The organism is Paenibacillus sp. 2RAB27, from assembly GCF_052115445.1.
Classification (GTDB): domain Bacteria; phylum Bacillota; class Bacilli; order Paenibacillales; family NBRC-103111; genus Paenibacillus_E.
Genome location: NZ_JBFRGR010000042.1, coordinates 1 through 43,421, shown reverse-complemented (window position 1 = coordinate 43,421; position 43,421 = coordinate 1). Strand labels below are relative to the sequence as shown.

43 protein-coding genes and 1 pseudogene are annotated in these 43,421 nt (G+C 45.5%); 8 read left to right on the top strand and 36 right to left on the bottom strand.

All coding sequences use genetic code 11. The annotated features are described in order from the left end of the window. Positions 1–393: 393 nt before the first annotated feature. From AB4114_RS31495 to AB4114_RS31435, 13 genes and pseudogenes are all read right to left on the bottom strand, one after another. Positions 394–1,413, bottom strand: a complete 1,020-nt coding sequence (locus AB4114_RS31495) for a LacI family DNA-binding transcriptional regulator (protein ID WP_441991956.1) — start codon at positions 1,411–1,413, stop codon at positions 394–396. A gap of 117 nt (positions 1,414–1,530) precedes the next feature. Further along, complete coding sequence (locus AB4114_RS31490; RefSeq protein WP_441991955.1) at positions 1,531–1,848, bottom strand: MocE family 2Fe-2S type ferredoxin; 318 nt, start codon at positions 1,846–1,848, stop codon at positions 1,531–1,533. Further along, complete coding sequence (locus tag AB4114_RS31485) at positions 1,845–2,948, bottom strand: fatty acid desaturase family protein (RefSeq protein ID WP_441991954.1); 1,104 nt, start codon at positions 2,946–2,948, stop codon at positions 1,845–1,847. Before AB4114_RS31485 ends, AB4114_RS31490 begins: the two co-directional genes overlap by 4 nt. A 271-nt stretch (positions 2,949–3,219) precedes the next feature. Continuing rightward, positions 3,220–3,945 (bottom strand): class I SAM-dependent methyltransferase, encoded by a 726-nt coding sequence (locus AB4114_RS31480; RefSeq protein WP_441991957.1) that lies wholly within the window; start codon positions 3,943–3,945, stop codon positions 3,220–3,222. Positions 3,946–4,002: 57 nt separating this feature from the next. Then, positions 4,003–4,467: pseudogene (locus AB4114_RS31475) on the bottom strand (GNAT family N-acetyltransferase); the annotation flags it as partial. Positions 4,468–4,559: 92 nt separating this feature from the next. After that, on the bottom strand, positions 4,560–5,141 hold the full coding sequence (locus AB4114_RS31470; RefSeq protein WP_441991953.1) for a histidine phosphatase family protein: 582 nt from the start codon (positions 5,139–5,141) through the stop codon (positions 4,560–4,562). A gap of 6 nt (positions 5,142–5,147) precedes the next feature. Beyond that, a complete protein-coding gene (locus AB4114_RS31465; protein WP_441991952.1) occupies positions 5,148–5,543 on the bottom strand; it encodes a zinc ribbon domain-containing protein in 396 nt (131 codons plus the stop codon). A 387-nt stretch (positions 5,544–5,930) separates the two neighbouring features. Next, on the bottom strand, positions 5,931–6,914 hold the full coding sequence (locus AB4114_RS31460; protein WP_441991951.1) for a Gfo/Idh/MocA family protein: 984 nt from the start codon (positions 6,912–6,914) through the stop codon (positions 5,931–5,933). 38 nt (positions 6,915–6,952) lie between these two features. Next, the gene (locus AB4114_RS31455) at positions 6,953–7,861 is read right to left on the bottom strand and encodes a Gfo/Idh/MocA family protein (protein ID WP_441991950.1); all 909 of its coding nucleotides are present in this window, start codon (positions 7,859–7,861) and stop codon (positions 6,953–6,955) included. 224 nt (positions 7,862–8,085) lie between these two features. After that, entirely contained in the window at positions 8,086–8,868 is a 783-nt protein-coding gene (locus tag AB4114_RS31450) for an alpha/beta fold hydrolase (protein WP_441991949.1), read from the bottom strand. 90 nt (positions 8,869–8,958) lie between these two features. Further along, positions 8,959–9,135 carry a hypothetical protein gene (locus AB4114_RS31445; protein ID WP_164483576.1) on the bottom strand — a complete coding sequence of 59 codons (177 nt, stop codon included), beginning with the start codon at positions 9,133–9,135 and terminating at the stop codon, positions 8,959–8,961. 133 nt (positions 9,136–9,268) lie between these two features. Next, on the bottom strand, positions 9,269–10,174 hold the full coding sequence (locus tag AB4114_RS31440; protein WP_441991948.1) for an S-layer homology domain-containing protein: 906 nt from the start codon (positions 10,172–10,174) through the stop codon (positions 9,269–9,271). A 102-nt stretch (positions 10,175–10,276) separates the two neighbouring features. Next, the gene (locus AB4114_RS31435) at positions 10,277–11,830 is read right to left on the bottom strand and encodes an SAM-dependent methyltransferase (RefSeq protein WP_441991947.1); all 1,554 of its coding nucleotides are present in this window, start codon (positions 11,828–11,830) and stop codon (positions 10,277–10,279) included. A gap of 93 nt (positions 11,831–11,923) precedes the next feature. Between AB4114_RS31435 and AB4114_RS31430 the strand changes: the two genes are divergently transcribed. Beyond that, positions 11,924–12,802: an alpha/beta fold hydrolase gene (locus AB4114_RS31430; protein WP_441991946.1), complete on the top strand. Its 879-nt coding sequence runs from the start codon at positions 11,924–11,926 to the stop codon at positions 12,800–12,802. 10 nt (positions 12,803–12,812) lie between these two features. On the opposite strand, the gene AB4114_RS31425 is transcribed toward AB4114_RS31430, so the two are convergent. The 6 genes from AB4114_RS31425 to AB4114_RS31400 form a co-directional block, all read right to left on the bottom strand. Continuing rightward, the gene (locus tag AB4114_RS31425; protein WP_441991945.1) at positions 12,813–14,186 is read right to left on the bottom strand and encodes a PDZ domain-containing protein; all 1,374 of its coding nucleotides are present in this window, start codon (positions 14,184–14,186) and stop codon (positions 12,813–12,815) included. Between the two features lie 30 nt (positions 14,187–14,216). Continuing rightward, positions 14,217–14,978: a phosphoribosylformimino-5-aminoimidazole carboxamide ribotide isomerase gene (gene hisA, locus AB4114_RS31420; RefSeq protein WP_441991944.1), complete on the bottom strand. Its 762-nt coding sequence runs from the start codon at positions 14,976–14,978 to the stop codon at positions 14,217–14,219. A gap of 651 nt (positions 14,979–15,629) precedes the next feature. Continuing rightward, positions 15,630–16,109, bottom strand: a complete 480-nt coding sequence (locus AB4114_RS31415; RefSeq protein ID WP_441991943.1) for a hypothetical protein — start codon at positions 16,107–16,109, stop codon at positions 15,630–15,632. A gap of 15 nt (positions 16,110–16,124) precedes the next feature. After that, the gene (locus tag AB4114_RS31410) at positions 16,125–16,433 is read right to left on the bottom strand and encodes a hypothetical protein (RefSeq protein WP_056621264.1); all 309 of its coding nucleotides are present in this window, start codon (positions 16,431–16,433) and stop codon (positions 16,125–16,127) included. 228 nt (positions 16,434–16,661) lie between these two features. After that, on the bottom strand, positions 16,662–16,853 hold the full coding sequence (locus AB4114_RS31405; RefSeq protein ID WP_441991942.1) for a hypothetical protein: 192 nt from the start codon (positions 16,851–16,853) through the stop codon (positions 16,662–16,664). Between the two features lie 56 nt (positions 16,854–16,909). Then, entirely contained in the window at positions 16,910–17,959 is a 1,050-nt protein-coding gene (locus tag AB4114_RS31400) for a YheC/YheD family endospore coat-associated protein (protein WP_441991941.1), read from the bottom strand. Positions 17,960–18,137: 178 nt separating this feature from the next. On the opposite strand from AB4114_RS31400, the gene AB4114_RS31395 reads away from it, so the two are divergent. Beyond that, positions 18,138–18,500, top strand: coding sequence for a hypothetical protein (locus tag AB4114_RS31395; protein WP_441991940.1), 363 nt, complete (start codon positions 18,138–18,140; stop codon positions 18,498–18,500). Between the two features lie 39 nt (positions 18,501–18,539). Beyond that, positions 18,540–19,439 (top strand): YitT family protein, encoded by a 900-nt coding sequence (locus tag AB4114_RS31390; protein WP_441991939.1) that lies wholly within the window; start codon positions 18,540–18,542, stop codon positions 19,437–19,439. Positions 19,440–19,905: 466 nt separating this feature from the next. Here AB4114_RS31390 and AB4114_RS31385 read toward each other — a convergent pair whose 3' ends face one another. Both AB4114_RS31385 and AB4114_RS31380 read right to left on the bottom strand, forming a co-directional pair. Continuing rightward, positions 19,906–20,940 carry a Gfo/Idh/MocA family protein gene (locus AB4114_RS31385; protein WP_441991938.1) on the bottom strand — a complete coding sequence of 345 codons (1,035 nt, stop codon included), beginning with the start codon at positions 20,938–20,940 and terminating at the stop codon, positions 19,906–19,908. Between the two features lie 147 nt (positions 20,941–21,087). Beyond that, complete coding sequence (locus tag AB4114_RS31380) at positions 21,088–21,351, bottom strand: HPr family phosphocarrier protein (RefSeq protein ID WP_441991937.1); 264 nt, start codon at positions 21,349–21,351, stop codon at positions 21,088–21,090. 211 nt (positions 21,352–21,562) lie between these two features. On the opposite strand from AB4114_RS31380, the gene AB4114_RS31375 reads away from it, so the two are divergent. Next, positions 21,563–22,453 (top strand): cation diffusion facilitator family transporter, encoded by an 891-nt coding sequence (locus AB4114_RS31375; RefSeq protein ID WP_441991936.1) that lies wholly within the window; start codon positions 21,563–21,565, stop codon positions 22,451–22,453. 5 nt (positions 22,454–22,458) lie between these two features. Here AB4114_RS31375 and thrS read toward each other — a convergent pair whose 3' ends face one another. From thrS to AB4114_RS31340, 7 genes are all read right to left on the bottom strand, one after another. Further along, a complete protein-coding gene (gene thrS, locus AB4114_RS31370; RefSeq protein WP_441991935.1) occupies positions 22,459–24,372 on the bottom strand; it encodes a threonine--tRNA ligase in 1,914 nt (637 codons plus the stop codon). A gap of 385 nt (positions 24,373–24,757) precedes the next feature. Beyond that, positions 24,758–25,645, bottom strand: a complete 888-nt coding sequence (locus AB4114_RS31365; RefSeq protein WP_441991934.1) for a multicopper oxidase family protein — start codon at positions 25,643–25,645, stop codon at positions 24,758–24,760. Positions 25,646–25,715: 70 nt separating this feature from the next. Continuing rightward, positions 25,716–26,699, bottom strand: a complete 984-nt coding sequence (gene msrB / locus AB4114_RS31360) for a peptide-methionine (R)-S-oxide reductase MsrB (RefSeq protein ID WP_441991933.1) — start codon at positions 26,697–26,699, stop codon at positions 25,716–25,718. A gap of 116 nt (positions 26,700–26,815) precedes the next feature. Continuing rightward, a complete protein-coding gene (locus tag AB4114_RS31355) occupies positions 26,816–27,748 on the bottom strand; it encodes a manganese-dependent inorganic pyrophosphatase (RefSeq protein WP_441991932.1) in 933 nt (310 codons plus the stop codon). Between the two features lie 166 nt (positions 27,749–27,914). Beyond that, positions 27,915–28,676, bottom strand: a complete 762-nt coding sequence (locus tag AB4114_RS31350) for a polysaccharide deacetylase family protein (RefSeq protein ID WP_441991931.1) — start codon at positions 28,674–28,676, stop codon at positions 27,915–27,917. An 856-nt stretch (positions 28,677–29,532) separates the two neighbouring features. Continuing rightward, a complete protein-coding gene (locus tag AB4114_RS31345) occupies positions 29,533–30,084 on the bottom strand; it encodes a DUF1697 domain-containing protein (RefSeq protein ID WP_441991930.1) in 552 nt (183 codons plus the stop codon). Positions 30,085–30,131: 47 nt separating this feature from the next. Beyond that, complete coding sequence (locus AB4114_RS31340; protein WP_441991929.1) at positions 30,132–30,992, bottom strand: HAD-IIB family hydrolase; 861 nt, start codon at positions 30,990–30,992, stop codon at positions 30,132–30,134. 177 nt (positions 30,993–31,169) lie between these two features. On the opposite strand from AB4114_RS31340, the gene AB4114_RS31335 reads away from it, so the two are divergent. The 3 genes from AB4114_RS31335 to AB4114_RS31325 all read left to right on the top strand — a co-directional run bounded on the left by AB4114_RS31335 (position 31,170) and on the right by AB4114_RS31325 (position 33,224). After that, positions 31,170–31,946: a threonine/serine exporter family protein gene (locus AB4114_RS31335; protein WP_441991928.1), complete on the top strand. Its 777-nt coding sequence runs from the start codon at positions 31,170–31,172 to the stop codon at positions 31,944–31,946. A 1-nt stretch (position 31,947) separates the two neighbouring features. Then, on the top strand, positions 31,948–32,379 hold the full coding sequence (locus AB4114_RS31330; protein WP_441991927.1) for a threonine/serine exporter family protein: 432 nt from the start codon (positions 31,948–31,950) through the stop codon (positions 32,377–32,379). Positions 32,380–32,528: 149 nt separating this feature from the next. Further along, positions 32,529–33,224, top strand: coding sequence for a class I SAM-dependent methyltransferase (locus tag AB4114_RS31325; RefSeq protein ID WP_441991926.1), 696 nt, complete (start codon positions 32,529–32,531; stop codon positions 33,222–33,224). Between the two features lie 49 nt (positions 33,225–33,273). Here AB4114_RS31325 and AB4114_RS31320 read toward each other — a convergent pair whose 3' ends face one another. The 8 genes from AB4114_RS31320 to AB4114_RS31285 all read right to left on the bottom strand — a co-directional run bounded on the left by AB4114_RS31320 (position 33,274) and on the right by AB4114_RS31285 (position 41,049). After that, positions 33,274–33,720, bottom strand: a complete 447-nt coding sequence (locus AB4114_RS31320; RefSeq protein WP_436244968.1) for a hypothetical protein — start codon at positions 33,718–33,720, stop codon at positions 33,274–33,276. A 56-nt stretch (positions 33,721–33,776) separates the two neighbouring features. Then, the gene (locus AB4114_RS31315; RefSeq protein ID WP_441991925.1) at positions 33,777–34,124 is read right to left on the bottom strand and encodes an ASCH domain-containing protein; all 348 of its coding nucleotides are present in this window, start codon (positions 34,122–34,124) and stop codon (positions 33,777–33,779) included. An 88-nt stretch (positions 34,125–34,212) separates the two neighbouring features. After that, positions 34,213–34,386 carry a hypothetical protein gene (locus tag AB4114_RS31310; RefSeq protein ID WP_441991924.1) on the bottom strand — a complete coding sequence of 58 codons (174 nt, stop codon included), beginning with the start codon at positions 34,384–34,386 and terminating at the stop codon, positions 34,213–34,215. A gap of 108 nt (positions 34,387–34,494) precedes the next feature. Then, on the bottom strand, positions 34,495–35,496 hold the full coding sequence (locus AB4114_RS31305) for an aldose 1-epimerase (RefSeq protein WP_436244343.1): 1,002 nt from the start codon (positions 35,494–35,496) through the stop codon (positions 34,495–34,497). A 194-nt stretch (positions 35,497–35,690) separates the two neighbouring features. Continuing rightward, positions 35,691–37,178 (bottom strand): L-arabinose isomerase, encoded by a 1,488-nt coding sequence (gene araA / locus AB4114_RS31300; protein ID WP_441991923.1) that lies wholly within the window; start codon positions 37,176–37,178, stop codon positions 35,691–35,693. A gap of 64 nt (positions 37,179–37,242) precedes the next feature. Next, positions 37,243–38,922 carry a ribulokinase gene (locus AB4114_RS31295; RefSeq protein WP_441991922.1) on the bottom strand — a complete coding sequence of 560 codons (1,680 nt, stop codon included), beginning with the start codon at positions 38,920–38,922 and terminating at the stop codon, positions 37,243–37,245. Positions 38,923–39,006: 84 nt separating this feature from the next. Continuing rightward, positions 39,007–40,110 carry a GntR family transcriptional regulator gene (locus tag AB4114_RS31290; protein ID WP_441991921.1) on the bottom strand — a complete coding sequence of 368 codons (1,104 nt, stop codon included), beginning with the start codon at positions 40,108–40,110 and terminating at the stop codon, positions 39,007–39,009. A gap of 96 nt (positions 40,111–40,206) precedes the next feature. Continuing rightward, positions 40,207–41,049 (bottom strand): helix-turn-helix transcriptional regulator, encoded by an 843-nt coding sequence (locus tag AB4114_RS31285; RefSeq protein ID WP_441991920.1) that lies wholly within the window; start codon positions 41,047–41,049, stop codon positions 40,207–40,209. Between the two features lie 111 nt (positions 41,050–41,160). On the opposite strand from AB4114_RS31285, the gene fabF reads away from it, so the two are divergent. After that, positions 41,161–42,396 (top strand): beta-ketoacyl-ACP synthase II, encoded by a 1,236-nt coding sequence (fabF, locus tag AB4114_RS31280; RefSeq protein WP_441991919.1) that lies wholly within the window; start codon positions 41,161–41,163, stop codon positions 42,394–42,396. Positions 42,397–43,421 lie beyond the last annotated feature (1,025 nt).

The following is a 43,421-nucleotide window of genomic DNA, read 5'->3' as shown; positions in this document are numbered from 1 at the left end:
TTGTTTAAATTCATCATTGTACCTTTGCCGTTGTTCACCCATTGTGAACACCTCCTCGTTATGTCTATTATCTTAAATCTGTTAACGAGGTGTCCACTTTTTATTCTAGCTGCAGTTTTCATCACTATAGGCCTTTAAATCAAGCTTAAGCTGGTTTTCTTGCTTCTTTAGTGATGTTTTTCATCACTAAAGGCGCTGATATCAGACTGGGGTTGATTTTCTTGCTTCTTTTGTGATGTTTTTCATCACTAAAGGCCCTGAAATCAGACTGGGGTTGGTTTTCTTGCTGCTGTAGTGATGTTTTTCATCACTACAGCAACTCCACCCATGCTGCCGTGGATAATTTCACCCTGCAAATGATGATGAGGCTGCTCAGCACACTTTCAGATCTAGTTAGAGACTCTCCGCGATCATAATACTCGTATCGGTATACTGAAATTCGTGGTCAGGCTTCTTGCCACTGAATATGAGATCGTACAATATTCGCAGGGAGCGATAGCCTTGCTGAATCGGATTTTGCATAATGGTAAAATCAATAACACCCTCTCTCAGTCCTTGCTCAACTTCAGGCATCAAATCATTGCATACGATGCGGAGCTTACCACCCTTCCCTGCCAATTTCACCGCATCGATACATGCCCCTGCATCACCTGTTGCCATATAAATGCCATCCAAATCAGGATACATCTTCAGTGACTCATTCAGCTTGCGAAATGTATCTTCGTAGCGATCATATCCTTCAATGACATCAACAATCTCGATCTCACTCTGGATTAATTTCTCTTTAAAATACTGAACTCGCATGCGATGCGCATGGAATTTCATATTGGCTACAATGACTAAAACCTTGGCTTTGCCTGTGAACATTCGGGTCATCAATCCTGCCGCGATTTCACCGCTTTTCCCCAGATCCTGACCCACAAAACAGCTCCGCTTCGAGTTCTCGACGTCAGAATTAAACGTAACCACTGGAATGCCTTGTTCAATCGCCTTATCTATGCTTGCTCGGTTAACTTCATCATCAATAGCTGAGAATAGAATGCCGCTTGCACCATTCGCAATCAGTGACTGAATGGCTCTCGCACCCTCATCTGGCAGCTGATTATTGATATGCACATACTCTAAACAAATACCTAGACCCTTCAGCTCCTCTTCTGCAGCATGAATCCCTTTGCGAATGTCATCAAAGAACGAAATTTCTTTCGGAGGCATCACGATACCTATTTGAATCGGTTTTCTATTGTAAGCAAGTGCCTTCGCAGCCACATTGGGCACATACTGAAGCTCATCTGCAATCGCAAGTATACGTTCTCTAATTTCAGGCTTTACGCCTGATCTTCCATTCAGTACACGATCAACGGTACCTCTGGAAACACCAGCTTGCTGGGCAATCTCTCTAATTGTAACGCTCATAGGGTTCTCCATTCACAAGGGATTGTGCACGGGCACGTAACAAGTATGATAGAAATGAAGCTCGATATCAAGTCCGTGGCAATCGAACCTTATGTTTTCTCGTTCCCGCTGTTCCCGCTATACCAATTGCATAAACACCTTACCTGCTTCAACCTTTGTCGCATAGGTTTTGAGCTTGATACACACGGGAACTCGCTTCGCCTCTCCTGTGGTGATATCGAATCGGCCGTTATGCTTCGGACATTCTATGAGGTTCCCCATCACAAGTCCCTTGGATAGATGAATTTTCTCATGTGTGCAATACCCGTCTGAAGCGAAAAATTGCCCCTGTGCGTTCCGATAAACAGCGAACGTTGCTTCGCCGTGGTCAAATCGAATGACATCCTCATCTTCTAATTCACTAGCTGCACAGACCTCTATCCATTCGTCCATCATACTTGTTGTCTCCTTTGATTAACTTGTTCCTCTTCACGGCTACCGCCAAAATAATAAGGTTGAGCAGTTACGGGTAACGGCTTTACGACCACATAAGAAGGTTCATTTTTTTGCAACCTTAGTGCTGTAATGACCTCTTTCAATGCTACCCATAAGCTTGTGCATGGGGCTGGGCAGTCAGCCAACATCTCTTGATGTAATCTAGGTAATGCATGGTACGGCACCATGGGAAACATATGATGTTCGGTATGATAGTTCATGTTCCAGTACAGAAATCGAAAGATCGGATTCATATGAATCGTACGTGTATTCAATCGGTGATCCAGTACATCTTCATAAAGTCCAAGGTGCTGTGTCATGCCAAAAAGGAGTACAAACAGATTGCCATAGAAGGATGGCAAGAAGATAAACATCGCGGGAAGCAGGCTCCCCGTGTATATACATGCCACCACAACAGCAAGGATGATCAGCATGTAGATGCGCGCCTCGCGAAATACTTTCGGAAACTCAGAAGCTGGAATATAATCTTTCTCCTGTGTTTCCAATCGTCCAATCGTGTGTAGGACAAATCGCTTGATCTCGATCGGACCGCCATATAAATGAAATATTTGCATCAGGATGATTTTCCAAATCGGTGGTCTCTCCGTCAAAATTTCAGGGTCCTTGCCGACAATAATGGTGTCGGTATGATGCCGTGCGTGGCTCCAACGCCAAGGTGTAGCCGAACGCAATACGAAGAATGAGGCGATCTGATATACCACATCGTTCATCCATGGCGTTTTAAAAGCAGTACCATGCCCGCACTCATGCCATCTCGAGTCACCTGGAGATGCATAGAGCACACCATAGATGAAAAAAGCCGGAACAGCCCACCAAGTCCCCCATGATAAATACGCTAGATAGCCGAATATCAGCAATGCGCCAAACCAGATGATGGTGTCCCGAATCGCAGGTCCATCCTTGCGTTTCATTAATTCTTTCATCTTTGCGCGAGGAATGGGGCTAGCATACCATTCAGCACTAGCTAAACCTCGTTCTTGCGCTCTAATGCTTTCCTGACCGGTAATACTGTAATCTCTTTTCTGAACAACAATGGCCACATGAACGCCTCCTTATATGGCTAGAACTAATTCGAATCTCACCTTTCGTGCTCGAGCACGATAATGTCCAAAAAATAAAGCCACCTTGGCTTGATACGATTTGCCTTTGCTAAACTTACAATTCCGTGCTCGGGCACAACTCAATTCTAAAACATCCTTCTCTACTTTTCAAGTAGCAAAAAAGCCATGAATAGGGTATACCCCTCTCATGACTCTGCTTCGATCTTTATTACATCGAACACTTCATGTGGCACTACAGTTCAGAATAAATTTAAGATTCGCTATGCGTATTTTTTCTTACTACATAAGTAAGACAATCTGTCTTCAGTAGGATCTGTTTGCCATTGCGCTCTATGTTAAATGTCAACTTCTTTAATGTCGTTAATAATATGTCCCAACCTACATATTGTTTGTTCAAAATCTCTTGTAAGTGTTCTGTCGTGAGATTTAGTTCGATAAGAGGTGTTAATTCTTCCCCAGTTAATGTATCAATCTCTTGTAGATTCGAATTAATAATCAAACAATTAACCCCATTAACTTTCGTCCCCATAGCTATTTGATCCAGAACTCGTTCGAAGGCTTGCTCAGAGTCAACATGCTCCAGCGAAGATACGGCGACGATATAATCAAAAGTATCCGGTGCAATTTCATATTCTCCAATGTCGGAGAGATGCGTTTCGATTTGAGCTCGAACACCAAATTGTTCACTGTATGCCAACAATTTCATAAGCGCGGATGGCAGGAGGTCCACACAGACCACTTTACCTCCTTTGTGTTTCAACGCTTCTGCTATAGGTATACTATTTCGGCCAACTCCACTACCTAAATCCAAAACAGTTACATCTTCATAAGCGTCAAAATAGGATAAAGCATCCATAACCGTTTTCACGGGTTTTGACAACCATGAGCCTTCTTCAAATAACTTATAGTTCTCATAACACGCATCATGATATTTTCTTTCTTCTTCCCGTATCTTTGAAATTCGTGAGTACTCCATCAACCAGCAATCTCGCAGCTCTCCCTCGTGCATCTCCCGTGCAGGCAATTCCTTCACTTTAGTAAATCCACATCGTTCATAGCATCTTATAGCTCGAAGATTCCACTGCTGCGGGTCCATGACAACGCGATCTGCTTTAAGGACATTCATCAAATAATCCACCATCGACATTACTAGCAGTTTCCCAATCCCTTGATCCCAATAGGCCGTTTCACCTATGAATTGATCCGTGCCATAGATTTTATCCGTGGATTCCGAATAGCCATACGCGAGACGTTCTTCTTCCTCTATCTCATAAAACTGAATATAGCCGATCGGCCGATCCTCATATTCGATAAGGCATCTGACAGCTGAATCTTCCTCCGTATAAAAGTGGGCATCCACCAAATCCCCATCGTGGGGGCGATCGCGACCTCCATAATAGGTTAATACCAAGGGGTTATTGAGCCAGGAAACTAACAGGTTCTTATCTCTGAGTTCAAGTTCTCGAATCGTTAACAAATCTGTTTGGTAAACTATCATAGGAATCTCCTTTCAATTGCTGCGCCCCTGTTGAAGTACTGTCCCATTCCCGAAAGCTTGTCCATCCTCAAGGATTAGTCAGGTGGAAAAACTTACTCAAACCCATCTAAATGCGCAATACAATTGTATTGTAAGCATTCCCAACGGCTCTCCGTGTGACGAATTTTCGTCACGGACGTGTTATGTAAATGTTCCTCAATGTCTTCATGTGGGATCAAATCCATAAGAGTCAGACTAAGTAAGGCTCCATGACTAACAATTAACACCTTCTGATTCGGATGTCTCTCGATCACTTCTTGGATGAAACTCACACCGCGAGCCGCAATTTGTTGATGCGTTTCGACCCCTAAATCCAATTGGGACCAGTCTTTTCCCCATTTTGCCACACGTTCCTCAAGCGTTGTTCCTTCAATCTGACCGCAATACATTTCTCTTAATCGCTCATCTGTGTTCACTTCCATTTGCTTCACATTTCCAATACATGCCGCTGTTTCTTTAGCTCGACCCAAATCACTCGCATAGATGTAATCCCAATGCTCATCCTTCATTCGCTGAGATAATAATTCGGCTTGTTTGCGACCAAGTTCATTGAGCGGAACATCTGTTTGTCCCTGTATGCGCCGTTCCGTATTCCAATCTGTTAACCCGTGTCGTATGAGTCCAATCACCGTCATTCACTTTCAACCTCCAAATAATACATCTAGTATCGTGCCTAATGAGCCCGCTTTCTTACTATGTAACACATTCGGATCATACATTTCTACGTATCCACAGTGCAAACATGAGACAGCTAAGAAATGATGATGCTGAATATCGAACATTTTACTTAAGCCTGTTCCCGTCATCGCTATTTCTTTTATGTGACATTCCCTATGATTACATTTGAAGCACTTGTATTGGTGAGAGATTCGTTCTTCCAGACTCAGTTCGTCGATCTCTTCATATTCGGTTAGCTCTTCTACATCATTTTCTTCTCCATTTGGATTCAAATGGTTCGTGAGCACCTCCTGCTTGCAAGCAGGACAAACATCCTCAACCAACTGTACGTGTTCATGACACCAAGGACATTCCACCATAGTAAGTCTCCTTTCAGGAACATCTTTTACTATTCCATACATGGCAACAAATCCCTGCTTAATTTCCGAAATGGCATTATTCCTTCTAGCAACATCAGCGTCCTCGTACAATTAACATTAACATGAAAATGTACAGTTAATTCTGCCGTTTTCCAACCTTTTTCCCAATTAACTGTAAAATATGACGCTAATTCAGCTGTTTTGATTCATAGTGAGTCTGATGGGAGAAATTAACTGGAGGAAATACAGCTATTGCTCACAAACTGCCGATTTACGCGAAATTAGCTACAGATATTCCATCTATTTCAAAAGCGTGCCTTGTTTCCCATTCTATGCCGAAAAGACAAAAAATAGCTGGAAGTTTTCCCGCTATTTCTCAATGTGTGCCTATAGAAATTGTTCCACGCCCGACTCGGCAGCTCGGTAAACAGCTTCCAGCGCATCTATGACTCCTCGCGCATATTCGGGTGGACAACTCGTTTCACTTTTCGCCTCAATCGCGTTCAATAGATCCTTATACTGCAGCTCAAATGGCGTATCCATCGGTGGCACATCGACCTGTTCATAGGCACCGCCACGACTGATCCATAAACTTACGCCAGTAACCAGCTTCAGCATTCCTAACGTACCAATGATCTCTGTTTCATTCCGAGTAGCCCCTGGATAACCAGACTGAGCAATTGATGCGGGCAGCCCTGAAGCTAGCTCCATATAGATGATGCCGCTTCCCTCTACATTTCCTCGTTTGCCATGATGGCTCACTGCGGCGCTCACTTTACGGACTGAACTGTCCATCAACCATTGAATCTTATCGATAGAGTGCGTGCCTAGATTGGCAAGTATGCCACCGCCTGATTTATCTTTTTCCAGAAACCACTGCGGCCTTGTGTCTTGGAAGTAATTCAAATGCCTGACATCATTGATCATGACAATCTCACCTAGCTCGCCACTTTCAATGATCCGCTTCGCATGAATATTCTCCGCCATATAATGCTGTGTATGCCCAACTAAGATGCGTATATCCGCTTTATTAGCGGCTTCCATAATATCATCACATTCAGCAACGTTCAAGGCCATTGGCTTCTCCAGCATCAAATGACACCCATGCTCTGCAGCGAATATAGCTGTTTCTCTATGTAGAAAATGTGGCAACGCAATGACCACAACATCCGGTCGTTCTTGCCGAATCAGCTCTTGATAATCACGATAGGCCGTAATACCATAGGTTTCAGCAATAGCTTGGGCTCTCTCCAGTTGAATATCCGCAACAGCACAAGCTACAAACCCGTCTGTACGACGAATTGCATCAAAATGTTGACGAGCAATAGCCCCCGCACCCAGGACAGCTACCTTTAATTCTGCTTTTTCCATCGTTGTAATCCTCTCCTTGGGTTTCTAAGCGATCACATCTATAAGTTCACGGTAAGTCCTGTTTCCCGACTCTCATTAGCCGCTTCCATAAAGCGAATGATTTGTAATGTTTCTTCCTCATCAATATCCGGAGTAGCACTCGCAAACATCGTCATAATTTTCTCCAAGAGACTCGCATAATAAGGCTTGGGATGTTTGTTTACATCGACAAATTGTGTATGTGATTCCCGATGTAGAAGTGCACCAAATTGCCCGTTGCCCTTTCGATTGCCGCGAATAGTACCAATAACGCCATTGTCCCATACCCCAGTTATCAGATCATGATCTTCTGTAGTAGCCGCAGTCACATGCAGGCAGCCCTTGCCAAGTGCTCTAAAAAGCATTTCAACCGTATGCACACCATACCAAAACAGCCCAGGCTGTGTCGCTTGTAATGCCAGAGGACCGTAGCAGTCCATCCCGATAATGTTACTACTAGTATCTGATGCTGCTAGAGCTATCGTCAATTCCTCAGCGTATCTTAACGAGGAGCAACTCGTAATAGGAATGTTATTTTCTTGCGCGATCTTGAAGATTTCACTAGCTTCGGCAGAAGATACGGTCATTGGTTTATCGATAAAAATAGGCCGGCGATAGGACGCTACACGGCGGAACTGCTCCAAATGAATTCGACCATCCACCGATGTCATCAGAATTCCATCGCAATTCGCTGCTACTTCTTCCGGTGAGTCCACAATTTCCACTCCTCGTTCGCGAAGCTGAGCAGTAAAACCTTCAATCCGGGAATAGCTCATCTCAAAATCCGGAGAACCTCCAGGATAAGCTATGGTGACCTTGCCGCCAGCAACATGAAAAGGATGATCCTTATCGTTTAACATTTGGGTAAACGTAGGTGCATGCGAGGAATCAATGCCAATGATACCAATTCGTAATGTAGACTGATTCATAAATGGAACAACCTCCATGACAGTTTAAATTGAATTTGTACTTTAATCTGTGGTCCGCTGGACCCAGAATGTCTTCACTCTCATCATAATGAACTTCCATATAAGAGACAAGTCTTTTAATCAACCATAAACCTGAATCACGTTAGGCATTCGCATTGAAATGAAATAAAATAAGCCCCCATTAAGGAAGCTATATCTCATATTCCATTGATGATCAGACAGCATCAACCTATAAATTGTGTAAGTGCATAATTAAAACGATCTCTTTCCTCCCAGAATGCGCCATGCCCACTGTAATGAAACGGGACAAGCTGCGAATTTGGAATTCGTTTATTTACCTCGACCGCTTGTTGGTAGGGAATCACTTTGTCATGTATTCCGTGAATAATTAAGGTAGGTACTTCAATTCGACCTAGATCTGCTGCCACATTTTCATCTCTCAGCAATCGAATGACAGCCGCGGTGGACCAACTGGCCGCTTGTAAGCCCATTTGAAAGAACCAATCCGAGAATCGTTCCGTGATATATTGAAAGAAGAACGAATCCGTTACATGTTGCAGCATGTTGGGACGATCGTTGGCATTCTCTTGCAAAAACTTTGCTGCCGTTTCATTCGTAAAACCCGTTGGTGCAGCCGCATCAATCAGTACAAGCTTCGCTACGCCTTGGCCGTGATATCTGGCCATATAACGGATCGCGATAGCGCCGCCTGTTGAATGTCCTGCAAGTGTAATACCTTCCAGCTGTAACGACTGAATCACGGCATGCAGGTCATCGGCAAGACGATCGTACGTATAACCGTCCATCGGTTTATCTGATTGTCCGAACCCACGCCAATCCATACCGATACAACGATACCCCAGTCCTGGCAGCACATTAAACTGATACTCGAATTGTGTATGTGACAAAGGCCACCCATGAATAAACAGGATGGTCTTCGTCCCTTTTGGATTGACATCTTCGATAAATAATTTCACACCATTTTCCACTTGAACATAGTATCCCACGTCTGACGCCTCCGTTATGGAAATCACTTCTGTCCAATACGATATTCAACTAGGCAAATATCGGTGTCAATGGGTTTAAACTAGCGAGCACTATTCCACTTTTTGATGGTTCGTATAAACACCAATGACAGATAACAAGGCAGCGACACCGTTGGCAATGGCATTCGCAGTCTCGTCCGTAATGATATTCATACCAAATGCATCCAAAATTAATTTGGCTGCACCTAACAAGCCTAATGCTAACGTGTAATAGTTGATTGTTTTCATATCTCTCACCACCCGTCTATTAGAAGATGCTATATCCTATGTGAGAGAGTACGAGCTTGCACAGTTCGAATACAGGGGGGTAAAAGCACAAAAAAATGCCACTACCCTCATCGGATAGCAGCATTGTAACCTATTATTTCAGTCCGCTAGCTTCGGCTTTTACTTCATACTTCGAAGATATATAAGTCTCCGCCTTTGCTTCCGTCATGACTTGTGCATACATCATATCAGGTTGTGGCTCCGTCAACGAATACTTCACGATCGCTTTACCATCAGACTCAAACTGGATGCTATCGATGCTAATGCCATAGCCAGGATTCGGCTTCATACCTCTGGAAAGGGTTACTTTGTTCACATCATCGTTCATTTTTTCAACCGATACCGTAACTTCTTCTACTTGTGGTGGTTTCTGCACATGCGCCTCTAGCACACGAATGGCATTATATAGCCAAGTCGCGGCTTCTCCTCTTGTTAGCTCACTTTTGGGATTGAATTTTCCATTTCCATCTAGAGCTGTAATTTTATAGAGCAGTAATCGTTGAATGGTGCCTTGATAATCCACGTTAAGTTGATCTTCATCTTTAATTGGTATAAACATTTTCACCAGTGGAAATTGACCCTTGGTTTCAAGCGCTTTAACCAATAGATTCCCGAATTGTTCGCGAGTAATCGTGGCATTCGGATTCACATCCTTCGGGATGTCCAAGTTGTGGTAATGCGCAATAATGAACGCATCTGCATACCAAGCATCATTCGGGATATTCGAAAAGCTATCGGATGCTAAAGGTTGCTTTATGAATCGCAAATGATCCAAGTTAAGGTCTAGACCTTTGACAATCATTTGGACGCTTTGTGCATAGCTGATTTTACCTTTTGGCACAAAATGCTCGTTATCAAAGCCACTAACAATACCTCGATCTTTCAGGGCTAGAACCGCAGTTGCTTGTCCCTCTTCTAAGTCTGAGAACGCGTAAGCGGAACCAAATGTCAAACTACTGCCCAGCAGAAGGGTTAAACTTAATGCTGCTATTTTTTTCATGCTAGTGCTCCTTTCATTTTCGGTTGGTATTTAACACCTTATCGGTTATGGATACTTTCCTAACGTCAGGAGCACGTAGATTGTTGCAGCTTATGCCATTTGTTAACTCAATGAAAGTAATAACTCCCGTAAGGCAATCGCTTCCTCATGCTCAGGGGATTGGGAAAGCGTACGATCTACATACCGCTTAGCCGCATCATCTTGGCCCAATTCGTAGTAGCACACCGCCATCTCATAAAGGACGGTCGCATCATTGGCGAGCTTTGGCTGTGTACGTTCGAAGTAAGGGATTGCGTCCTGATACATGTCCATTTGATACAAGAGAATCCCACAAGCGAGGGCAACATCCGTGTTACCATCCATTGGATAATAATGTGCCCACATGTGGTCAATTCCTTGCTGAAGCGCGATCCATTCATGGTCCTTACCATCTGGAATCAGGTCAATCAGCCGTTTCGTACAGGGCAGTAGAAACTGAGTATCGTAGCCGCTCAAGCGCCACAAGGCTAACAGCTGAGGCATTGTCTTCTGCTCCAACTGAGCGTCGAAGGCTTCCTTTAGATTGAAAAAATCATCAGGACCAAATCGCTCCACAAACCTATCATACGCTAATCTCGTAAGACCATACTCGTGAGGTTCAGAAAGATTGAGCATACAACCGATGTTTAAGTAGGTATAGGGATGCTTCGTGAATAGTGCTTTGGCCCCCTGAGCTTCGCACACATAGCTAATCGCATGATAATTTGCCGTTAATGAGATGCTTCCGTGATGGATAAGTTTCGGTGGCTCGTTAAATTCCCAGCTTTCTAAGCGATGATCTCCTTTATCAGCAGTGAGTAGCAAGAAACCTTCCTGAGATAAGGCTTTCAATCGGTGTAAACATGCCAAACTTACTTCAGGCAAAAGAATATGTGAATCTGAAATATGCTGACGATATACATCTAATAGTTCACGATAAGGGTAGGACTTGTCATCATACATGTGTTCCCGTTGATAATGATAGCTCCCAATGACCTCTTTCAACTGCTGGGAAACGCTCAGCTCATGTGCACTTTCTGGAAATTGCAATGATATCCGGCAATCATACACCTGTTTGTCTTCAATATAAATTAATTCCTGCGGCAAGCTGTCAAAAAAGTAATTCGCCAAAATGACTAACGGCTGCGCCAGATCACCAGATCTAATGCCTTCACCCGCATGCTGTAAATAAATCTCTTTATCCTGTACTGCGTCGAATTTGGCAAAGTCCAATACGCCTTGCTCCACAAATGGTGTTAAGCAAGTATGCTGCCGCCAGAACGCTATATTTTTCTCAGCCAAATCGCTCATCACATATCGAAACGGGGGCAGTGGTAGTCTAGCAGTTTGAGTAAGCTTCGTTAACTCTTGCAGCACATAAAAAGCAAATTGACCTGATCCCGCTCCAAGCTCAAGGATCATCACAGAGGCTGTCAGCTGTCCCATTCTAGCTCGATCCTGCAAGAATCCAAATATCATTTCCGCGTAAGAAATGGCCATTACCCGATTGCTTGTTATGTATTGCGGCACTTCTCCGCTCTGCCAAGCCTCAATTCCTTGTTCCTCATAATAAGCACGCTGCAGCTCCCAAATAGGTGCTTCACTAAATCTGTACATATTCTGCTCCATATGAGCCATTCACGGACCAACTTCCCTTCGATTTCAAATTCTTAGCGCACATTCCGCATCTGGGCATATAGTAAATCATCACTAGGCGAGAGGAAGACCACTATGACTTATTTGAACGAAAACTATCAGAATCCAGGCCCCTCATGGCCATACCCTTATCCATCCAATCCCATGCTTACGAACTGGCCCTATATGCCAACCCCTTGGATCCAAGAGGATGATTCCTCTTATCGTGCCAAAGAACAGCCACTTACCTTCGTGCTTGTTCATGGTTCCTGGGCGGATGCCAGCTTCTGGGCAGGCGTTGCGGCTGAGCTAAGTAAAAAAGGCCATACCGTCTTCGTCCCTGAATTTCCAGGACACGGTGCTGACCCAAATAAAAATGTGACCCATGGGATGATAAGCAAATCAGTCGCGGATTTCATCATCTCACATAAGTTGCATAACGTCGTCCTTGTTGGCCATAGTTTTGGAGGATCAGTGATCCAAAAAGTAGCGGAGCTAGTCCCCGATCGCTTGAAGCGACTCGTTTTTCTCAATGCTTTTGTCCTCAAAGATGGCGAAATGCTTGCTGATGAGTTGCCTCCCCAAGTCGTTGAAAAATTTAAGCAGCTAAACGCAAGCTCCAAAAACAATACGATTACGCTGCCTTTTGACTTTTTTAGAGAAGCCTTCACCAATCTGGCCAGTCTTAGCCAAGCCCAACAGATCTACAAAAAAGCTTTCCCCGAACCGGCAGGTCCTTTATTCGAGAAATTAGATCTGAAGAAATTTTATAGCCTTCCTATTCCCAAGAGCTACGTACACCTTATGGAAGATAATGTAATCCCGTTAGGCGACCCTAACTATGGTTGGCATCCCCACATGTCCAGCAGGCTCGGCCTTTTCCGATTCATACAACTCCATGGAGATCACATGACGACTGCGCATTATGAACCCAAGCTGGTAGCCAGCAAGCTATACGAAGCGGCTCGTGATTAACTCGAACGTATTAGGATGAACAAGCGGGTGCACCCGCTTTGGGATTAGCTTTTAACCAATTCAAAATATCGTCTAGCGTTCGCACGGGTACGATACGTAGATCACCAGCACCTTTTCTCGCATCTGCTTCATTAGATACAGGAACGAAGAATACATCCGCATTCGTACGGCTCACGGTATAAGCTTTCTGAACGAGCCCACCGACAGGGCCGACTGATCCGTCCGGTTCAATCGTCCCTGTCCCTGCAACATGATGACCATACGTCACACCACAAGGTGTTAGCTGGTCAATTAACGTTAAAGCCAGCATCGCCCCATGGGACGGTCCACCTTCATGCAACAAATAACTATGATAGGTGACAAGATCAGGTATATCGTATCGAAGTTCATTCGCAATCATAATTCCGATGGATGCACGAGCTGGATCATCTGTACTTGCACGCGTAGCAACTGTCAATTCGACTTTCGCTTTATTCCGTAACACAGTCAATCGAATCGATTCGCCTGGTTTAATCACCTTCATTTGCTCACTAAGCTCCTGAGTCATGGTGATTGGCTGACCATTCAGCGCTGTGATGACGTCGCTTGGCTGCAGCAACTCAGCGGCTTTCGTATTTTGCAAAACGGCCGTAATTCGAACGCCTTCCGAGAGAATGCCTTTGCCAATCCCCACTTTATGGAAAGCAATCGCACTACCCGCGGCATTCGCATCTTCTTTCATCGTACGAACTTCCTGATTATATTCGCCGAGCGACATCCCTAACGTTTCAATCTTCTCAAAGGTGTAATCTTTAAAAAGCTTCGCATACAACCAGTCCATTGGAAATGCTGGACGTTCGAAAATAAGAACACCCGAAATATCACCATGCTTGGAGCCGCCTTGGGCTTGCGCATACCGGTTCATGTTGAGTGTAATTCCTGGATATGTCACCAGATATTGGGTTGGCCATAGCATCACAAGCAAGAGAACGAGTGTCACACCTAAAACAATCATACTTTGGTGTAGCACCTTGCGTTTCTTCCTTTCGTGTAAGACGATATCCGTTGCGATTAGAAGGAGACTAAGGATCAACGCGGATGCTGAGAACTCCAGCTTTTTGGGAATGGCAACCACAATAACAACACTAAGTAAACATACGAAGGCAATGAAGCCGCGAAATACTTTCATCCTCCGTGTTTGCGACTGTGCAAGATGCAGGAGTGCAGCAACCATCCAGATCAACGGAACAATAGCAATCGCGTAAATCAACAAATCAATAAGATCTATCCAATAAAAGCGAGTCCCCCATCTTAATGGGTCTGGCAGCCAGACCAGCTCGCCAATCATAATTAACAGGAGGATTATACCAATTCCCCATACATACAGCTTGTGCCAAAGTGCCATCGCACACATCCTTTTTGTGAAAAACTAACGCTACACTGGGTTGCTTAACTGCTCCACAACTTCATCATACGAGAGTTTCCCACCGAAAATATCAAGGGCACTGCCTACCGTAATATCTAATTTCCCTTGGGAAAGCTGTCTGAATAATGCCAAATCTTCAAATGATCTAGCACCACCTGCATACGTAGTTGGAATCGTAACCCACGCCGCCAAAGAACTTACCAGACTTTGTTGGATGCCGCTCTGCTTCCCTTCTACATCAACCGCATGGATGAGAAACTCATCGCAATATTGCTCAAAGAATCGTATTGTCTCTTGATTCAGTTCCACATCACTTAACTGTTTCCATTGATTGGTTGCAACATACCATTTGCCATCTTTTTCTTTACAGCTAAGATCAATAACTAATTTCTCTTTCCCAATCGCTTCAACGATTCGCGTAAGATTATCCATATTCAGCTGTCCGTCGCGGAAAATATAAGACGTTACAATGACATGTGATGCCCCTTGCTCCAGATAAAAGCTTGCGTTCTCCGCATGTATGCCGCCGCCGATTTGCAGTCCCCCTGGATAGGCAGCAAGAGCTTTTATCGCCTCTTCCTTATTCCCATCTCCAAGCATAATCACATGCCCGCCGGTTAAACAATCTCTTTTGAACATATTCGCATAATAGGTGGAGTCATACGAAGACACAAAATTCTCAACAACAGCCTGTCCTTCGCCACCCAAAGTTTCACCGACAATTTGTTTCACTTTTCCATTATGTAGATCGATACATGGTCTAAATTTCATGACGTTATGTTTCCCCTTTGACATTCGTAGTCCTTGAACGATTTTCCATCCATTATACCATAAAATAGCTGCTTAAACTGGGTTCGAGTATTGATGAAAGCTGCCGTGTGGCAGCTTGTGGATTCAAGGCCTTGCGCACAATTTTTGTGCGCTAGCGTGCGGCGGCCCGCGGCTTCGATTGCCTTGTGCACAATTTTTGTGCGCTAGCGTGCGGTGGTCCACGGCTCCGCTGACCTTGCGCACAATTTTTTTGCACTAGCGTGCGGTGGTTCGCGGCTCCGCTGACCTAGCGCACAATTTTTGTGCGCTAGCGTGCGGTGGCCGCGGCATCACTTGCCTTGCGCACAATTTTTGTGCGCTAGCGTGCGGTGGCACGCGGCTTCGATTGCCTTGCGCACAATTTTTGTGCGCTAGTGTGCGGTGGTCCGCGGCTCCGCTGACCTAGCGCACAATTTTTGTGCGCTAGCGTGCGGTGACCCGCGGCTCCGCTTGACCTTGCGCACAATTTTTGTGCGCTAGCGTGCGGTGGCCCGCGGCTCCGCTTCCCCTGCGCACAATTTTTGTGCGCTAGTTTGCGTGCGGCAGCCCGCGGCACCATGGCCCACTCTAAATTACAAAAAAAAGCCCTCCAAGGAGGGCACTCATGCACGGTTACTTCTTATCGAAGCCTTCTTCTTCCAAATACTCTTGTACTTCTTCGTACGTCTCAAAGGCACAATCGAGGTTTTCTCCTGCGTAGATATACCATAAATCTTCCACGAAAGTTACACTCAATGTGTTGCCATCTTCATCCACCCAAATCTCTTCTTGAGGGACTTGAACTTCTTCGACCTTCGAAACCTTAGGACTACCGCCGCGAGTTAAAGACTGAATCGACTTCGCAATGATCTCACGAAGCTCGTCTTCACTATAATCCCGAATGTTAATTAAACCTTTGGAATCCACCGTACAACCTGGGATGTATTCGGCATACACGAATCCATTTCCATTTGGGTGAAGATGATAAAGAACTGTAGTCTTCTCATAGTCACTTTCTAGATAATGAAAATTAATTCGTCCCAGTGAAACATCCTTACGCGCAAGTTCCGGGAAGGATGTTGCTATTGCTAACTTTTCGTCTAAACTAAGCATACAAGCCCCCGTAACTTAATCAATCACTTGAATTTTAAACACGTTCTCAAGCTTGCCGTCCGCTCTCTTCTTCAGAGGCACTTTAATATCTCTCCCGAGCTCTTTGAAAAAAGTCTCAACATCACATTGTACATTCGAAAGAACAACTTTAAATGAACCATCTTGGACGATATTCTGATTTGCTTCAGCAGGCACCGTAATATCAACTGCGTACTTCTTCGTTAACGTGTTAATATAACGACTAAAAATTTCAATGAGCTCCTCATTATTGAAATTTTCAATTACCACTTTGCCCTTGTTTGTAAAATTTAAATGAACGTTCACCTTTAAATGTCCCCTTTTCCTGTACACCCTGTATTTGCTTGTGGGTAAAAGCCTACATCGAACGAATAATGCTTCACTTCTATTTTACTTGTTTATAGGGGTATGAAGCAACACCAAAGCCAAATTCATTTTCTGTACACAAAAAGAAGCAGGTATTTCCCTGCCTCTACGGGTATTGCTTCTATACTAATTATGCCACATTTACCTAATTTCTACGCACAAATGGCTCTAGGCTTTTTTCGGAATTCGCCTAATTCGCGTCTGAAGACGATTAATCGAGATGATTCGAAATTCCCCAAACGTTAAGATACGTTGACGAACAGCTTCGGGAAAGGTTGGATGATACACTTCCAAATGGTCGTCAAGCTCGTTATACCATGGTAATAAATTCATTTTAATGACAAGAACACGCTCACTCACATCCCCACTCCACCTTTTCCACGCAGGTTTACTAAATGATTTGCGTCTTATTGGACTCATTTGCTCAATAAAAATTTGGCATAAAGCATCGGTGTTTCATAAGTACGATAAAAAGTCTTGTTCAAATTCAAATGCTTATATTGATATCGCTGGTCTCGGCCATTCACTTCGATTAACCATATCGCACCTTGATGATCAATTCCGATATCCATTCCCACATCCGAGATCGATGGAATTTGTGTACTCAAGCTTTCTGCGATTAGAAGCGCTGCTTCTTCAACTTGTTTTCTTTTTACCACAGGGTCATAGCCGTTGCTTAGGAACAATTTTTCACAACGAACAGCCTCTCCGCCCTTTGCCAAATTCGTGACATGGCGGCCAACAGCGGCGACCTTCCCAGCAATCCCCGTAACACCCCATAGTCCTTTATCACCACGTTGTACCGATACCCTTAAGTCATAAGGGCGTCCTTCATACATAGAAAGTGGAATCGCTTTTTGAATCAAATAGCGTTGGCTATTAACTTTCCCATCTATAAATTCAATTGTTTGCTGTTGGGCAAGTTGCCTTGGTGATTGATTACTCCACCAGACTTGCCATACGCCATCTGGCATCGCAGCAACCTTTATTATCCCTTTCCCAACAGAACTATTGGTAGGCTTTACAAAAAAAGAGTCCTCTCGGTTCATCGCTTTTACCAGATTTTCATGTGAATACTTCACGGTATGAGGAAGAAATGCAGAGCTATTCGCACTCGCACGCAACAATCGATGTATATGAAGCTTATCATGTCTATTTAGACCATTAAAAACTTGGCTTATCTTGGCTATGACTTTTAATTTCTTAAGCGAAGTTGGGGAAAGCGTCATCGCTCGATTGTGAATTACCTTTGGGATCGGCAACCGTTTCAATGTGTAATTGTTATTCTCAAAACACAAGCCCAGCGCTGACTTTGTATTTATATGCTTTAAGCACATGTAGAAAGGCGTCATTCCAAGCTCAACGGCCGCTTGATTATAGTAGTCGATATGCTCATATCCAGTTTGATTCCGAAGGATGCCGAGATAGGTTTTACGATCTAGGAGTATGCCGATCACATTACTCACAATTACACCTCTCCTGCTTGGGTTCATCCTACTATTGTATGCAGAATTGGCATAAATGGTCCAAATTCAACGAAGCAAATCGTGACAACAGGTTTATCACACTCGGAGTTTGACTCAATGGAAATGAAGTGCTACAATTCAAGCAAATTTGGATTCATATTGTCTGGAGGGGATGTATGTGAACCCTTTAACACGCAGATGCTGTTGGACAATCATGGTCTGGCTGATTCTCGGACTTTTCGTCTTCCCATTAACACCCCCAATTTCCAATCATGCTGCAGCCGATACCGATGTTCTCATTTCAGCCAGTACCACTCAGGTCTTGACTAGTCAACAGCAACCGCCTTCTAAGGAAATCATTCATGTCTACGAAAATAAAATTCATTTGCATGACCAGTTTCACAAGCACTATGAAATGACCGTTTTTGTTGTATTCATCGTTTTTTTAACAAATTTAATATGGAAAAAACTGAAAGTTATCCTACTTGCTTTCCTCAAATTCACCTCACGTTATGCGGGCCTCATTCCTTCTTACTCATAAGTAACGAAATTGAATGATTGAGGAAAAGAGGAAACTTTCATGGCTAATTCACAAGCTCAAGCTCAAGCACATGCACACGCACAACATCAAAAATTGACACGATTGAAATTTGCACGCAGAATCCTTTTTATGATTATTGGTGCCGCGCTCGTATCCATTGGATTAGAAACTTTCTTAGTTCCAAATCATATTATTGATGGTGGTATTGTAGGGATTTCCATTATTGCATCTCATTTATCTGGCTTCCCACTCGGTATATTTCTAGTTCTGCTCAACCTGCCTTTCGTCTTACTCGGGTATAAGCAAATTGGCAAAACTTTTGCTATATCAACAACCTTCTCGGTTATTGTCATGTCGATTGGCACATCTTTACTTCACCCTGTTAAAGCCATCACCATGGATCCTTTGTTAGCTGCTGTATTCGGCGGGATTATCCTTGGGATTGGCGTCGGGCTCGTTATTCGATCAGGAGGATCGCTAGACGGCACGGAAATTGTAGCTATTTTATTTAGTAAAAAGAGTGCCTTCTCGGTAGGCGAAATTGTCATGTTCTTCAATTTGTTCATTCTTGCCAGCGCAGGCTTTGTCTTCGGTTGGGATCATGCGATGTATTCTCTGATTGCCTATTTTATTGCTTATAAAATGATTGATATCACGATTGAAGGTCTTGACCAATCCAAATCTGTTTGGATTATCAGCGATGAATATGTGAAAATTGGGGATTCCATTACAAATCGACTAGGTCGGGGAGTCACGTACCTCAATGGCGAAGGCGCTTTTACAGGTGATGATAAAAAGGTCATCTTCAGCGTCATTACACGTCTCGAAGAAGCGAAACTCAAATCCATTGTCGACGACTTGGATCCCAAAGCCTTCCTAGCCATCGGGAATATCCATGATGTTAAGGGTGGACGCTTTAAGAAGAAAGATATTCATTAATCGGGGATTCGCTGCTAATCGTGCTTAGCGTTGGCGAATAACATCTAAACAGAGTGTAAAATTTAGAGCGTAAAATCAGAGCGTAAACCTTTGAGCGCCACTTCCAGATGCCCGTCATAGCGAATAACTGGATTTCATACAGCTAATTTCACGCATATCTTGCAAAACAACAAATAACTGGATTTCATGTAGCTAATTAGCCTCGATTTCTTCAAAAACGTCGAAATTAGCATAATTAGCTGTAGGAAATCCATCTAAAGTGTTTTTTCGGCTGGATGGAGTGAAATTAGCTGTATTTTTTCCATTTGTTAGGTTGAAGGGTGAAATGGAAATTGAAGTAGCCCCACTCGAATGGCATCAACAGGAAAATGATCTACTTTGACTAACCTGCTACACACAGAAAAGCCAACAATCCCACACTTGGTGTGAATTGTTGGCTTTTTATCATGCTTCGCAGTTACGCTGCTCAGCTCCAATACGAGCGCAGGTCGACCTTCTGGCCCAGCTTCGCGCTGTCCAGCGCGCCCAATACCATCGCCATGCTCTTGATATTGTCGCGGCAATCGGTCTCCGCGCGGCGGCCTTCGGCCAGCGCCGCGAACATCTCGTCCAAGCAGCCGGCATGGCCGCTGCGGCCAGACCAGTTCACGTCCGCGTCCACGCGCGTGAACTCACGAAGAAACTTGCCGTCTTGCGTGCCGGCAGCCACAACCTCCGCGTACGGCGCACCCGCTCCGTCCCACAGAGCGGTGCCCTGCTCGCCCGTCACGCGCCATTCCGCCTCCCAGGAGGTCGGCGCACCTTCCGCGCACCAGGAGCCGCGGTAGCAGAACACAGAGCCGTCTGACATCTCGTAGATGCAGATCGCGGAGGCATTCCCGGCATACCAGGAGCCGGGCGGGTTCCATTCTTGGCAGTACACCGAAACGGGGTCTGCCCCTGTAAGAAAACGAGCCTGATCGAACGTATGGATCGCCATATCTAGAATGAGCGGACTTTCCATCGCATCGCGAAAGCCCCCAAAATGCGGCCCCAGAAAGAAGTCCGCACCAACATAACCTACACGACCAATCGTACCGGATTGGATCATCTCGCGAAAGGCGCGAATATTCGCGTCATACCGCCGATTTTGCATAACAGCCAACGACTTTCCTGCTTCATCTGTTATCTGGATAAGCTCCCTAGCCTCGTCCATCGTAGCTGCCATCGGTTTCTCCCCGAGCACATCACACCCATTGCGAAGCGCGGTGCTTGCAACTTGGAAGTGACTCGCTGGGATCGTAATATCCAATACCAGATTGGCCTCATTGTCACGAATAGCTGCTTCAACATCCATATACACACCACAAGTTAGCTCATGACGCTCCGCCATCGCTTGCGCGAACTCCGTTTTAATATCAACAAGCGCCACAATTTCGCACTCATGTCTTTGTTTCATATTTTCAACCCATACATTGGCCATACCGCCACACCCAACAATAACCACGCGATAGCTACTCATCGATAAATGACCTCCAACAGCTTTTTCTAGCGTGTCTCCACACCGCTTATATCTGCTATTCTACCTCTTTTATCGTGTCAACGCGCTATCCAATCTTGTCACAAAACAATGCAATTCTGCACTCTGAAAGCGCATACGAACAAGCAGTTAACAAAAGATCTGAAATAAATCAAAAATAAAATGCATGGCCTCTTCCTCATCTTTTCCTCTCGTGAGCAAACGCAGTGTCGTGCCTGCCTTGATGGGGACTAAAAGCATACCTAATACACTTTTCACATCAACTTTATGGTGCTTATCATCAAACTGAAAGTCGAGCGTGACATCTGAAATAAAATGAGATGATTTCACAGAAATACCAGATAAATCGCTTCGTTCTAAATCTTTTGTAATCTTAAATTCATGTACGCGCATGCCACTCGACTTCCTTTCCAAGACATTTGGAGGTTTGTGATTTCTCATTATGTGTGGTATTATACAAAGATATTTGTGAAAAGTGAAGTGTTGAATATGCCATTTATTGATAGTTTACTAGATTTATTTAAAAATATCAGCCCAATCCCCCGACCTTAGGTCGAGGGATTTTTTTTCCTTCGGGAAACACTTCTGCAGGAGGTCATCATTCATGCACGTCGACAACAAGTCATCGGTTTGGGCCATTTGGCTCTCCCTCATCAGTAACATTTTATTAACGATTATCAAAATTATTATCGGTCTTATCTTTAACAGTGAAGTACTTATGGCAGACGGCGTCCATAACGCAGGAGACATTATTGCAACCATTGCCGCACTAAGTGCGATGCGGATTTCCAAGCTCCCAGCGGATGAAGATCATCCCTATGGACACGGTAAAGCTGAAGTACTGGGATCAGGCTTTGTTGCTTTCATCCTTGTAACAGCTGCACTTTATATCGGATACCACGCAGTTGCGGCTTTATTCCATGAACCGAGTGCCCCAAGTCTAATCGCCTTAATCGCTTCAGCAGTTTCTGTGATATGGAAATATCTTCTTTATGTATACACCATGCGGATCGGACGTAGTACGAACAGCAAAAGCTTAATTGCGACAGCCCATGATCATATTGCCGATGTCTATGCCTCACTAGCAGCTGTTGTAGGTATTGGCTTAGCTTTCATTGGTAAAGCCTATGACATTCACTGGTTAGCCTATGGTGATGCTGCGGCAGGCGTTATTGTATCTCTCCTAGTTTTGAAACTAGGCATCGAAATGGCCAAAGAATCCTTTGATATTCTCATGGAAAAAACCGTCGATCAACACATGCTTTCGCAATATACGGCGTTGATCGAAGCGGTTCCTGGTGTGAAACGTATTGATCGTGTTCGTGCGAGAGAGCACGGACATTATATTCTAGTAGACGCTCGAATTTCAGTACCTGGCGAACTGACCATCCAACAAGGGCATGACATTTCACGTGCCATCAAGAAATCCATTATGGATCAGCATAGTGACGTAGATGAAGTTCTGATCCATTTGAATCCTTGGTACGAAAACTAATCGCGTTACTGCTTCGCCGTAATTTCTGACTTGATTTGCTCCTTAATCTCCGGCAGCGATCTTATTCCAAGATCACCCTCTCCCCGTTTTCTGATGGAGACACTGCCGGAGATTTGTTCTTTTTCACCTAGGATGAACATGTACATGACTTTGTCTAGCTGGGCTTCACGAATTTTATATCCTAATTTCTCAGCCCGCGCATCCACTTCCACCCGTACGCCTGCCTCTTCAAGCGATTTCTTCACTTGGAAGGCATAATCCACGTAGTGATCTGAAACTGGCAGCAATTTCACTTGAACAGGTGCCAGCCACAACGGGAAAGCTCCAGCATAATGCTCCGTTAAGATCCCGATAAAGCGGTCAATTGAACCATATACGGCTCGATGAATGACGACTGGCCGATGTTTGAGACTATCATCCCCGATATACGTTAAATCGAATTTTTCCGGCATTTGGAAATCCAATTGGATCGTTCCGCATTGCCAGCTCCGCTTCAAAGCATCGAGGATGTGAAAATCGATTTTGGGCCCATAGAAAGCGCCATCCCCCTCATTAATGCGGTACGCGATCCCTCTTTTATCCAAAACATGCTGCAACGATTTCTCCGCTTGATCCCAGAGCTCACTTGAACCCATATAATCATCTGGTCTAGTCGAAAGCTCAATCCGATATTCGAAACCAAACACGTGATAGACATGTGAGATCAGCTCAATGACTCGGCCGATTTCATCCTCTATTTGTTCTGGCAGAACGAATAGATGGGCATCGTCCTGACAAAAAGTACGTACACGCATCATTCCATTCAGCGCTCCCGAATACTCATGACGATGAACTTGACCAAATTCTGCAAGGCGAATCGGTAATTCCCTGTAGGAGTGTAGACTATTTTTATAAATCAACATGTGACCTGGGCAATTCATCGGTTTCAGCGCAAACTTTGTCTCGTCAACATTCGTAAAGTACATATTGTCTTTATAATGATCCCAATGCCCCGATTCCTCCCACATGCGATTATTCATCATCAGAGGTGTACGCACTTCATCATATTCTCTAAGACGCTGCAGCTCTCGAGCGAAATTCTCAAGTTCGTTGCGCAGAATCATCCCCTTCGGCAAATAAAAAGGCATGCCCGGCGCTTCTTCCGAGAACATAAAGAGTTCAAGCTCTTTTCCGAGCTTACGATGGTCACGTTTCTTCGCTTCTTCGAGCCTATGAAGATGGTCATCGAGCTGCGCTTTCTTCAGAAATGCTGTGCCATAAATCCGTTGCAACATAGGGTTCTTCGCATCACCACGCCAATACGCCCCTGCTACATGGAGCAGTTTAAAAGCCTTAATCCGTCCAGTTGAAGGGAGATGAGGACCTCGACATAGGTCGAAGAATTCCCCTTGGTCATAGATCGAAATCAACACGTCTGCTGGCAGATCTCGGATAAGCTCAAGTTTATAGGACTCTTTTAACTTTGCAAAAATGTCCAATGCTTCCTCTCGGCCGACGACTCGTCTAGTAACCGGAATGTTCTCCTGAATGATTTGACTCATCACGTCTTCAATCGCTCTTAGATCATCACTTGATAATGGTTTCTCAATATCGATATCATAGTAGAAACCATCCTGAATGACAGGTCCAATACCCAGCTTAATGGCCTGATCGCCATAGATGCGTTTAAGTGCTTGTGCGAGTACATGTGCTGTGGTATGACGATAAACCTCTAACCCCTGCTCACTTTCCAAAGTGACGATTTCGATGTGGCTATCCGCTTCAATTTGTTGCTGTAAATCGACCAATTGGCCGTTCATTTTGCCCGCGATGGCTTGCTTTCTCAGCCCCACACTAATCGAATCAGCAACTTGTTCAACCGTCGTGCCTTGTACGTACCTCCTACTAGTTCCATCTGGCAAAATTACTTCAATATCCATGCCTTCCTTCCTCCTTTTCCTTATTTTTGTGAACGCAAAAAAACGCATCTCTCCCAGAAAGGGACGAGTGCGTTCAGCTCGTGGTTCCACCCTAATTCGACTCCCATCGTGCAAGTCCTTATTAGTATCCGGTATCGAGGATAAATCGGTTTCACTTATTTCCCTGCGTTACTTCGCAGTAGGTTCAGCGTCACAGCTACAAAGGGGTAATTTTCAACCGGCAACAGGAGAAGATTTCAGCTAGTACTTCTCTCTCTGGGCAGTTCGTGATGAAAATCATGTCTTTGATCATAACTTCATATGTGATTATGGAACTCATAATACCTACTCAAGCAGGTCAACGTCAAGGGGCATCCGAGGATAAAATAATTATAGCCATTCTCTCCTACACATACTGAACGACCGTGAACATGCCACCTGTCGGCTTCGTCATGTTATTCGATGTATGATGCGGCATATGACAATGAAGCGGCCAAACGCCGGGATTTTGCGCTGAAAATTCAATATCGGTGGTGACTCCGCTAGGCACAAGTATCGTGTTGCGCAGTTCTCTGTTGAAATGAGGTATCGTGTTCCCATCTGCTGCTGCCACCCAGAATTGGTGCCCATGTAAATGAATCGGATGCGCATTCATACCGATATTCCCAAAGCGAATGCGCACTTCCTCTCCATAACAGACGGGTAACGGAGTTGTATGTGGAAAGCAGCGACCATTCATCGTAAAAAAGTTAAAACCATCCGACATTGTATCCAGCTCAAATTGCCCCGTCTTCACCACGCCTTTTTCCATGCCTTTTAAGTGAAACTCTTGCAGCATAATGAAATAATCGCGCTGGGCACTGTATTCATAGGGATCCTCAATGATAAAGCCTCCACCTAAGCCCATTAATTCTTGAAAAGCAGCGTCTACATGGGTGTGATACATATGTGTACCTGGTGGATTAACAATTTGAAAATGATAGTCAAAAAACTGGCCTTGTTCGATATAAGGCGAAGGTTCAACGGCCGGTACCCCGTCCATGCGATTCGGCACATCGAGCCCATGCCAGTGCACACTTGTAGCCTCCGGCAGCCGATTGTGTACACGAATTGTCACCCAATCACCGGGAAACACGCGAATCGTCGGCCCTGGGATGCTGCCGTTGTAGCCCCACCCTTTCATGAACACGCCCGGGAGAATTTCTTGCACAACTGGCTCAGCGACCAGCTCAAAAAACTTCACTCCCTGCACAATGACACAGGTAAGATCTCGCAGATCCGGTGATACGACCATGGCAACTCCTCCGTTTCAACGCGCCATAGTTATATGTATGCGGGAACGGTTGAGACTTACCAATATAGCCTTACTTCTGGTCGAAGAATCGAAGATAAGCGCCGTAGCCTTCCTTCTCCATGTCAGCCAGTGGAATGAATCGCAATGAAGCTGAATTGATACAGTACCGAAGACCATTCGGACCTGGACCATCATTAAAAACGTGACCCAAATGCGAATCCGCCTCTGTGCTTCGTACTTCTGTACGGATCATAAAATGACTTGTATCTGTTACTTCTTTCACATGTCCTTCGAATAAGGGCTTGGTGAAACTTGGCCAGCCGCAGCCTGAATCGAATTTATCATAAGAGGTAAATAAGGGCTCTCCTGAAACGATATCCACGTAGAGACCTTTTTCTTTGTAGTCATGGAATTCATTCTGGAAAGGACGCTCAGTCGCATTATTCTGTGTTACCTCATATTGCAGAGGTGTGAGTGCTTTCTTGCGCTCTTCTTTATCCTTCGCTGTGTTCCAAAATTGGGAGATATACGCATCGCGCCCTGAACCTTTACGGTAGGCTTTGTAGTGAGATGGATTTTTGTGATGATAATCTTGATGATACTCTTCCCCTGGATAAAATGCTTCCGCATCAATCCGCTCAATTTCCGTCACAATTGGACGATCGAATCGACCGCTGTCCTGCAGCGCTTGTTTGGACGCCTCAGCTTTGGCGAACTGCTCATCGCTATGGGCAAATATCGCCGTACGATACGATGATCCTCGATCGTGAAACTGTCCGCCAGCATCGGTCGGATCAATTTGACGCCAGTACGTTTCAAGCAATTTGTCATAAGGGTACAATTCAGGATCGAATGTGATTTGCACAGCTTCCGCATGCCCTGTTGTCTCGGAACAAACCTCTTTATACGTCGGATTGGTCGTGTGCCCACCGATATATCCGGAAACAACAGAAATAATGCCCGGCAGTGACTCAAAAGGCGTCACCATACACCAGAAACAACCTCCTGCAAACGTCGCTTTATCTAAATGAACTTCATGGATGTGATTTGTCATGTTTATTGCCTCCTCTTTCTCAAAGTATCCTCTTATCATACCAAAAGTTATCGGTATAACCAAAACACACCGTTCATTGAATGAACGGTGCTCGATAATGCGTGAATGTATGCATCCTACAGGTTGTTGAAAATGTCTGTAAGCACAGGTACGATTTGTGATTTACGAGAAACAACGCCTTTAAGTACCGCTTTGTTATCAACAAGAGATACATTGTAAGCTTTCTCAACTGCGTCTGCTTTACGTCCAAGAGCAAGACCTACGGAGTCATTGTTCAAAATGTCTGTTACAACAAATAAGAACAAATCTAGGTTTTTCTCAGCGATAATCGCTTGAAGCGCCGTTTCGATTTCAGCTTGTTGGGATAGAACATCGTTCACATCAACCGCATTGACTTGTGCAATTTCGGCTTTATAGCTGCCCATTTGGAATTCTTTGGCATCCAATGAAATCAACTGTGCCACAGTTTTGTCGCTTAGATCTGCGCCTGCTTTCAGCATGTTCAAGCCATACACTTCAGCATCTACACCAGCGATTGCAGCTAGCTCACGCGCAGCAGCAACGTCTTGCTCCGTGCAAGTTGGGGATTTGAATAGTAAAGAATCAGAAATGATAGCAGAAAGCATCAAACCAGCGATGTCAGCATCGATGGAAACACCGTTTTCTTTGTACAATTTATTTAAAATCGTTGCTGTGCAGCCAACCGGTTCTGCGCGGTAGTAAAGCGGGTGGCTCGTCTCGAAATTAGCAATACGGTGGTGGTCAATGACTTCCACTACACGTACTTGATCGATGTCGCTAGCGCTTTGTTGGCGCTCAACGTGGTCAACCAAGATGACATGGGCTGCTTCGTTCGCAACAGTTTGAACTTCACGTGGAGCTGCTACTTTAAACGTATCAAGTGCAAATTGCGTTTCGCCGTTAATGGAGCCTAGACGAACTGCTTCTACTTCTTGTCCTAATTTTGTTTTCAGTGCTGCATAAGCAATTGCGGATGTGATTGAATCAGTGTCCGGATTTTTATGTCCGAAAATAAGTGTTTTTGACATTGTACGACTCCTTAAACGACACATTTTAGTGAGAGTGCTTATCATCTCTATATACGATTATACTCAAAAATTTGGGTAAATCCACTATTAAACACGGAGTGTTCATAAATCCACTTGAAATGCTTGGTAAAATCGATACAAAAGCAAGGGATATACCAAATCTCGCTTACGAGGACGTCGCTTCGGTTAATTGCTGCACCCAGTCTTCGAATGGTTTTTGGCTGTCTACGACAATGCGATGCAGCTCCAGCGGGGGTTGGTCGGACGAAGCCCAGCCTGGCTGCGTGGTGAAAGCATAGCTAAAATGGGCTTTCTTTAAAATTCTGAGCGTTTTGCGGTTGTACTCGCCGTACGGATAAGCGAACGTATTCGCTGGTTTCCCCAGCTCTTGCTCGATCTTGGCGCGCGCAGCTAGTATCTCTTCGCGCTGCGCTTTTTTGCTAAGCTTGGGCAGATGCGGGTGCGTCACGGTGTGTGACGCAATATCCCAACCTGCTGCGCTCAGCTGTTTGATCTGTGGCCAGGTAAGGTAACCTGGCGTATTGACAAGGCCCGTCGACAAGTATAGCGTCGCCGGAAAGCCGTGTTGCTGGAGGATAGGCAACGCCACCTCCGCGTTATTGGCATAGCCGTCATCGAACGTGAGCAGCACGGGGTGAGCCGGTGACGGCCTTTTGTTTATGATGACGCTGGTGAATTCGGCCAGCGTCATCGGGGTGTAGTGATGCGCGGCCAAATAGTCCATTTGGCGCGCGAACGTATCGGGGTGGAGCACGTACGTGTTCCCCGGGTCCACCCCGATGCTGTGGTAGTTCAGCACGGGGATAGCGACCCCGTGCTTGGCCTTCGCTGGCGTGGCGAAGCACGCCAGGAGGACGCCCGCGAGCAGCAACGCTGCGCGGGCTTTCTTGTTCTTCCAAAGGTTCATCTTAGGTCGCCTACCTCTATATGAACATGAATGTTCACTGATTGATCTCCTAAGGCTCCCCCATCGACGCTGCGAATATGCAAAAAATCCCAAGTACATTAGCGATTTATCAACACTTTATCACTGTTGATAACGTTAGCGATGTACTGGGAGCTGCGTTAGTCCGATATCTCCGAACTAAAACGAAGATTACTAGTAAAAAATGACCATTAGTCCGATTCCGCCGAACTATTTGGCCATTTTCCACGCGTGAGGGTTGTTTGGAGCGATTTAGTTTGGCAATTTCGGACTAAATACGATTTAATGACGCGAACATTGAGATTAATTCGGCGATTTCGGATTAATGGGTGCCTGGGGGAGTAGACGGACATGTGCGGCGCAGCCTTTGGAGCTCTGTAAGTCGATTTTTTCGACTTACGCGTGCGCAGCGCGTTCTTTGGAGCTCTCTAAGTCGATTTTTTCGACTTACGCGTGCGCAGCGCGCCCTTCGGAGCTCTGCAAGTCGATTTTTTCGACTTACGCGTGCGCAGCACGCCCTTCGGAGCTCTCTAAGTCGATTCTTTCGACTTACGCGTGCGCGGCGCGGCATTCGGTGCTCTCTAAGTCGATTTTTTCGACTTACGCGCGCGCAGCGCGCCCTTCAGAGCTCTGCAAGTCGATTTTTTCGACTTACGTGCGCGCAGCGCGCCCTTTGGAGCTCTGCAAGTCGATTTTTTCGACTTACACGCGCGCAGCGCGCCCTTCGGAGCTCTCTAAGTCGATTTTTTCGACTTACACGCGCGCAGCGCAGCCTTTGGAGCTCTCTAAGTCGATTTTTTCGACTTACGCGTGCGCAGCGCGGCCTTTAAAGAGTAGCCTACTTCCCCTCTTCCCCCGCCAATTGAATCAACTTATTCACCGTTTCCCAATTCCGGGTGGTCGCAGACACCCCTAGCTTCTTCTCTATGAAGTTGTTGCTGAATTTGGAGTCGCCATAGTTTTTGCGAATAAGCAGATACACGGTCAATCCCTTGACGCAGTACTCGTCCACTTCACTCTGCGCAGCATCTAGCTTAGCAAGCCCCGCATCCGTCGGAGCTTGCGACAAGAAGGTAACGTATCTTTGTTCATTCGCATCCACATTCACACTTGGGTATGGTGTGTCTTGCACCACCTCTTGCAGCTCCGCAGGGGTGCGAATAATGACCGGTATATCAAACGTCAGCTGTTCCTTCAACTCATGTACGATCCGATCTCGAAGGGTCGCAGCATCTACTTCTTCAGCATCAAAAATCACATTCCCACTCTGAATATAGGTACTCACATTCGTGAATGCCATAGATTCGAAGAGTTGCCTAAGCCTGTCCATTTTAATAATTTTCTGACCACTCACATTGATTCCACGCAGCATAGCGACGTATCGCGCCATAGAATAATCCCCTCCCAAATCACTCATTCTACTCACCTTCCCACAACTTACCCTACCTCATTCACATGCGTTCCATCGATACAGGCAGCGATATAGACAGCTACGCCATCCTCATCATTACTCACGACGATCTCATTAGCCAGTAGCAAAATCTCTGGATGCGCATTCGCCACCGCAACTTTACGGCCTGCCTCAAGAAACATGCCCGTATCGTTCAAATTATCACCGAATACCGTCACATCCTCGGACGTGCATCCAACGAGCTCAGCCCATAATCGCAGACCCATCTGCTTATTTGCTTCGGGATGACTGAATTCAAGGAAATAATGCCCAGCAATATAATTATCCTTCATCAAATGAATATGAACCTCAGAACCCAACATTTCCTGAACCGCAGTTTTCAAAGGAAGAAGCTCCTCCAACAGTCCGATATATGTCAGAATTAGCGTTCGCAATGTTTGCGTACTGTGGAGCTCATCCACCTCTCGAAATCTCGGATCATTCGGCCGACTGGCTACGAATTGAAGATCCCCCGTGCGTTCCAATTTCTCATGATGTACCCGCTCGTTATCCTGCTCATCGAGTGCAAACAGCAGCGGTGTGATTCCAAAACTTTTACCCATTTGAATAATTGCATTACTCCGCTCACAATCCAGCCAACGCCCGCCGAGCACCCGCTTCTCCAACGGATCAAACAACATAGCCCCATTATATAAAACTAGTGGATACCGCCACGGAATTCCCGACACGACTGCCTGCGAACTTTGATAACTTCGTGCAGTAGCATAACTAATGACCGCCCCCTGCTCAAGCGCTTGCGTTATTACTCGTATCGTAAAGTCCGATGGCTTCGCATTGGAGCTCAACAAGGTTCCATCCAGATCGGTTAAAAAATAGTTTCTACTCATCCGATTCACTACGCAAAGCATAGACTGATCTTGCTTCCAATTTGATTTCCAAGCTCATGACTACTCCTCCAAGTCCCTTGTCCTTATCTGTCTACATTACCTTCTCTCATTTTCAATCGCAATCAATTTGATTTATACTTAGGTCAATTATTCCAAAACAGAAAGGATACGGATCACATGGAGCAGCAGCCAGCAGCGACGAATTATGAAATCGCACAAGTGTGTTTACTCGCGGGTAAAATCATGCTGGAAAACGGCGGTGAAACCTATCGGGTTGAAGATACGATGACTCGTGTGGCTGAGGCTTTTGGTATTCCAAATTCACATAGCTTTGTTACGCCTACGGGCATCATTTTCTCGATTGATGGGCCTGAGCAGACAACCCGACTCATTCGCATTTCTTCGCGATCAACGGATTTACGGAAAGTAACGGTCGTGAATGCCATTTCTCGCAAAATCAGTCAAGGTGAGCTATCACCGACAGCCGCCTACCAGGAGCTTGAGGCTCTAAGTGCCGATACACGTAGATATCCCGCGTGGTTACAAGCTTTAGCAGCTGCGATTGCGAGCGGTTGTTTTCTCATCATGTTTCAAGGGACGTGGTCCGATTTCTTCCCGGCCTTCCTTGCTGGTGGTGCTGGTACCATATCGCTGACTTTCTTCCATCGTTTAGTTCCGATCAAATTTTTCGCTGAATTTCTCGCATCATTAATCATTGGACTTATTGCCTATTTAACGGTCAAAACAGGGTTAGGTCATAATCTAGATAAGATTATCATTGGCTCCGTCATGCCGCTCGTGCCTGGACTGCTCATCACGAATGCCGTGCGCGATTTAATGGCAGGTCATTTCGTATCGGGCGTGTCCAAAGGTGCGGAAGCATTCTTAACCGCATTCGCGATCGGCGCAGGAATAGCTTTTGTATTGACATTTTATCCAGGGAAGGGGTTCTAGTATGGACATGTTGGAACAGCTCGTAACTAGTTTCATTTCAACGTCCGCTTTCGGCATCATTTTCAATGTACCTCGTAGAACGCTTGTACAATGCGGGTTTGTTGGGATGATTGGCTGGATGCTTTATTTCTCTTTTCAAAAAACGTATCTGGATCCCATCCTTGCCACGCTCATTGCATCCTTTGTGGTCACGATCATTTCTCAATTTTTCGCGAAAATATATAAAACACCCGTCATCGTATTCAGTGTCTCTGGTATTATCCCTCTAGTCCCAGGTGGACTAGCATATGACGCCATGCGCAATGTCGTTCAAAATCATTACGATGTCGCTGTTCAGCTCGCTGCGAAAGCTTTTTTGCTCTCTGGGGCAATCGCCATTGGACTGGTATTCTCAGAAGTCATAAACGTACTGTTAAGACGGATAAGAGCTTAAACCAACCCAATGAAATAATAACGATCCAATCGTTAATAGTTTTCACCTATAACTCCAGTGCTTTTACATCTTGGATTTTTTCCCATTCGCCCTTTACACTAAGGGTATAGTACTAATAAGCCAAGGTTTGGAAATGGAGCTGAAAACACATGAACGACAACGCGAACCATCACATTTTAACGAAATTCGATGAAATTGCCCAAAAGTATGACAGCCAACGCAGAAAGTTGATTCCTTGCTTCGATGATTTTTACAATACGGCCGCTTCTTTGGTCCAATTCGACCAGAAAGCACCACGTATTCTTGATTTAGGCGCTGGGACAGGACTTTTCTCCTCCTATATGCTGCGTTCGTACCCAGAGGCGCGTTTAACCTTGATTGATCTGTCGACGGGGATGCTGGATATAGCCAAAGAAAGATTTGCAGATACTGTAGCTTCCGAAGTAACTTACCTTGTCGGGGATTATTCGACTTATGAGGATGCAGAGCCTTTTGATGCTGTAATCTCCTCCCTCTCCATTCATCATTTGGAGGATGAGGCTAAGCAAGCTCTGTATGCAAATATTTTTCATTTATTAAAGCCAGGCGGGGTTTTCGTGAATGCTGATCAAGTTTTAGGAAAAACTCCCTTCCTTGATGGCTTGTACCGATCGGATTGGGTCGCCAAGATTGAAGCTACGGATCTATCTCCAGAAGCGCTGCAAGCCGCCTATGAGCGTACGAAGCTGGACAGAATGGCTCCACTTGATACGCAGCTTGGCTGGCTACGCGACTCCGGATTTTCAGATGTGGACTGCGTTTACAAGTCTTATAATTTTGTCGTGATGTTGGCTAGAAAGCTTTAAATAAACTAGAAACTCTAATTCGAAGGTTGCTCTGATGGTTCTTTACTCTTTACCAGATTGTCGGCTTGGACACCATGAACCACATCATCGCAAGCGTAATGATCACATACAAGATCAAAGCTTTACGCAGCTTGTTTACGAGGAAATTACGATCTTCATGCGGAGCTTTGAGCTGGCGCAACAGTGGTGAGAATGCACGTGCAATGAAGTATAGCGAAGCGACCATAATCAGGACCGTCGCGACAATCCAGGAGGTTTTCCAACTCCAGGCCGTAATCCACGTCAGTAGAATACCCGTCGCGACCAACACATGTCCTGCATGCTTCGTCAATCGAACGGTAATCCGAAACGGTTCTAAGTAATCAGGCAGTTGCTCGAATGGTGCTCTACGAATAAGTGCTAATAAAGGAAACAAGACGAAATAAGGGCCGATGCTTAACACAACGCTGAAAATATGAATATAGAGCATGATAATATACCAAGACAAGTTGATCATCCTAACTGTAATGTGAATAAACCGTGTGAATCCAAGGATCCACACGGTTCTTTGTCTTATTCGGCTTTTGTAAATTCGTGTACCCAAACTTTCATCTGAGGCAGCCAAGGCATACCTGGATGCATAGCAAGAATACTGTCGCGATACTCATCAACGGTTTCGTGACCTTCTTGTTTCGCATGTTCAGGTGTTAGTTCACCCAAAGATTGCTGATACACGTTGGTGACTGTAAAGGATGTGCCTTGCAGATCCATGGTTTCACCAATATCCGCATAACGTCCATTGCGACGACAAGCCGTTTTTTGGCCAGCAAGCACTTTACTTACTTCTGCTTCTTTCGTAACTAGTCGATCGATGGAACACGTTTTTGGTGGTAAAGTCTCATTTACGTTCGTTTCACTCATATTGTTCCCTCCTTTTGCCAGTTATCATTATATCGAATCCATTTCGCTTTGTCGAACTGACACATTCCTTCGGATCCAATTGCTTCAATTACTCCCTCAAAGCTTCCTTCAGCTTCGTTGACATGCTCTCCATGGAACCCGACGCAGGAGGCTTAATACCGCGCAGACGCGCGATTTCCGCCTTTAATCTCTCATTCTCAGACAACAATGCCTCAACTTTGGCGATCATCTGATCGCGATCTAAGTGATCCCACTTCCCCATCCTTACCCCTCCTTGGCTCAAAAATACCCCCTCCTCGCAAGTCGATCATCCCATCGGATTCTCTCCATGCATCAAAGGGGGTGCTTCCTATTGCTAATCATGTAGCAATTATTTCGTGATTTTAATCGTATATAATCGTGCAGTTTCTTCCCAAACTTCACCTGGTTCTAAGGAAACAAGTCCGATTTGATCGGCAGGCAGATCCACATTCGGTGCATTAACCAAATTCATTTGCGGCTCAGGGCAGAAGAAGCCTTCTGTTTTGCCATTGTTCCAGATCATCCATTGCTTATAGGAAGTCCCTACATCATAAACCAGTTTGATGCCTTCACGTGCATCTGTCAATGCCATGAAGTTGCGGCTATTTTGCGGAACACTCGTGTAATGATTATCCATACCCTCGAAAAATGGCGATAGACCGCCAACTTTCATCTTCTCTTCATCCGCGGAGAGCGCTTGATACTCACCCGTTGGCAGCATACGCTCGTTCAACGCCCAACGCTCGCCGATTGTCATTTGGAACGTATAATCCGAAGGCTGGCTGTTCACAGCAAATGGCGCGTTAATCGTTGTATGGAACGCTAGTAAGCACGGCATCGCTTCATTGCCTTCATTATGAACGGAAATCTGTTGGTGCAAACCTTGCTCGTTCAAGGTATAAATCAAGCGGATCGTAAAGTCAAAAGGTAAGAATTCATGAACGGAATGCCCTTCGCGCACTCGCAAAGCTAATGCGACGCGACTTTCATTGCCATCACTGCTGAAATTCTCAACGGCCCATGGAATATTGTGCACAAAACCGTGTAGATGATTACCTGTCTTAGGTTCATTGACTGGGAATTGGAATACGTTCCCTTTCCACGGGAATTTGCCATCCTCATAACGGTTCGGCGGGAATAACACAGGAATTCCATGAACGATTGGACGCTCTTTAAACGCTTCCATCTCTTCCAGCGCAGGTTCGCGCAAGAAACGATATTCCTTCTCTATATCACGGAAAGCAATCAGATTTGCACCAACATCTGGCAAAACTACCGCTTCATAACGCCCAGCTTGCAGCCAAATCGCTTGTTCACCGTTGTACGTTCCTTCATATGCTTTGGTAGACATCTCTTCATTCTCCTCCTAAATAACTACTTATCCTTGTCCAATATTTGGACAGACACAATGCTTTCACTTTAGCCCATGTATGCGAAAAAAGTCAATGGACGTAAATTGCTTTTATATCGACAAATGTGACTTTCCTTGAAGTGTGAAGAAAAACCTGAGGCAATGGCCTCAGGTCCTTAACATATAGGGATGACTTAGCGTTTCCACACCGCTTCATTCCAACGAAGCTCATTGCGGAACTGTAAGGTTGACGTATTTTTATTGATAATGACGACTTCGATCCCTGCTAGCTCAGCCCAATCCACAAGTTGTTCTGTACTCACATTGTAAGAGAACACGGTGTGATGTGCGCCACCTGCAAGAATCCAAGCTTCTGCTGAATCACGCAAGGACGGCTGCGGTTTCCAAAGAACGCGCGCCACAGGCAATTTCGGCATCGCTTTAACCGGTTGCACGGCATCAACTTCGTTAATTAGCAAACGGAAGCGATTGCCCATATCGATAAGTGAAGCATTCAGCGCTGGGCCGGAAGCTCCGTCGAAAACAAGACGAGCCGGATCCGCTTTGCCGCCGATACCAAGCGGGTGAACTTCGATTTTGGGGCGAGTTGCCGAGATCGTTGGACAAATTTCAAGCATATGCGAGCCAAGTACGAGCTCATTGCCTGATTCCATATGATACGTGTAGTCCTCCATGAAGGAAGTTCCTTTGTTGTTCGCCATGATTTTCATCACGCGCAGCAATGCGGATGTTTTCCAATCGCCTTCGCCACCGAATCCGTATCCTTGCTCCATCAAACGTTGAACCGCAAGTCCAGGCAATTGCTTAAGGCCATGCAAATCCTCAAATGTGGTCGTAAATGCGCCGAAACCGCCCTCTTGGAGGAATGCTTTCATCCCAAGCTCGATGCGAGCTTGCTCGCGAATCGCATCTCGAATCGGACCCGCAGTACGGCCTTCTGGTGTAATATCATACACTTCGTTGTACTGATCCATGAGCAGATCAACTTCAACCTCAGAAATATCCCCGACACGCTGTACAAGATCACCTACGCCGAACCCATTGATGGACCAACCAAATTTAATTTGTGCTTCGACTTTATCGCCTTCCGTTACAGCAACATGGCGCATATTATCACCAAAACGGGCAACTTTTAAATTGCGACCTTCAATGAATCCCATCGCCGTGCGCATCCAACCACCAATTCGCTCCAGAACAGCTGGATCTTCCCAGTAACCGACAACGACTTTACGAGCAATTCCCATACGTGCACCGATGAAGCCATATTCACGGTCACCGTGGGCAGCTTGGTTCAAGTTCATGAAATCCATATCAATCGTATCCCAAGGGATATCGCGATTGAATTGTGTGTGCAAGTGAAGCAACGGCTTCCGGTACTCCGAAAGACCCGCGATCCACATTTTAGCCGGAGAGAATGTATGCATCCAAGTAATAATTCCCGCGCAAGAATCATCTGCATTCGCATCCAGACAAAGTCTACGAATCGCATCTGGTGTAGTTAGAACAGGTTTGAATACGAGCTTGCTTGGAATGGCTTCGGAACGATCGATACCTGCTGTGATTTGTTTGGAGTGCTCATCTACTTGAAGGAGTGTTTCAGGTCCGTACAAATGCTGACTACCAGTAACAAACCAAAATACTTTTTCTGAAAAAGGGTTCATGGCTTAATGCCTCCTAGGATATGGGATATTGAATTGAAAATTACGTTCAGTGATTAACTAATCATTAATGGCGAGCTTCCTCGCGAATCGAGCGAAGTCGTTTCATAACATCATTGTCACCCCGACCAAAATAGTCATGCAGCTTGCTGTATTCTTGGTACAGTTTCTCGTAAACGGCTACGTTCTCCGCAATCGGCTTGAACGTTTCTTTACGAACACGTGCCATTTGCTTCGCGGCATCAACAATGCTGTCATAGCCGCCTTTGTCCGCACCTGCAGCAACAGCTCCGAACATCGCAGCACCAAGCGCTGGTGTCTGTTTCGAATCAGCAATTTTAATTTCACGGTTCGTTACATCCGCATAAATTTGCATCAACAGATGATTCTTCTGCGGCAGACCGCCACAAGCGTACAATTCTTCAACCTTAACCCCGTTGCTATGGAAAGCATCAACAATTTTACGTGTGCCGAAAGCCGTTGCTTCCAGCAATGTACGATAAATTTCTTCTGGTTTCGTAAGCAAGGAATAGCCTAGGATAAGTCCATTTAACTCTGTATCTACAAGCACTGAGCGGTTGCCGTTCCACCAATCCAAAGCGAGCAAGCCCGTTTCACCTGGTTTGTAAGCGGATGCACGGCGCTCCAACCATTCATGCACGTTGATGCCTTCCTCAGCAGCCGCTTTTTCCACATAAGCAGGAACACCTTGTTCCACATACCATGCGAAAATATCACCAACCGCCGATTGCCCTGCTTCATAGCCTAAGTAGCCAGGAATGATGCCGTCTTCAACAACGCCGCACATGCCTTCTACTTCTTTCTCTTCTGTGCCAAGCAGCATATGACAAATGGAAGTACCCATTGCCATGACTAGCTTACCTGGTGCAACTACGCCAACGCCTGGAACAGCCGCATGCGCATCAACGTTACCAACCGCGATCGCAGTTCCGGCAACGAGTCCCATACGCTCAGCCATAGCAGCTGTCAGTTCTCCAGCTTTTGTGCCTAGGGCAACAACATCTCCGCGAAGCTTCGTTTCTGTGATATTTACAAGTCTAGGATCCAACGCTTGAAAGAAATCTTGGCTTGGATACCCATCTTGCTTGTGCCAAATGGATTTGTAGCCCGCAGTACAGCTATTGCGCACGATCTCGGATTGACCTGTCATTTGAGACACAACCCAGTCCGTCGCTTCTAAGAAACGATCGGCTTGCTCATAAATCTCAGGCGCTTCATTCAAAATCTGCCAAACTTTCGCAATCATCCACTCCGAAGAAATTTTACCGCCATAACGAGGTAAGAAAGCTTCTCCTCTGCTCGCTGCAATTTCATTAATGAGAGTAGCTTCATCTTGTGCGGCATGATGCTTCCACAGTTTCACCCAGCTATGTGGATTCGCTGCAAGTGCTGGTTCGAAGCACAGTGGTTGACCTTCTTTATTAATCGGGAGCATCGTACACGCTGTGAAATCAATACCCAAGCCGATAATATCTGCTGGATCTACGCCAGATGCACGTACAACTGCTGGAACAGATTGTGTGAGTACATCGATATAATCTTGAGGATGTTGTAAAGCCCAATCGTATTCTAACTTCACACCGGATACCGGCAGTTTCTCATCAATAACATTGTGTGGATATGGCGTTACGTGATCTGCCACCTCTGTGCCATCACTCAAATCAACCAGAACCGCACGTCCTGATTCCGTGCCATAGTCAACACCAATCGCATATTTCTTCGACATGGGGAGCCTCCTTCAAATTTATACCTGTTTCTTGCTCTCAGTATAACACTTGTACGTACAAGTTGGCTACCCCAATTTTGAAAATTACGGAATGCGAATTGTTGACTCTCGAATAACCAGTTCTGGCTTGTACACTTTCCCTGTTTCGCTGCCGATTACTCGCTTATTCTCAATCATATCAATTAAAATGCCCGCCGCGTCGCTGCCGAGTTCTGTTTTGGGATGAGAAAGTGACGTCAATTTCACCTCGGTTGCCGTTGCAAGAGTTGAGTCATCGAAACCAATTAAAGAGATGTCTTGTGGCACCTGCATACCAATTGTACGTACAGCTTCAAGAAGATGAATCGCGAGTTCGTCATTGTAGCATACAAAAGCTGTTGGCCGTTCCTCAACTGCACCGTGTTCTAGCATATCGAGCGCGATTCTGTATGGTTTTGTCCGCTTTTCTTCCGTCGTATAATGAATAACGAATTCCGGAAGCAGAGGAACCTGATAATGATGATGCGCGCGAATAAAGCCTTTTAACCGATTCACACCTTGTCCATCATCTGTTTTGAAAAAGCCCGCCAACCGTCGATGCCCCAGCTGAATCAAATGCTCTGCCGCCTTAAATCCACCATCTTCATCATCCACGATCAAAGAAGGACAATTCATTTCAGGGTATCGCTCGTTTATCATGAGATAAGGAATATGCTGGTAGTCCAATGACAAATAATAGCTAAGATTCGGGTTGCCTTCCGCACTCTTCGTCGGCTCAATAATAAGGCCACTTAGAGGCTGACTCATCATCATATCCAAGCTTTCCCGTTCTTTTGCTTTGTCGTTATCCGTGGACGAAAGCAGCAGTCTATAGCCTCTCGCCCGTAATGTAGCCTCTGCTCCTCTAACAATATGCGGAAAAATATAGTCAGATATATAGGTCGTAAGGATGCCTATCGTTTGTACATCGCGTGATTTTTGCGTTTGTGGCGTAGAGACGAAAGTACCTTTGCCTTGCATCCGATACAACCAGCCTTCTTTCTCCAATTCACCAAACGTCTGCCTTACGGTCTGACGACTCATCAGGAACTGTTCTGCAATTTCATTTTCGGATGGCATTTGATCATTCGGTTTAAGCCTTCCTGTATGTAACCAGGTCAAAATTTCCTGTTTTAATTGTTGATATTTCGGTAATTGCTTTTCCTTCATGCTTCACCTCAGGGCTTTGATTGTGAACGTATTATACCATCCGTTCAACTTGTATGTACATATTCTATGAAAGGGCATCGTTATGTCGAATGCTTCCTATTCGCCTAATTTACTCATCAACAGTCTGATCTTCGTATCGGTATCAGATCCGATGGATGGTGTATATACACTGCATCTCAGATCCGTTCTCCCTTGCACCTGCAAGGTCGTTAGATCGAACAACATTTTCCCCACCTTGGCATGTCGAAATTCAATGAATACTTCAGGTGCAGAACTGACATCACTCTCGTTCCAAAATGCACGAAAATCTTTGCTCCGCTCACTCAGTTCCTCAATAAATTCGCTATACCAATTATCACTCACATATTGACCATAATAAGAACGAAACATCGACAAAAATCCTTTGGCGAAGTCACTCCAATTAACAGCCAGTGACTTCAGTTCTTTCCGGGTAAAAAGCAGCCATATCATATTCCGCTCCCCCTCTGGGAGTTTAGCAAAGTCAAGAAAGACCGCCGCAGCCGCTTGATTCCAACCAACAATGTGACATCGGCGATCCGAAACAATCGTGGGGCAATCATGAAGCTCCGTCAATATCCGATTCAAAGCCGGACTTATCGTCGGTATTTGATCAACAAAAGTCGCTGGCGCTGGTTGTTCCAACGCTAAACTGAACAAATATTGCCGCTCATCCTCATTCAACTGCAAGGCCATTGCAATGCGATCGAGTACTTGTACGGACATTTTGATGTCTCGTCCTTGTTCCAACCATGTATACCAAGTCGTACTCACACCAGCAATCGTTGCGACTTCCTCTCGACGCAACCCCGGTGTACGTCGCCTGCTTCCGCCTAACAATCCAACTTCTTGCGGCTGGATACGCGATCGATGTGCCATTAGAAAGTTCGATAATTCTTGAAGCCTCTCCTTTGTGTTCACGCAAGGTTTCCTCCTTAGCCTAGTATCATAGAAGCCATTATACCAGTATAAACGCTAACTTGTAATAGGATACGCAGTATGACATTCTAATTAAAAAAGGAGGACGACGCGATGAAACGTGTGGTTATTACTGGTATGGGAGTCATTACACCAATAGGAAATAATGTGGATGCATTCTGGGGGAATTTGACAACGGGGCAATCTGGCATTTCTAAAATAGAGCATTTCGACACATCGGATTACAAAACAAACTTCGCTGGCGTTGTCCGGGATTTCGATGCCGAAGCCGCTGTTGGACGTCGTGAGGTGCGACGCATGGATCGCTACTGCCAGTTCGCCGTTGCGGCAGCTAAACAAGCAATCGATGACGCTAATCTCGCGATTGACGCCTCCAACGAAGAGCGTGTTGGCGTCTATATCGGCTCCGGCATTGGCGGCATTCAGACCATCTTGGACAACTATCGAACGCTGCTGGCCCGAGGGCCAGGCCGGGTCAGCCCGACCGTTGTTCCGATGATGATTGCCAACATGGCCGCTGCACAGGTTAGCATCTTGTACGGCGCCAAAGGGCCAACGCTTGCTCCCGTTACCGCTTGCGCAACGGGCAACAACGCCATTGGCGAGGCCTTTAAGCTCATCCAGCGCGGAGGCGCAGATGCCGTCATTGCCGGCGGCGCCGAAGCGACGGTCACCGACCTCGCGCTCGCGGGCTTCGGCAATGCAACCGCGTTGTCGACGCGCTGTGACGCGCCGGAGCAGGCAAGCCGCCCGTTCGACGCGCAGCGCGACGGATTCGTCGCCGCCGAAGGCGCCGGCGTCTTGGTCTTGGAGTCGCTCGAGCATGCGGAGCGCCGCGGGGCTCGGATCCATGCCGAAATCGTCGGCTATGGATCCACCTCGGACGCCTACCACATCGTGGCGACCGATCCTGAGGGCTCGGGGGCCTACCGAGCCATGCGCGACGCGCTAGTTGATGCGGGGATCGACGCGTCGGAGATCAACACTATTAACGCTCACGCGACAAGCACCGTCGCTGGTGATCTCTCCGAGACGCTGGCAATCAAGCGTCTACTTGGCCGCGGCGCTTACAACGTGCCGATCAGCGCCAACAAATCCATGATCGGCCACATGCTTGGCGCTGCGGGCGGTGTCGAGGCCGTCGCCCTGATCAAAACCTTACAGGACAACCTCATCCCCCCGACCATCAACTTGGACAATCCCGATCCACAGTGCGATTTGGATTACGTGCCCCACGAGGCGCGACATGCGAAGCTACAGTATGGGCTGTCGAGCTCATTTGGTTTTGGCGGGCATAATGCGGTGTTGATATTGAAACGGTTTGGGTGAGCGGGGAACGTAATACACTCACCTGAGGGCATCACATCACTGTTCAGCAGAGTGAGGAATGACAATTTTCAATTTTCAATCAATGTTAGTTGTATACTGTTACTTGGCCGATTGGACAATCTGCCGTAATATACTTACCCGAGGTCCATCACATCGCTTTTCCGCAAAGTAGGAAATGACAATTTTTAATTAATGTCAGTTGTAAGATGTTACTTAACTGTTTGGAGAATCGTAATATACTTACCCGAGGTCCATCACATCACTGTTCCGCAAAGTGGGAAATGACAATTTTCAATTAATGTCAGTTGTAAGATGTTACTCGGCTATTTGGAAAACCGTAATATACTTACCCGAGGTCCATCACATCACTGTCCCGCAAAGTAGGAAGTGACAATTTTCAAATAATGTCAGTTGTAAGATGTTACTCGGCTGCTTTGAGAACCGTAATATACTTAGTCGAGGTCCATCACATCGCTGCTCTGCAAAGTAGGAAATGACAATTTTCAATTAATGTCAGTTGTAAGATGTTACTCGGCTGTTTGGAGAACCGCAATATACTTAGCCGAGGTCCATCACATCGCTGTCTGCAAAGTAGGAAATGACAATTTTCAATTAATGTCAGTTGTAAGATGTTACTCGGCTATTTGGAGAACCATAATATACTTACCCGAGGTCCATCACATCGCTGCTCTGCAAAGTAGGAAATGACAATTTTCAATTAATGTCAGTTGTAAGATGTTACTCGGCTATTTGGAGAACCGTAATATACTTACCGAGGTTCATCACATCGCTATTCCGCAAAGTGGGAAATGACAATTTTCAATTAATGTCAGTTGTAAGATGTTACTTAGCTGTTTGGAGAAACGTAATATACTTAGCCGAGGTCCATCACATCGCTGCTCTGCAAAGTAGGAAATGACAATTTTCAATTAATGTCAGTTGTAAGATGTTACTTAGCTGTTTGGAGAAACGTAATATACTTAGCCGAGGTCCATCACATCGCTGCTCTGCAAAGTAGGAAATGA

Excerpts from the sequence above, each read along its gene's own strand:
- AB4114_RS31440 (WP_441991948.1), bottom strand. The coding sequence starts at position 10,174 with ATGAAAAAAATAGCAGCATTAAGTTTAACCCTTCTGCTGGGCAGTAGT.
- AB4114_RS31445 (WP_164483576.1), bottom strand. The coding sequence starts at position 9,135 with ATGAAAACAATCAACTATTACACGTTAGCATTAGGCTTGTTAGGTGCA.
- AB4114_RS31295 (WP_441991922.1), bottom strand. The coding sequence starts at position 38,922 with ATGTCGAAGAAATATGCGATTGGTGTTGACTATGGCACGGAATCAGGA.
- AB4114_RS31310 (WP_441991924.1), bottom strand. The coding sequence starts at position 34,386 with ATGGGGAAGTGGGATCACTTAGATCGCGATCAGATGATCGCCAAAGTT.
- AB4114_RS31460 (WP_441991951.1), bottom strand. The coding sequence starts at position 6,914 with ATGGAAAAAGCAGAATTAAAGGTAGCTGTCCTGGGTGCGGGGGCTATT.
- AB4114_RS31340 (WP_441991929.1), bottom strand. The coding sequence starts at position 30,992 with ATGAGTAGAAACTATTTTTTAACCGATCTGGATGGAACCTTGTTGAGC.
- AB4114_RS31380 (WP_441991937.1), bottom strand. The coding sequence starts at position 21,351 with ATGCGCGTACATGAATTTAAGATTACAAAAGATTTAGAACGAAGCGAT.
- AB4114_RS31415 (WP_441991943.1), bottom strand. The coding sequence starts at position 16,109 with ATGCTTAGTTTAGACGAAAAGTTAGCAATAGCAACATCCTTCCCGGAA.
- AB4114_RS31385 (WP_441991938.1), bottom strand. The coding sequence starts at position 20,940 with ATGAGTAGCTATCGCGTGGTTATTGTTGGGTGTGGCGGTATGGCCAAT.
- AB4114_RS31335 (WP_441991928.1), top strand. The coding sequence starts at position 31,170 with ATGGAGCAGCAGCCAGCAGCGACGAATTATGAAATCGCACAAGTGTGT.
- AB4114_RS31425 (WP_441991945.1), bottom strand. The coding sequence starts at position 14,186 with ATGGCACTTTGGCACAAGCTGTATGTATGGGGAATTGGTATAATCCTC.
- AB4114_RS31430 (WP_441991946.1), top strand. The coding sequence starts at position 11,924 with ATGACTTATTTGAACGAAAACTATCAGAATCCAGGCCCCTCATGGCCA.
- AB4114_RS31365 (WP_441991934.1), bottom strand. The coding sequence starts at position 25,645 with ATGGTCGTATCACCGGATCTGCGAGATCTTACCTGTGTCATTGTGCAG.
- AB4114_RS31490 (WP_441991955.1), bottom strand. The coding sequence starts at position 1,848 with ATGATGGACGAATGGATAGAGGTCTGTGCAGCTAGTGAATTAGAAGAT.
- fabF (WP_441991919.1), top strand. The coding sequence starts at position 41,161 with ATGAAACGTGTGGTTATTACTGGTATGGGAGTCATTACACCAATAGGA.
- AB4114_RS31315 (WP_441991925.1), bottom strand. The coding sequence starts at position 34,124 with ATGAGTGAAACGAACGTAAATGAGACTTTACCACCAAAAACGTGTTCC.
- AB4114_RS31480 (WP_441991957.1), bottom strand. The coding sequence starts at position 3,945 with ATGGAGTACTCACGAATTTCAAAGATACGGGAAGAAGAAAGAAAATAT.
- AB4114_RS31290 (WP_441991921.1), bottom strand. The coding sequence starts at position 40,110 with ATGAAGGAAAAGCAATTACCGAAATATCAACAATTAAAACAGGAAATT.
- AB4114_RS31345 (WP_441991930.1), bottom strand. The coding sequence starts at position 30,084 with ATGGCGCGATACGTCGCTATGCTGCGTGGAATCAATGTGAGTGGTCAG.
- araA (WP_441991923.1), bottom strand. The coding sequence starts at position 37,178 with ATGAACCCTTTTTCAGAAAAAGTATTTTGGTTTGTTACTGGTAGTCAG.
- AB4114_RS31350 (WP_441991931.1), bottom strand. The coding sequence starts at position 28,676 with ATGAACCTTTGGAAGAACAAGAAAGCCCGCGCAGCGTTGCTGCTCGCG.
- AB4114_RS31330 (WP_441991927.1), top strand. The coding sequence starts at position 31,948 with ATGGACATGTTGGAACAGCTCGTAACTAGTTTCATTTCAACGTCCGCT.
- AB4114_RS31355 (WP_441991932.1), bottom strand. The coding sequence starts at position 27,748 with ATGTCAAAAACACTTATTTTCGGACATAAAAATCCGGACACTGATTCA.
- thrS (WP_441991935.1), bottom strand. The coding sequence starts at position 24,372 with ATGGATATTGAAGTAATTTTGCCAGATGGAACTAGTAGGAGGTACGTA.
- AB4114_RS31470 (WP_441991953.1), bottom strand. The coding sequence starts at position 5,141 with ATGACGGTGATTGGACTCATACGACACGGGTTAACAGATTGGAATACG.
- AB4114_RS31325 (WP_441991926.1), top strand. The coding sequence starts at position 32,529 with ATGAACGACAACGCGAACCATCACATTTTAACGAAATTCGATGAAATT.
- hisA (WP_441991944.1), bottom strand. The coding sequence starts at position 14,978 with ATGAAATTTAGACCATGTATCGATCTACATAATGGAAAAGTGAAACAA.
- AB4114_RS31435 (WP_441991947.1), bottom strand. The coding sequence starts at position 11,830 with ATGGCTCATATGGAGCAGAATATGTACAGATTTAGTGAAGCACCTATT.
- AB4114_RS31455 (WP_441991950.1), bottom strand. The coding sequence starts at position 7,861 with ATGAATCAGTCTACATTACGAATTGGTATCATTGGCATTGATTCCTCG.
- AB4114_RS31495 (WP_441991956.1), bottom strand. The coding sequence starts at position 1,413 with ATGAGCGTTACAATTAGAGAGATTGCCCAGCAAGCTGGTGTTTCCAGA.
- msrB (WP_441991933.1), bottom strand. The coding sequence starts at position 26,699 with ATGACAAATCACATCCATGAAGTTCATTTAGATAAAGCGACGTTTGCA.
- AB4114_RS31320 (WP_436244968.1), bottom strand. The coding sequence starts at position 33,720 with ATGATCAACTTGTCTTGGTATATTATCATGCTCTATATTCATATTTTC.
- AB4114_RS31305 (WP_436244343.1), bottom strand. The coding sequence starts at position 35,496 with ATGTCTACCAAAGCATATGAAGGAACGTACAACGGTGAACAAGCGATT.
- AB4114_RS31390 (WP_441991939.1), top strand. The coding sequence starts at position 18,540 with ATGGCTAATTCACAAGCTCAAGCTCAAGCACATGCACACGCACAACAT.
- AB4114_RS31465 (WP_441991952.1), bottom strand. The coding sequence starts at position 5,543 with ATGGTGGAATGTCCTTGGTGTCATGAACACGTACAGTTGGTTGAGGAT.
- AB4114_RS31375 (WP_441991936.1), top strand. The coding sequence starts at position 21,563 with ATGCACGTCGACAACAAGTCATCGGTTTGGGCCATTTGGCTCTCCCTC.